The 54766-nt window shown below is 73.2% G+C and carries 57 protein-coding genes, 2 tRNA genes and 1 pseudogene (1 of these 60 cut by a window edge); 33 read left to right on the top strand and 27 right to left on the bottom strand.

Annotated features, from left to right (window positions below; translation table 11 throughout):
• Positions 1-249: 249 nt before the first annotated feature.
• Positions 250-417: a DUF5679 domain-containing protein gene (locus ACFYPS_RS19440; RefSeq protein WP_007464795.1), complete on the bottom strand. Its 168-nt coding sequence runs from the start codon at positions 415-417 to the stop codon at positions 250-252.
• Between the two features lie 514 nt (positions 418-931).
• Between ACFYPS_RS19440 and ACFYPS_RS19445 the strand changes: the two genes are divergently transcribed.
• Complete coding sequence (locus tag ACFYPS_RS19445; RefSeq protein ID WP_354963729.1) at positions 932-1462, top strand: M48 family metallopeptidase; 531 nt, start codon at positions 932-934, stop codon at positions 1460-1462.
• A gap of 183 nt (positions 1463-1645) precedes the next feature.
• A complete protein-coding gene (locus tag ACFYPS_RS19450) occupies positions 1646-2254 on the top strand; it encodes a hypothetical protein (protein WP_354963730.1) in 609 nt (202 codons plus the stop codon).
• Positions 2255-2349: 95 nt separating this feature from the next.
• Here the strand turns inward: ACFYPS_RS19450 and ACFYPS_RS19455 are convergent, their stop codons facing one another.
• Positions 2350-3639, bottom strand: coding sequence for a zinc-dependent metalloprotease (locus ACFYPS_RS19455; RefSeq protein WP_354963731.1), 1290 nt, complete (start codon positions 3637-3639; stop codon positions 2350-2352).
• A 115-nt stretch (positions 3640-3754) separates the two neighbouring features.
• Here ACFYPS_RS19455 and ACFYPS_RS19460 point away from each other — a divergent pair, with 115 nt between their 5' ends.
• The 7 genes from ACFYPS_RS19460 to ACFYPS_RS19490 all read left to right on the top strand — a co-directional run bounded on the left by ACFYPS_RS19460 (position 3755) and on the right by ACFYPS_RS19490 (position 10273).
• Entirely contained in the window at positions 3755-4768 is a 1014-nt protein-coding gene (locus ACFYPS_RS19460) for a PDZ domain-containing protein (protein WP_354963732.1), read from the top strand.
• Positions 4769-4865: 97 nt separating this feature from the next.
• Positions 4866-7868, top strand: a complete 3003-nt coding sequence (locus tag ACFYPS_RS19465; protein WP_354963733.1) for a UPF0182 family protein — start codon at positions 4866-4868, stop codon at positions 7866-7868.
• Positions 7869-8050: 182 nt separating this feature from the next.
• A complete protein-coding gene (locus ACFYPS_RS19470) occupies positions 8051-8560 on the top strand; it encodes a SigE family RNA polymerase sigma factor (protein WP_354963734.1) in 510 nt (169 codons plus the stop codon).
• Positions 8550-9470: a hypothetical protein gene (locus tag ACFYPS_RS19475; protein ID WP_354963735.1), complete on the top strand. Its 921-nt coding sequence runs from the start codon at positions 8550-8552 to the stop codon at positions 9468-9470. Before ACFYPS_RS19470 ends, ACFYPS_RS19475 begins: the two co-directional genes overlap by 11 nt.
• 84 nt (positions 9471-9554) lie before the next feature.
• Positions 9555-9628, top strand: a tRNA-Met gene (locus ACFYPS_RS19480).
• A 157-nt stretch (positions 9629-9785) separates the two neighbouring features.
• Positions 9786-9862 (top strand) — tRNA-Met (locus ACFYPS_RS19485).
• A 159-nt stretch (positions 9863-10021) separates the two neighbouring features.
• Complete coding sequence (locus ACFYPS_RS19490) at positions 10022-10273, top strand: hypothetical protein (RefSeq protein ID WP_089019121.1); 252 nt, start codon at positions 10022-10024, stop codon at positions 10271-10273.
• 76 nt (positions 10274-10349) lie between these two features.
• On the opposite strand, the gene ACFYPS_RS19495 is transcribed toward ACFYPS_RS19490, so the two are convergent.
• Positions 10350-11681 (bottom strand): extracellular solute-binding protein, encoded by a 1332-nt coding sequence (locus ACFYPS_RS19495; protein ID WP_354963736.1) that lies wholly within the window; start codon positions 11679-11681, stop codon positions 10350-10352.
• Positions 11682-11833: 152 nt separating this feature from the next.
• Here ACFYPS_RS19495 and ACFYPS_RS19500 point away from each other — a divergent pair, with 152 nt between their 5' ends.
• The gene (locus ACFYPS_RS19500) at positions 11834-12667 is read left to right on the top strand and encodes a phosphoribosylaminoimidazolesuccinocarboxamide synthase (RefSeq protein ID WP_354963737.1); all 834 of its coding nucleotides are present in this window, start codon (positions 11834-11836) and stop codon (positions 12665-12667) included.
• A 92-nt stretch (positions 12668-12759) separates the two neighbouring features.
• On the opposite strand, the gene glpK is transcribed toward ACFYPS_RS19500, so the two are convergent.
• A complete protein-coding gene (gene glpK / locus ACFYPS_RS19505) occupies positions 12760-14244 on the bottom strand; it encodes a glycerol kinase GlpK (RefSeq protein WP_354963738.1) in 1485 nt (494 codons plus the stop codon).
• A gap of 102 nt (positions 14245-14346) precedes the next feature.
• On the opposite strand from glpK, the gene ACFYPS_RS19510 reads away from it, so the two are divergent.
• On the top strand, positions 14347-15285 hold the full coding sequence (locus ACFYPS_RS19510; RefSeq protein WP_354963739.1) for a ribose-phosphate pyrophosphokinase: 939 nt from the start codon (positions 14347-14349) through the stop codon (positions 15283-15285).
• A gap of 25 nt (positions 15286-15310) precedes the next feature.
• Here ACFYPS_RS19510 and ACFYPS_RS19515 read toward each other — a convergent pair whose 3' ends face one another.
• Positions 15311-15766, bottom strand: a complete 456-nt coding sequence (locus ACFYPS_RS19515) for an ATP-binding protein (RefSeq protein WP_354963740.1) — start codon at positions 15764-15766, stop codon at positions 15311-15313.
• Between the two features lie 121 nt (positions 15767-15887).
• On the opposite strand from ACFYPS_RS19515, the gene macS reads away from it, so the two are divergent.
• Together macS and ACFYPS_RS19525 are read left to right on the top strand one after the other, a co-directional pair.
• The gene (gene macS, locus ACFYPS_RS19520; protein ID WP_354963741.1) at positions 15888-17021 is read left to right on the top strand and encodes a MacS family sensor histidine kinase; all 1134 of its coding nucleotides are present in this window, start codon (positions 15888-15890) and stop codon (positions 17019-17021) included.
• 14 nt (positions 17022-17035) lie between these two features.
• Positions 17036-17689: a response regulator transcription factor gene (locus tag ACFYPS_RS19525; protein ID WP_354964003.1), complete on the top strand. Its 654-nt coding sequence runs from the start codon at positions 17036-17038 to the stop codon at positions 17687-17689.
• A gap of 6 nt (positions 17690-17695) precedes the next feature.
• Here ACFYPS_RS19525 and ACFYPS_RS19530 read toward each other — a convergent pair whose 3' ends face one another.
• The 4 genes from ACFYPS_RS19530 to ACFYPS_RS19545 all read right to left on the bottom strand — a co-directional run bounded on the left by ACFYPS_RS19530 (position 17696) and on the right by ACFYPS_RS19545 (position 20155).
• The gene (locus ACFYPS_RS19530; RefSeq protein ID WP_354963742.1) at positions 17696-18268 is read right to left on the bottom strand and encodes a DUF5709 domain-containing protein; all 573 of its coding nucleotides are present in this window, start codon (positions 18266-18268) and stop codon (positions 17696-17698) included.
• Between the two features lie 88 nt (positions 18269-18356).
• The gene (locus ACFYPS_RS19535; RefSeq protein ID WP_387326204.1) at positions 18357-18860 is read right to left on the bottom strand and encodes an ATP-binding protein; all 504 of its coding nucleotides are present in this window, start codon (positions 18858-18860) and stop codon (positions 18357-18359) included.
• A 12-nt stretch (positions 18861-18872) separates the two neighbouring features.
• Positions 18873-19097: an STAS domain-containing protein gene (locus tag ACFYPS_RS19540; protein ID WP_387325923.1), complete on the bottom strand. Its 225-nt coding sequence runs from the start codon at positions 19095-19097 to the stop codon at positions 18873-18875.
• Positions 19098-19156: 59 nt separating this feature from the next.
• On the bottom strand, positions 19157-20155 hold the full coding sequence (locus ACFYPS_RS19545) for an SDR family oxidoreductase (protein WP_354963744.1): 999 nt from the start codon (positions 20153-20155) through the stop codon (positions 19157-19159).
• A 235-nt stretch (positions 20156-20390) separates the two neighbouring features.
• Between ACFYPS_RS19545 and ACFYPS_RS19550 the strand changes: the two genes are divergently transcribed.
• Entirely contained in the window at positions 20391-21590 is a 1200-nt protein-coding gene (locus ACFYPS_RS19550; protein WP_354963745.1) for a glycosyltransferase, read from the top strand.
• A gap of 30 nt (positions 21591-21620) precedes the next feature.
• Here ACFYPS_RS19550 and ACFYPS_RS19555 read toward each other — a convergent pair whose 3' ends face one another.
• From ACFYPS_RS19555 to aroA, 4 genes are all read right to left on the bottom strand, one after another.
• On the bottom strand, positions 21621-22508 hold the full coding sequence (locus ACFYPS_RS19555) for a hypothetical protein (RefSeq protein ID WP_354963746.1): 888 nt from the start codon (positions 22506-22508) through the stop codon (positions 21621-21623).
• 26 nt (positions 22509-22534) lie between these two features.
• Positions 22535-23356 (bottom strand): histidinol-phosphatase, encoded by an 822-nt coding sequence (gene hisN / locus ACFYPS_RS19560; protein WP_387325927.1) that lies wholly within the window; start codon positions 23354-23356, stop codon positions 22535-22537.
• 28 nt (positions 23357-23384) lie between these two features.
• Positions 23385-24395, bottom strand: a complete 1011-nt coding sequence (gene rsgA, locus ACFYPS_RS19565) for a ribosome small subunit-dependent GTPase A (RefSeq protein ID WP_354963748.1) — start codon at positions 24393-24395, stop codon at positions 23385-23387.
• A 121-nt stretch (positions 24396-24516) separates the two neighbouring features.
• Positions 24517-25818: a 3-phosphoshikimate 1-carboxyvinyltransferase gene (gene aroA / locus ACFYPS_RS19570; protein ID WP_354963749.1), complete on the bottom strand. Its 1302-nt coding sequence runs from the start codon at positions 25816-25818 to the stop codon at positions 24517-24519.
• Positions 25819-25919: 101 nt separating this feature from the next.
• Between aroA and ACFYPS_RS19575 the strand changes: the two genes are divergently transcribed.
• From ACFYPS_RS19575 to rsrA, 5 genes are all read left to right on the top strand, one after another.
• A complete protein-coding gene (locus tag ACFYPS_RS19575) occupies positions 25920-26630 on the top strand; it encodes an SOS response-associated peptidase (protein ID WP_354963750.1) in 711 nt (236 codons plus the stop codon).
• A gap of 196 nt (positions 26631-26826) precedes the next feature.
• Entirely contained in the window at positions 26827-27219 is a 393-nt protein-coding gene (locus ACFYPS_RS19580; RefSeq protein ID WP_354963751.1) for a WhiB family transcriptional regulator, read from the top strand.
• A gap of 48 nt (positions 27220-27267) precedes the next feature.
• The gene (locus ACFYPS_RS19585) at positions 27268-27885 is read left to right on the top strand and encodes an alpha/beta family hydrolase (protein ID WP_354963752.1); all 618 of its coding nucleotides are present in this window, start codon (positions 27268-27270) and stop codon (positions 27883-27885) included.
• A 226-nt stretch (positions 27886-28111) separates the two neighbouring features.
• Positions 28112-28939, top strand: a complete 828-nt coding sequence (locus tag ACFYPS_RS19590; RefSeq protein ID WP_354963753.1) for a sigma-70 family RNA polymerase sigma factor — start codon at positions 28112-28114, stop codon at positions 28937-28939.
• A gap of 1 nt (position 28940) precedes the next feature.
• The gene (rsrA, locus tag ACFYPS_RS19595) at positions 28941-29228 is read left to right on the top strand and encodes a mycothiol system anti-sigma-R factor (RefSeq protein ID WP_089019138.1); all 288 of its coding nucleotides are present in this window, start codon (positions 28941-28943) and stop codon (positions 29226-29228) included.
• A 117-nt stretch (positions 29229-29345) separates the two neighbouring features.
• Here rsrA and ACFYPS_RS19600 read toward each other — a convergent pair whose 3' ends face one another.
• Complete coding sequence (locus tag ACFYPS_RS19600) at positions 29346-29648, bottom strand: 50S ribosomal protein bL37 (protein ID WP_387325933.1); 303 nt, start codon at positions 29646-29648, stop codon at positions 29346-29348.
• Here ACFYPS_RS19600 and ACFYPS_RS19605 point away from each other — a divergent pair.
• Entirely contained in the window at positions 29641-29862 is a 222-nt protein-coding gene (locus ACFYPS_RS19605) for a biotin/lipoyl-binding carrier protein (RefSeq protein ID WP_172899197.1), read from the top strand. The two genes, ACFYPS_RS19600 and ACFYPS_RS19605, sit on opposite strands and share 8 nt — an antisense overlap.
• A complete protein-coding gene (locus ACFYPS_RS19610) occupies positions 29859-30368 on the top strand; it encodes a GNAT family N-acetyltransferase (protein ID WP_387326208.1) in 510 nt (169 codons plus the stop codon). Before ACFYPS_RS19605 ends, ACFYPS_RS19610 begins: the two co-directional genes overlap by 4 nt.
• Here the strand turns inward: ACFYPS_RS19610 and ACFYPS_RS19615 are convergent.
• Positions 30344-30992: pseudogene (locus tag ACFYPS_RS19615) on the bottom strand (TetR/AcrR family transcriptional regulator); the annotation flags it as partial. The gene ACFYPS_RS19610 and the pseudogene ACFYPS_RS19615 overlap by 25 nt on opposite strands.
• Before the next feature lie 111 nt (positions 30993-31103).
• On the opposite strand from ACFYPS_RS19615, the gene ACFYPS_RS19620 reads away from it, so the two are divergent.
• Complete coding sequence (locus ACFYPS_RS19620; RefSeq protein WP_354963756.1) at positions 31104-32681, top strand: MDR family MFS transporter; 1578 nt, start codon at positions 31104-31106, stop codon at positions 32679-32681.
• A 63-nt stretch (positions 32682-32744) separates the two neighbouring features.
• Here the strand turns inward: ACFYPS_RS19620 and ACFYPS_RS19625 are convergent, their stop codons facing one another.
• Complete coding sequence (locus tag ACFYPS_RS19625) at positions 32745-34586, bottom strand: tetratricopeptide repeat protein (RefSeq protein WP_387326211.1); 1842 nt, start codon at positions 34584-34586, stop codon at positions 32745-32747.
• A 188-nt stretch (positions 34587-34774) separates the two neighbouring features.
• Here ACFYPS_RS19625 and ACFYPS_RS19630 point away from each other — a divergent pair, with 188 nt between their 5' ends.
• Both ACFYPS_RS19630 and ACFYPS_RS19635 read left to right on the top strand, forming a co-directional pair.
• Positions 34775-35806, top strand: a complete 1032-nt coding sequence (locus ACFYPS_RS19630; RefSeq protein WP_354964005.1) for an SIS domain-containing protein — start codon at positions 34775-34777, stop codon at positions 35804-35806.
• A 25-nt stretch (positions 35807-35831) separates the two neighbouring features.
• Positions 35832-37427: a histidine kinase N-terminal domain-containing protein gene (locus tag ACFYPS_RS19635; RefSeq protein ID WP_387325936.1), complete on the top strand. Its 1596-nt coding sequence runs from the start codon at positions 35832-35834 to the stop codon at positions 37425-37427.
• A gap of 75 nt (positions 37428-37502) precedes the next feature.
• Here ACFYPS_RS19635 and ACFYPS_RS19640 read toward each other — a convergent pair whose 3' ends face one another.
• Positions 37503-39017, bottom strand: a complete 1515-nt coding sequence (locus tag ACFYPS_RS19640) for a glycosyltransferase family 39 protein (RefSeq protein ID WP_387325939.1) — start codon at positions 39015-39017, stop codon at positions 37503-37505.
• A 314-nt stretch (positions 39018-39331) separates the two neighbouring features.
• Here ACFYPS_RS19640 and ACFYPS_RS19645 point away from each other — a divergent pair, with 314 nt between their 5' ends.
• Genes ACFYPS_RS19645 through ACFYPS_RS19660 form a run of 4 tightly spaced genes read left to right on the top strand, consistent with a single transcriptional unit; the run spans position 39332 to position 42754 of the window.
• Entirely contained in the window at positions 39332-41047 is a 1716-nt protein-coding gene (locus ACFYPS_RS19645; protein WP_387325942.1) for a nitrite/sulfite reductase, read from the top strand.
• Entirely contained in the window at positions 41044-41205 is a 162-nt protein-coding gene (locus ACFYPS_RS19650; RefSeq protein ID WP_172899052.1) for a hypothetical protein, read from the top strand. Before ACFYPS_RS19645 ends, ACFYPS_RS19650 begins: the two co-directional genes overlap by 4 nt.
• Positions 41202-41963, top strand: coding sequence for a phosphoadenylyl-sulfate reductase (locus ACFYPS_RS19655; RefSeq protein ID WP_387325946.1), 762 nt, complete (start codon positions 41202-41204; stop codon positions 41961-41963). Before ACFYPS_RS19650 ends, ACFYPS_RS19655 begins: the two co-directional genes overlap by 4 nt.
• A complete protein-coding gene (locus ACFYPS_RS19660; RefSeq protein ID WP_387325949.1) occupies positions 41945-42754 on the top strand; it encodes a sirohydrochlorin chelatase in 810 nt (269 codons plus the stop codon). Before ACFYPS_RS19655 ends, ACFYPS_RS19660 begins: the two co-directional genes overlap by 19 nt.
• A 92-nt stretch (positions 42755-42846) precedes the next feature.
• Here ACFYPS_RS19660 and ACFYPS_RS19665 read toward each other — a convergent pair whose 3' ends face one another.
• Both ACFYPS_RS19665 and ACFYPS_RS19670 read right to left on the bottom strand, forming a co-directional pair.
• Complete coding sequence (locus ACFYPS_RS19665; RefSeq protein WP_007072794.1) at positions 42847-43104, bottom strand: WhiB family transcriptional regulator; 258 nt, start codon at positions 43102-43104, stop codon at positions 42847-42849.
• Positions 43105-43555: 451 nt separating this feature from the next.
• Positions 43556-44506, bottom strand: coding sequence for a diacylglycerol/lipid kinase family protein (locus tag ACFYPS_RS19670; RefSeq protein ID WP_387325952.1), 951 nt, complete (start codon positions 44504-44506; stop codon positions 43556-43558).
• Between the two features lie 43 nt (positions 44507-44549).
• On the opposite strand from ACFYPS_RS19670, the gene ACFYPS_RS19675 reads away from it, so the two are divergent.
• Positions 44550-44939, top strand: coding sequence for a hypothetical protein (locus ACFYPS_RS19675; protein WP_387325955.1), 390 nt, complete (start codon positions 44550-44552; stop codon positions 44937-44939).
• A gap of 34 nt (positions 44940-44973) precedes the next feature.
• Here ACFYPS_RS19675 and ACFYPS_RS19680 read toward each other — a convergent pair whose 3' ends face one another.
• The 3 genes from ACFYPS_RS19680 to sodN are packed head-to-tail and all read right to left on the bottom strand — an operon-like array spanning position 44974 to position 46390.
• Positions 44974-45381 (bottom strand): ATP-binding protein, encoded by a 408-nt coding sequence (locus ACFYPS_RS19680; RefSeq protein ID WP_354963763.1) that lies wholly within the window; start codon positions 45379-45381, stop codon positions 44974-44976.
• A 32-nt stretch (positions 45382-45413) separates the two neighbouring features.
• Positions 45414-45989: a GNAT family N-acetyltransferase gene (locus ACFYPS_RS19685; RefSeq protein WP_387325958.1), complete on the bottom strand. Its 576-nt coding sequence runs from the start codon at positions 45987-45989 to the stop codon at positions 45414-45416.
• Positions 45986-46390, bottom strand: a complete 405-nt coding sequence (sodN, locus tag ACFYPS_RS19690) for a superoxide dismutase, Ni (protein WP_387325961.1) — start codon at positions 46388-46390, stop codon at positions 45986-45988. Before sodN ends, ACFYPS_RS19685 begins: the two co-directional genes overlap by 4 nt.
• An 84-nt stretch (positions 46391-46474) precedes the next feature.
• Here sodN and ACFYPS_RS19695 point away from each other — a divergent pair, with 84 nt between their 5' ends.
• From ACFYPS_RS19695 to ACFYPS_RS19705, 3 genes are all read left to right on the top strand, one after another.
• The gene (locus tag ACFYPS_RS19695) at positions 46475-46825 is read left to right on the top strand and encodes a S24/S26 family peptidase (RefSeq protein ID WP_387325964.1); all 351 of its coding nucleotides are present in this window, start codon (positions 46475-46477) and stop codon (positions 46823-46825) included.
• Between the two features lie 143 nt (positions 46826-46968).
• A complete protein-coding gene (locus ACFYPS_RS19700) occupies positions 46969-48147 on the top strand; it encodes an NADP-dependent malic enzyme (RefSeq protein ID WP_387325967.1) in 1179 nt (392 codons plus the stop codon).
• A gap of 99 nt (positions 48148-48246) precedes the next feature.
• Positions 48247-49209, top strand: coding sequence for a zinc-binding dehydrogenase (locus ACFYPS_RS19705; RefSeq protein WP_387325970.1), 963 nt, complete (start codon positions 48247-48249; stop codon positions 49207-49209).
• A gap of 50 nt (positions 49210-49259) precedes the next feature.
• On the opposite strand, the gene ACFYPS_RS19710 is transcribed toward ACFYPS_RS19705, so the two are convergent.
• From ACFYPS_RS19710 to ACFYPS_RS19720, 3 genes are all read right to left on the bottom strand, one after another.
• The gene (locus ACFYPS_RS19710; RefSeq protein ID WP_387325973.1) at positions 49260-50225 is read right to left on the bottom strand and encodes an alpha/beta hydrolase family protein; all 966 of its coding nucleotides are present in this window, start codon (positions 50223-50225) and stop codon (positions 49260-49262) included.
• 75 nt (positions 50226-50300) lie between these two features.
• Entirely contained in the window at positions 50301-50480 is a 180-nt protein-coding gene (locus ACFYPS_RS19715; protein WP_387325976.1) for a hypothetical protein, read from the bottom strand.
• Positions 50481-50509: 29 nt separating this feature from the next.
• Positions 50510-51415 carry an alpha/beta hydrolase gene (locus tag ACFYPS_RS19720; RefSeq protein ID WP_354963771.1) on the bottom strand — a complete coding sequence of 302 codons (906 nt, stop codon included), beginning with the start codon at positions 51413-51415 and terminating at the stop codon, positions 50510-50512.
• Between the two features lie 158 nt (positions 51416-51573).
• On the opposite strand from ACFYPS_RS19720, the gene ACFYPS_RS19725 reads away from it, so the two are divergent.
• Positions 51574-51747 (top strand): hypothetical protein, encoded by a 174-nt coding sequence (locus tag ACFYPS_RS19725; RefSeq protein ID WP_387325979.1) that lies wholly within the window; start codon positions 51574-51576, stop codon positions 51745-51747.
• A gap of 66 nt (positions 51748-51813) precedes the next feature.
• Here the strand turns inward: ACFYPS_RS19725 and ACFYPS_RS19730 are convergent, their stop codons facing one another.
• Positions 51814-52929 carry an acetate/propionate family kinase gene (locus ACFYPS_RS19730; RefSeq protein WP_387325982.1) on the bottom strand — a complete coding sequence of 372 codons (1116 nt, stop codon included), beginning with the start codon at positions 52927-52929 and terminating at the stop codon, positions 51814-51816.
• Positions 52926-54766: the 3' portion of a phosphate acetyltransferase gene (pta, locus tag ACFYPS_RS19735; protein ID WP_354963774.1), read on the bottom strand. 229 nt of this gene lie beyond the right edge of the window; 1841 of the gene's 2070 nt are visible here — the last part of the coding sequence; its start codon lies off the right edge, out of view; the stop codon is at positions 52926-52928. The genes ACFYPS_RS19730 and pta overlap by 4 nt, the downstream gene beginning before the upstream one ends.

Raw genomic sequence — 54766 nt, forward strand, 5'->3', positions numbered from 1 at the left:
GCCTGACCCGCTGGCCAATATGGCCGGCGGGGCGTGCGTGACCCGCTGGCCGACCGGCCGGGGGGGCGCCGGCGCGGCGGGGGGGGGCCCCCCCCCCCGGGGGGGGGGGGGGGGGCGCCCGCGGGGGGGGGGGCGGGCGACCCGGCGGGGTCCGGGGGGGGCGGCCCCGCGGGCGGGGGGGGCCCCCGGGGCGGGGGGGGGGGGGGGGGGGGCCCCCCCCCCCCCCCCGCCCCCGATTACCCGTACGCGTCAGACCTTGGCCTTGCCGAGGATGCGGTTCACTGTTGTCCCGCAAACCGGACACTTGCCCTTGGCCATGTTCATTCCGGTCTTCGAGACCTCAACGTGCCCCTCGAAGTCCCGCTTCTCCTTGCACTTCACGCAGTAACCGTTGTAGGTCTGGGCCTGGTCGGCCACGGTGCCCTCCTCGTCTCGTCCGCCGGTCAATGCCGTCCCGGCGGGGTGCCCGGCGGCGGGCCACACGGGGCGCCGGCGCTGGGTCTCACTCCGCGGCCACCTTCGTGACCGCTGGTTCGCGGACCCTACCCAGGTCTGGGCAGTTCCATGTCAGCTGTGCATCGACACTGTGAGCAAGTCGACGTCGAGAGTGTGCATGGCGAATTAGGTCGGATAAGTCAGTTTGGCGGGGACACGCCGACCAAACCCTCTCAGCCACCCGTGCGGGTGCCCCCGCAGCGGCACCGAGCACGGTGATCACCTACGGTGGAGGGGTCCCCGGAGAGGGCCGCCATCGGTGTTCACGAAGGGTGACGAGATGGCGCAGCGGCGACCCGGCCAAGAAATTTTCGGGACGCCCAACGACCAATCACCATTTTCTGGGCGCGTGTCGCGCGGTTGACCCTTGCGGACCCCTGGTCAGTACGCATTAGCTTTCCTTCGTGACACGTAGCCGAGGCTGCGCGGGCCAGTGATGGCGGGGACGCGCAAGCCGGTCGTCGAGGTGCGGCGCAGCCAGCGCCGACGACGCACGGTGTCTGCGTACCGCGATGGTGAGCGGGTCGTCGTCCTCATCCCGGACCAGTTCTCCCGGGCCGAGGAGAGCGAGTGGGTCGACCGGATGCTCGCCCGGCTCGCCGCCCGGGAGGGCCGGCTCGCCCGCTCGGACGCGGAGCTGCTGGCCCGGGCCACCCGGCTGATCGACCTCTACCTCACCGGGTACGGCGCCAAGGCGGTGCCCGCCAGCGTCCGGTGGGTCACCAACCAGAACGGCCGGTGGGGCTCCTGCACGCCCGCCGATCGCAGCATCCGGATCTCGCACCGCGTGCAGGACATGCCGGAGTGGGTCATCGACTACGTGCTGCTGCACGAGCTGGCCCACCTCATCGTGCCCAGCCACAACGCCCGGTTCTGGGGCCTGGTCGGCCGCTATCCCAAGGCGGAACGAGCCCGCGGCTACCTCGAAGGCGTGGCCGCCGCCTCCTGCGCCCCCGTCGCCACCTGACGCGGGGTCGGGCCTCCGTGATCGACTCGGTTTCCTTGATGTCGCGGTGTCCCGGGCCCTCGGACAGCGCGACATCCTTGAAACCGGGTGGATCATCAGCCCAGCCCAGCCCAGCCCAGCCCGGGCGGCCGGGGCGGCGTAGGCCGGGCCAGGTGGTCGGGCCGGGGGCGCTAGGGTCGGGATGTGGCACGACGGGTGGTGGTGGCGTTGCTCGGGCCGGTGCACTGGTCGCCGCCCGGCATCGACCTGGCGGACTGGCGGGCAGCGCTCGCCGAGGACGTCGTCGACCTGCTCGCCACGCTCAACGAGGTGGAGGTCGCCGTCGCGGTGACCCCGGCCGACCGGTCGTTGGCGGACGCCGTGGTCTGGCCCGGCACCACCGTGTACGAGGTGGCCGAGCCGACGCCGACCGCGGTGTTCGCCGCGCTGGACGGCTACGAGCAGGCGGCGGTGCTCGCCGGTGACGTGCCCGACCTGCCCGCGCTGACCGTCGGCAAACTGCTGCGCCCGCTCACCACCCGGCCGGTCGCGGTCGCCCCGGTGGAGGGCGGCGGCCCGGGCCTGCTCGGGGTGGCCGTGCGACTGCCCGTGGCGGGTTGGCTACCGAAGCTGGACCTGGACGTGGCGACACCGGCCGACGCGCGGGCCGGTGCCCCCCGACCCGGCGACGTTGCCGTCACGGCCGGGTGGCGTCGGCTACGCGGGCCTGCCGACCTGGCCACCCTGGACCCGGCCTTCGAGGGTTGGGAGGCCACCCGCGCCCTGCTCTCCGGCTCCGGCCGACCGGCCTGACCCGCTGGCCAATATGGCCGGCGGGGCGTGCGTGACCCGCTGGCCGACCGGCCGGGTGCCCGCCGTCGATCGGTGCGGGCACCCCGGCTCTGTCGTCAGGGCTTGGCGTCGCCGTCGGTGTCGCTGTCGTCCTGCTGGCCGGGAGCCTTCTCCTCGGCCCCACCCGGCGCGGTGAAGTCGAAGTTGTCCAGCTCGCTCAGGTCCCACTCGTTCATGGCGAAGGCGACCGGGTCGGCGAAGTCGTCGTCCGACGGGAGAAGGTCCGGGTGGCCCCAGACCGCGTCCCGGCCGGCGATGCCGCGATGCTCGGTGAGCGCGGCCCACAGCGCCGCCGCCTCGCGCAGCCGGCGCGGGCGCAGTTCCAGACCGACCAGCGCGGCGAAGGTCTGCTCGGCCGGACCGCCGGCGGCCCGGCGGCGGCGGAACGCCTCGCCCAGCCGGACGACGTTGGGCAGCCGGTCGCTGGCGGCGCTGTCCACCACGTGGCACACCCAGCCCTCGACCAGGGCCAGCGCGGTCTCCAGTCGGGCCAGGGAGGCCTTCTGCGCCGGGCTGTCCTCCGGCGTGAAGATGCCCTCCAGGGCGATCGCCTGCATCGACTCCGGGTCGGTCGGGTCGACCCGCCCCATCGCCTCCTCGATCGCCTCCCGGTTGACCCGGATGCCCGAGGCGTACATCTCCACCGCGCTGAGCACGTGCCCGCGCAGCCACGGGACGTGCTGGAACAGCCGCTGGTGGGCGGCCTCGCGCAGCGCCACGTAGAGGCGCACCTCGTCCTCGGGCAGCTCCAGGCCCTCGCCGTACGCCCGGATGTTGGCCGGGATCAGCGCGGCCGTGCCGGCCGGACCGAGCGGCAGCCCGATGTCGCCGGCGGAGAGCACCTCCGCGGCGAGGGAGCCGAGGGCCTGCCCCAACTGCCCGCCGAAGAGCGCGCCGCCGAGGGTGGCCACCATCGACTGCATCGGGCCGAGCTGGGCGCGCGCCTCCGGCGGCACCAGGTCGCCCATCGCGCCGACCATCCGGCTCGCCACCGGGTCGCAGAGCTTGCGCCACACGTCCAGCGTCTTGAAGATCCACTCATTGCGGTTCCAGGCCACCGGGGACTGGATGCCGGACGGCCAGGCCGAGGCGGGCTCCAGCCACAGGTCGGCCAGGCGCAACGCCTCTTCCACCGCGTTGCGCTCGTAGGGCGACACCGCCGGGTCGCCGGCGGCCGCCAGCTGGCTGGCCGCCACCTGCCGGGCCAGGTCCCAGTTGACCGGCCCGCTGCCCGGCGCGGAGAGCAGGTGCTGCAACTGCGACATGAACTGCTGCATCTGCGCGGGATCGTTGGGGTCTGGTGGTTGCCCACCCGGTAGCGCGAAACCGAACGGAATATCAGGCACGACGTCTACGGTACGCGCGCCGCGCCCCAGCTCGCCGCCGCTGGCGTTGCGCTGAGGGCGAAGTCGCGCGGCGCATCCGGCAACCGGGCCCCGAGCGGTCGGTACGCTCTGCCGCATGAGACGTCGTGGCCTGACGGTCCTGCTCGGTGCCCTGTTCACCGCCCTGCTGAGCATCGGGGTGCTCCGGGTGCCGATCCCGTACGTGGTGCTCGGCCCGGGCCCGACGGTCAACACCCTCGGCACCGCCGACGGCAAGGAGGTCATCCAGGTCTCCGGGCGGGAGACGTCCACCTCCGCCGGCCAGCTCCGGTTGACCACGGTGGGGGTGCAGCCCACGGTGCGGCTCCGCGGGGCGATCGCCGGCTGGTTCTCCGACGACGAGGCGGTGGTGCCGCGCGAGCTGGTGTACCCGCCGGGGGAGTCGACGGAGCAGGTCGAGCAGCGCAACGCCGAGGACTTCAAGGTGTCGCAGACCAGCGCCGAGACCGCCGCGCTCCGCGAACTGGGCTTCCCGGTGCAGGTGGTGATCAAGACGGTGGCCGCGGACGGCCCGTCCGCCGCAGTGCTCAAGGTCGGTGACGTGGTCACCTCGGTCGACGGTAAGCCGGTGCCGGTGGCCTCGAAGGTCACCGAGCTGGTCCGGGCCAAGCCGGCCGGCACGGCCCTGACCATCGGCTACACCCGCGACGGCGCGTCGGCCACCGCGACGGTGACCAGTCAGGAGCAGGACGGCCGGCCGCGGATCGGCGTCGAGATCGACCAGCAGCAGCCGCACCCGTTCACGCTCGGCATCGACCTGGAGGACATCGGCGGGCCGAGTGCCGGCCTGATGTTCGCCCTGGGCATCGTGGACAAGCTGACCCCAGCCGACCTCACCGGTGGGCAGGTCATCGCCGGCACCGGCACCATCGACGACGAGGGCAACGTCGGCCCGATCGGCGGGATCGCCCAGAAACTGGTCGGTGCGAAGCGCGCCGGGGCCAAGGTCTTCCTCGTGCCGGCGGACAACTGCGCCGAGGCGGTCCGCAATCCGCAACCCGATCTGCCGCTGCTGCGGGTGGGCTCGTTGAGCCAAGGGCTGACCGCGCTGGAGACGCTGCGGGCGGGGGGACAGCCGACCCGCTGCTGACGCGTGTGACCGTGCCCCGCCGCGTTCAGGAACACCCCGTACTCTGGGTGCCTGGTCGGAGCCGATCACACTCGAGCGTGCGGAGCCAACAGTGGTCATGCGTAGCAGCAGCCCCCTTCCGAGGATGAGCCGGCGCGGACGCGTCACCATCGCTGTCCTGGTCGGGGTGTTCGTGCTCTTCACCCTGCTCGGCTGGGGTGTGCAGGCGTGGACGGACTGGCTCTGGTTCGACGAGGTCCGCTACACCGAGGTCTTCACCGGCGTGCTGGTCACCCGGCTGCTGCTCTTCCTCGCCGTCGGCCTCGGCATGGCGGTCATCGTCGGCGGCAACCTGTGGCTGGCCCACCGGCTGCGCCCGCGGCTGCGTCCGCACTCGGTCGAGCAGGCGACCCTGGAGCGCTACCGGATGGCGCTCAGCCCGCGCCTCGGCACCTGGATCGCGCTGACCGCCGCCGTGGTCGGGCTCTTCGCCGGTCTCTCCGCGCAGAGCCGGTGGAACCAGTGGCTGCTCTTCCGCAACGGCGGCGACTTTGGAATCAAGGACCCGGAGTTCGGGGTCGACATCGGCTTCTACGTCTTCCAGCTGCCGTTCTGGCGCTACCTGCTCGGGGTCGCGTTCACCGCGGTGGTGCTGGCCGTGATCGGCGCGCTGGCGGTGCACTACCTCTTCGGCGGGGTCCGCCTCCAGGGCGTCGGGGACCGGATGAGCAACGCCGCCCGCGCCCACCTGAGCAGCCTCGTCGCGGTCTTCGTGCTGCTCAAGTCCGTCGCGTACGTGCTGGACCGGCGGGCGATGCTGCTGGAGTACAACGAGGGCGCCAAGCTGTACGGCGCCGGCTACGCGGACGTCAACGCGCTGCTGCCGGCGAAGGAGATCCTGGCCTACATCTCGATCGTGGTGGCGATCGCGATCATCGTGTTCTCCAACGCCTGGATGCGGAACCTGGTCTGGCCGGGCATCTCGCTCGCCCTGCTCGGCGTGTCCGCGGTGGCCATCGGCGGCATCTACCCCTGGGCGGTGCAGACCTTCGAGGTCAAGCCGAGCGCCAAGGACAAGGAGGCGCCGTACATCCAACGCAGCATCGACGCGACCCGGGCGGCGTTCGGGTTGGCGGTCACCGAGACGACCCCGTTCGCGGCGAGCAACCTCACCCCGCCGGCCAACCTGGCCACCGACACCTCGGTGGTGTCGAACGTGCGGCTGCTCGACCCGCAGTTGGTCAGCGAGACCTACACCCAGCTCCAGCAGGTGCGCGGCTTCTACGACTTCGGCCCGAAGCTGGACATCGACCGGTACGGGGTGAACGGCAAGACCTCCGACTACGTGGTCGGCGTCCGGGAGATCAACTACGGCGAGCTGACCGACCAGCAGAACACCTGGATCAACCGACACACCGTCTACACCCACGGGTACGGGCTGGTGGCCGCCCCGGCGAACCAGGTGGTCTGCGGCGGGCAGCCGTTCTTCGTCTCCGGCTTCCTCGGCGAGCGGACCCAGGAGGCGTGCTCCTCGCAGACCGAGCAGATCCCGGCGAAGCAGCCGCGCATCTACTACGGCGAGCGGATGGCCGCCGACGACTACGCGATCGTCGGGCAGTCCGACCCGAACAAGAAGGCCGAGTTCGACCGGCCGGTGGGTGAGGGTGGCGGCGAGTCCTACACCTACACCGGCGAGGGCGGCGTGGAGATCGGCTCCTTCACGCGGCGGCTGCTGTACGCCATCAAGGAGCAGGAGTCGAACTTCCTGCTCTCCGAGGCGGTCAACAAGGACTCCAGGCTGCTCTACGTGCGCAACCCGCGGGACCGGGTGGAGAAGGTCGCGCCGTTCCTCACCCTGGACGGCGACCCGTACCCGGCGGTGGTGGACGGCCGGGTGCAGTGGATCGTCGACGGCTACACGACGGCGGCGACCTACCCGTACGCCGAGCGGGTCAACCTCCAGACCGAGACCACCGACGAGCTGACCAACCGGGGCACCTTCCAGTTGGCCCGGGAGAACGTCAACTACATGCGCAACTCGGTGAAGGCCACCGTCGACGCGTACGACGGCACCGTGAAGCTCTACGAGTACGACGACACCGACCCGGTGCTCAAGGCGTGGAACAAGGCGTTCGGCGGTGACCTGGTGCTGCCGAAGACGGAGATTCCGGTCGAGCTGACCGAGCACCTGCGCTACCCGGCGGACATGTTCAAGGTGCAGCGGAACCTGCTCACCAAGTTCCACGTGACCAACCCGGGTGACTTCTACTCGGCGCAGGACTTCTGGCAGGTGCCCAACGTGCCGGACGCGCCGGACAGCGGCCAGAAGCAGCCCCCGTACTACCTGTTCACCCAGTTCCCCGGGCAGGAGTCCCCGCGCTTCCAGCTCACCTCCGCGGTCACCCCGAACGGCCGGCAGAACCTCGCCGCGCTGATCTCGGGGTCGTACGTCGAGGGGCAGCCCCGGCTGGAGGTGCTGGAGCTGCCGGACCAGACCCGGGTCTCCGGCCCGGTGCAGGTGCACCAGCAGATGACCAACAACGCCAACATCCGCCAGCAGCTCAACCTGCTCTCCAGCAACCAGGCGCAGGTGCAGTACGGCAACCTGCTCTCGCTGCCGTTCGCCGACGGCATGCTCTACGTCGAGCCGGTCTACGTGAAGAGCAACCAGCAGGACGCGTACCCGCTGCTGCAGAAGGTGCTGCTCTCGTACGGTGACGGCGGCTCCTTCGTGGCGCTCGCCGACAACATCAACGACGGCATCAAACAGCTGGTCGAGCAGGGCAAGCGGGCCGGGCAGGGCGCACCGCCGCCGCCGCCCCCGACCACCGGGGGTAACCCGACCACGCCGCCGCCGAGCCCCGGCCCCGGCACCGGCACGCCGCCGATGACCGGCGAACTGGCCGACGCGGCGAACCGGGTGCAGACCGCCATCACCGAGGTCCGGGCCGCGCAGACGTCCGGGGACTTCGAGCGGTACGGTCGGGCGCTCAAGGCGCTGGACGAGGCGCTCACCGCCTTCCAGCAGGCGCAGCAGGCGGCCAACCCGCCCGCTTCGCCCAGTGGCAGCCCGTCGCCGAGTGGCAGCGCTCCGCCGCCGACCCCCAGCCCGGGCGGCTGACCTCGCCCCTCGGGAAGAACCTTTCGGAGCCCTCGTCGTCGGACCGCACCTGGTCGTGACGGCGAGGGCTTCGCCGTGTCCGCGTGTCGCCTCCCGGACACACCGCGGCCGGCCGGCCCGCAACCTGCGGTACCGGTCCGTCGTCCTCTCTGCAACGGGGTGCGGACGAGGGGGACCAGCCGATGAGGGACGCGCAGAGTTTCGACGAGTTGTACCGCGGCACGGCGCGGCGGCTGTTGCGGTACGGCTATGCCGTCACGGGCGACCACACCGAGGCGCAGGATCTGGTGCAGGAGGCGTTCGCCCGTGCCTGGCGGCAGTGGGGACGGCTGTCGACGCATCCGGCCCCGGAGGCGTGGCTGCGGCTGGTGGTGGCCCGGCTCGCGACGGACCGTTGGCGGCGCCTGCACCGCTGGCGGTCGGCGCTGAGTCGCACCGGACCACCGCCGGACGCTCCGGCGCCCAGTGAGGACGGCGTTCTGCTGGTTCGTGCCCTCCGCGAGTTGCCGACCGGCCAGCGGCAGGCGCTGGCCCTGCACTATCTCTTCGACATGTCGGTGGAGGACATCGCCCGGGAGGCCGACGTGCCGGTCGGCACCGTGAAGTCCTGGCTGTCCCGCGGCCGGTTCCGGCTGGCCGCGCTGCTGCCCGACCTCTCCACCGTGAAGCTGGAGGCGAACGATGTCAGCTGAACTCTCCGACCTCTACCGGTCGCTCGGCGCCGCTGTCGACGACCAGGAGTTCGCGCACCCCGGGCTGGTTCGGCGGCGCGCCGACCGGCGGGCCCGCGTCCGGGTCGCCAGCACCGCGCTCGCGGTGGCGGTGCTGCTCGGCGGGGTGGCGGTCGGCGGCCGGCTGGTGTTGTCGGCGGACGACGCAACACCGTTGCCGCCGCCCGCCGACACTCCGGGCCCGGTGCCGACCGGATCGACGCCACCCCCGTCCCTGTCCCCGTCGCCACCGTCGTCGCCGCCGGGCGGCACGCCGAGTGGTACGCCGTCGGCGCCCACAACAGGTGCGGGCACTCCCCGGCCACCAACCTCGATTCCGGACCGTGCCTTCTTCGTCCTGGCGGCCGCGAACCAGACCGGCCTGAAATCGCGGATCGACGGCGCGGCGCTGCCGGTGCTCTGCACGGCCGGTTATCCCAGCGAGTCCGCCGTGGCGCAGCGCCGCGGCCGGTACCTGGCCTACAAGCGGCCGGAAACCCCGCAGGGGTACTTGCCGGACGGCAGCTACCGGCACACCATCACCATCTACCGCCCGGGCCGTGCCGACGACGCAATACGGGAGCTGCGGCGGGCCGTTCGCGACTGCCCCGAGCAGGAGCTGCCCGACGACGGCGCGCGGACCTGGCGGCAGCGGCTGCTCGACCCGGGCAGGTATGGGGACGAGTCGGTGCTGTTCGAGATGCGGGCACCGTTCCTGGACGCCAACGGCGAAGCGGACGGCGAGGAGGTCCGGTTGGTCCGGGCGGTCCGCATCGACGACGTGGTGACGGTGCTTTGGGAACAGGGCTGGGAGGGCACCTCCGCCGAACGTGCCCCGTTCGATGCCGACAGCCGGCGGGCGGTCGCGGCGATCGAGGACTGGCTCGGCTGACGGCGGCCCCGGTGAGCGGGTGGGTGGCGGGATGTGGGTCGCTTTGCGGTGCCCCGGGTCGGTGCGCTACGGTTATCGAGCCGACGCGGGGTGGAGCAGCTCGGTAGCTCGCTGGGCTCATAACCCAGAGGTCGCAGGTTCAAATCCTGTCCCCGCTACGAGAGACACAGATCGACAGCCCGTTTCCGGTTCGCCGGAGGCGGGCTGTCGACGTTGTCGGGTACGTGTGGGCGGCGGACCGGTGGTCGTGCCAGGCCTCGAGTGGCGACCCCGCCGATCATCACCGGAACGGATGGGTTAGGGTTAACCAGTCGACGCGGGGTGGAGCAGCTCGGTAGCTCGCTGGGCTCATAACCCAGAGGTCGCAGGTTCAAATCCTGTCCCCGCTACCACTGAAGGTGCACGTCAAAGCCCGGCCCCCAGATCGTGGGGGTCGGGTTTTTTTTGGGATCCCGCACAGGCGCGGTCTGGTGTGGGCGGCGGCGACGTAGGCCGCATGACTGGGTGTGGACAATCGTGCCGAGGTTGCGTCCTTCGGCGAGGATGGGGACATGTCTTCATTCGGCAAGTGGTGGGGCCGGCTCAGCGCGGTCCTCGGTGCGGTCGTGCTGGCGGTGTTCGTGCCCGTCGCGGCCTGGGCGTCCACGGGCACCGGCGAGCTGGTGGTGGAGGCCGCCCGGCGGCGGTCCCGCGGCGGTGGCTTCGGATTCCTCGGCCTGCTCTGCTGCCTGGTGGTGGTGGCGATCATCGTGTTCCTGGTGCTGCGGCTGACGCGCAACCGCCGGGGCGGTCCGCCGCGCTGACCCGGGCGTTGCCGCCGTGCCCGGCCGGTCGGCGGCTCGTCATCACCGCCGGCGGCCGACCGGCCGCCGCCGGTGGTCACGCCGCCAGGGCGGCGTTGGCCTGGGCGATGAAACGAGAGGTGGCCGCGCGGGTGCCGGCGCGTCCGGAGCGGATGCTCTCCGCGGCGGTGACGAGCAGGGTACGCACCTTGGCGTGCCCCTTTGGTGGTGGCGCCGGTGCCGGCCCGAGCTGTTCGGCGATGCTGGCGTTGAACGCGGCGGCCCGCTGCTGCGCCGGGTCGGTGATGCTGCCCTCGGTGTAGCGGCGGACGGCGATGCTGGCGTTGAGGCCGCGTTCGTGGCCGAGGACGGTGCCGGCCTCGCCGTTCGTGGTCAGAAAGTTGATCACGTCGATGACAGTGTCCGGGTGGCGGGTGCCGCGGAACGCCGCCCAGTACATCGACGCCCGCGCCCACTGCGCACCCGGCGGGCCGGGGAAGCCGACCACGCCCAGCTCGGCCTCCGTGAGCCGTTGCAGCTCCGGCAGCTCGTGGGACCAGGCGAAGGACGCGGCGGTCAACCCGCTGACCACCAGTTGCCGTGCCGGCTCCCCGCTGTCGGCCTGCTCGACCAGTGCCGCGCCCGGCGTGGCCCGCCCGGCCCGGGCGCGCTGCCACAGCTCGAACCAGCCGATCAGCTCGTCCGCGCCGAAGCCGAGCTGGCGTCCCCGGTAGAACTCGCCGCCCTGGGCGCGCAGCCAGAGCCAGAGCGCGCGGTAGTCGCCGGACGCGTCCATGGTGCCGGCCACCTGGCCGTCGCTGGCCTCGGTGACCTGTTCCGCCCAGGCGATGTAGTCCGCCCAGGGCATCCCGCCGCGTGGCTCCGGCACCCTCAGCTCCCGCAGCAGGTCCCGGTTGAACACCACCGCCGCGAGGGTCTGCCCACCGGCCACCGCCATCGTCCGCCCGTCCACCGTGCCGTAGCGGATCAGGCTCTCCGGCAGGCCGCGCAGGTCCAACCGGTGGTCGGCGACCCGCTCGGTGAGGTCGAGGACGATCTGGCGCTGGGTGTACTCGGTCAGCACGGCGTCGTCGAGCTGGATCAGGTCCGGCACGTTGCCGCCGGCCGCCTGGGTGGCCAGCCGGTCGTAGTAGCCGTCGGCGCCCTGCCAGGTGACGCGGAAGGTGACCCGGGGGTTGCGCTCCGAGTAGAGCCGCAGCACCTTCTCGGTCAGCTCGGCCCGCTTCGTCCCACCCCACCAGAAGACCGACAGCTCGACCGGCCCCGCGTCGGTGGATGTGGCGGGGCCGTCGCTGCATCCGGTCAGCCCGCCGGCGGCCAGCAGGGGAGCACCGAGCAGCGCGCCCAGCACTCGGCGCCGGCCCGGGTCGGCGTCGAGGCGGTCGATCGGGGGTCGAACAGCGGGCACGGGATCTCCTGGCACCTGCGGGTGGCGGCGGTCGGACCATTCACGCAGGCGGCGCGGGAAGGTGTCAACGTGCGTCCGGGCACCGCTGCCCGCAACGGCGAGCGCGGGTGGTCGAAGCGGGCGTCCCGGTGCCGCGTGGTGTACTAGGGCGCGTGGAACTTCTGCACTCGGGCAAGGTCCGGGACGTCTACGCCGACGGCGACGACCTGATCCTGGTCGCCTCGGACCGCATCTCGATCTACGACGTGGCGCTGCCGACGCCGATTCCGGACAAGGGTCGCCTGCTCACCGCCCTCTCGCTGTGGTGGTTCGAGCAGCTCGCCGACCTGGTGCCGAACCACGTCATCTCGGCCGCCGACGTGCCGGCGGAGTTCGCCGGGCGGGCGATCCGCTGCCAGCGGCTGGACATGGTCCCGGTCGAGTGCGTGGCCCGGGGTTACCTCACCGGCGGTGGCCTGCGGGAGTACGAGCGCACCGGCGCGGTCTCCGGCGTGCCGCTGCCCCGGGGGCTCGGCGAGGCGTCGATCCTGCCCGAGCCGATCTTCACGCCGTCGAGCAAGGCCCCGGTGGGCGAGCACGACGAGCCGATCACGTTCGCCGACGTGGTGGACAAGGTGGGCCAGGCCACCGCCGAGCGGCTGCGGCAGATCACCATCGACATCTACCGGCACGGGGCGGAACTGGCCGCCGACCGGGGCATCCTGGTCGCCGACACCAAGATCGAGCTGGGCTGGGCGCCGGACGGCACCCTGGTCCTCGCCGACGAGCTGCTCACCTCCGACTCGTCCCGGTTCTGGCCGGCCGAGTCGTACCAGCCCGGGCGGGTGCAGTTCTCGTACGACAAGCAGTACGTGCGGGACTGGGCCACCGGCAGCGGCTGGGACAAGCAGGGTCCGGCGCCGGACATGCCGGCCGAGGTGGTCGAGGCGACCCGGGCCCGCTACGTCGAGGTCTACGAGAAGCTCACCGGTAACCGCTGGAGCTGAGCCGGGCGGGGCGTGGTACGACGCTGTCTTCGACGCCCCGGGTCACTGTCGCGCACCGGGAACCCCGCGCACCGAGGGCCCGCGAACGAGGCTCACTCCACCCAGTCGAGGGTGCGCCGCACGGCCTTGCGCCAGTTGTGCAGCTCCCGGTCTCGCAACTCGGGGGCCATGGCCGGCTCCCACTGCGCGTCCGAGCGCCACTGCTCGCGCAGGGTGGCCAGGTCCGGCCAGAAGCCGACCGCGAGGCCGGCCGCGTACGCAGCGCCAAGGCAGGTGGTCTCGGTGATCCGGGAGCGGACCACCGGCACGTCGAGCACGTCCGCGAGGAACTGCATGAGCAGCTGGTTCGCGGTCATCCCGCCATCCACCCGGAGCCGGCGCAGCGCCACGTCGGAGTCGGCGTTCATCGCGTCCACCACCTCGCGGGTCTGCCACGCCGACGCCTCCAGCACCGCCCGCGCCAGGTGCCCCTTGGTGATGTAGCCGGTCAGCCCGGCGATCACGCCACGCGCGTCGCTGCGCCAGTGCGGGGCGAAGAGCCCGGAGAACGCCGGCACCACGTAGCAGCCGCCGTTGTCGTCCACGGTGCGAGCGAGTTCCTCCACCTCCCCGGCGGTCGAGATCAGACCGAGGCTGTCCCGGAGCCACTGCACCAGCGAACCGGTGACCGCGATCGCGCCCTCCAGCGCGTACGCCGCCGGCTGGCCGTCGATCCGGTAGGCGACCGTGGTGAGCAGGCCGTGCGTCGACGGGACCGGGCTGGCCCCGGTGTTGAGCAGCAGGAAGCTGCCGGTGCCGTAGGTGCACTTCGCCTCGCCAGGCTGGAAACAGGTCTGGCCGAACAGGGCGGCCTGCTGGTCGCCGAGCGCGCTTGCCACCGGCACTCCGGCCAGCACCCCGGTGGCGGTGCCGTACACCTCGGCGGAGCTGCGGATCTCCGGCAGCATGGCCGCCGGCACGCCCATCGCGTCCAGCAGTTCCGGGGCCCAGGCCAGGGTGGCGAGGTCCATCAGCATGGTCCGGCTGGCGTTGGTCACGTCGGTGACGTGCTCGCCGGTCAGCTTCCAGATCAGCCAGCTGTCCATGGTGCCGAAGAGCACCTCGCCGCGCTCGGCGCGCTCGCGTAGGCCGTCCACCTCGTCCAGCAGCCAGCGCAGCTTCGGCCCGGCGAAGTAGGTGGCCAGCGGGAGGCCGGTGCGGGTCCGGAACAGCTCCTCGCCGTACGCCGCCTCCAGCTCGCGCAGCAGCGGCCCGGTCCGGGTGTCCTGCCAGACCACCGCGTTGGCCACCGGCCGTCCGGTGGCCCGGTCCCAGACCACGGTCGTCTCCCGCTGGTTGGTGATGCCGACCGCGGCCAGCCCGGCCGTGTCGGTGCCGGCCGACCGCAACGCCTCCTGGACGACCTGCTGGACGTTGTCCCAGATCTCCTCGGCGTCGTGTTCCACCCAGCCGGGTCGGGGAAAGATCTGCCGGTGCTCGCGCTGGGCCACGGCGACGATCTCCCCGGCCCGGTCGAAGACGATGCACCGCGAGGAGGTGGTGCCCTGATCGATGGCGGCGACGTACTGGGGGGTCACCGCAGCACCGTACCCGGACCCACCGCGCGGTGCGACCGGCGTCACGGTCGGTTGCGGCCCGCCGCCGTCCTGCGCCGACCGCTTCGCCTACGATGTGCGAACGTGCGCGACATCGCCGTTTTCAGTGGAACCGCCCATCCCGACCTCGCCGCCGAGATCTGCGCCCACCTGGGGGTGCCGCTGCATCCCGTGCGGGTCTCCCGGTTCGCCAACGACTGCCTGGAAGTGCAACTGCAGGCCAACTGCCGGGAGCGGGACGTCTTCCTGATCCAGCCGCTGGTGCCGCCCGTGCAGGAGCACCTGGTCGAGCTGCTGCTGATGATCGACGCCGCCCGAGGGGCGTCCGCCGGCCGGATCACGGTGGTGCTGCCGCACTACGCGTACGCCCGCTCCGACAAGAAGGACGCGCCGCGGATCTCGATCGGCGCCCGGCTCGTCGCCGACCTGCTCACCTCGGCCGGCGCCGACCGGGTGCTCGCGATGACCCTGCACTCGCCCCAGGTGCACGGCTTCTTCAGCGTCCCCGTGGATCACCTGCACGCGCTGCGCGAGCTCGCCGCCCACTTCCGGCGCTACGACCTCAGCAACACCGTCGTCGTCTCGCCCGACCTGGGTAACGCCAAGGAGGCCGCGGCCTTCGCCCGGCTGCTCGGCACGCCGGTCGCGGCGGGGGCGAAGCAACGGTTCAGCGACGACCTGGTCAAGATCAGCGCGGTGATCGGTGAGGTGACCGACAAGGACGTCATCGTGCTGGACGACGAGATCGCCAAGGGCAGCACGGTCGTCGAGCTGATGGAGCACCTGCGTGGCCTGAAGGTCCGCTCGATCCGGCTGGCCTGCACGCACGGCCTCTTCTCCGGCGACGCGCTGCGGCGACTCAGCGATCAGCCCGGCGTACTGGAGATCGTCTGCACCAACACGGTGCCCATCCCGACCGACAAGCGGGTCCCCAAACTCCAGGTCCTCTCGGTGGCCCCCGCCCTGGCCGAGGCGATGCGCCGGATCCACAACGGCGAATCCGTCTCCGCGCTCTTCGCCTGAGCCCCGCGACGGTGGTGGGCGGGGGTCAGAGCGCGGTGCGGTTACGGATGGTGAGGGCTGAGGTGATGCGGACGGTGGTGCCGGCGGCGCCGGTGGCCACCTCCATGGCGTCGGTCAGCTCGCGGGCCAGCCAGAGGCCCCAGCCGCCCGCGGTGTCCGGGGCCGGCCGCCGGCGGTCGCCCAGGCGCTGTGCGCTGATCCCGTGCCCGTGGTCGGCAACCTCGCAGACCAGCGTCCCCGGCTCCTGCCAGAGCCGCAACCACCCTCGCCCGCCGCCGTGCCGCACGGCGTTGGTGATCAGCTCGTTGACCGCCAGCACGAAGTCGTCGAGCCGCTGGCCGATCAGCCCGCAGGCGTGCGCGCAGGAGGTGACCGAGTGGCGGATCTCGGTCACCTGGGCCTGGTCGAAGGCATCGGCGATCAGGAGGGCAGGTTCGATGGGCACAACCGTACGCGGTGCGTGCGGATCTGCGTTCGTCATGGCCCCGTCCCGACCGGCGGATCTCGGAGAATTTCGCGGCTTTTCCACCGTACGTCAGGGTTTCCCGAACCGCACTCGCTGCCGGCCGCCCGGCTGGTCGGACTGTGGCATCCTGACCGCCATGCCGTCGCCATCGGGTGGATTCGAGGTGCCGCTCTGGCGGGCGCTCGCGGTGTTCCGGTTCGCGTCCCTGGCGTACGTCGGCGTGCTCGCGGTACGCGACGCCGACCGGTACGCCCACCCGTTCGTCGTCGCGGCCCTGGTCCTGGTGATGATCGCCTGGACGGTGGCGACCGCGATTGGCTACGCCCGCCCGGCCTGGCGGCGCTGGCCGCTGCTGCTGGCCGACCTCGGGGTGGTGATGGCCATCGTGCTGGCGACCCCGTGGGTCGTCGGCCGGGCGGCGCTCGCCACCGGCGTGCCCACCCTGGGGGTGGCCTGGATGGCGGGCCCGGTCCTGGCCTGGGCCGTCTCCGGTGGCCGCCGGCGGGGCACCGTGGCCGCGCTGCTGGTCGCCGGCGCGGACCTGGCCACCCGGGAACGGATCGGCCAGTCCTCGTTCACCGGGGTGATCCTGATGCTGCTCGCCGGAGTGGTGGTCGGGCATGTGGCCCGGCTCGCGGCGACCGCCGAGGAGCGGCTGCAACGCGCGGTGGAGCTGGAGGCGGCCACCCGGGAGCGGGAGCGGCTGGCCCGGGGCATCCATGACTCGGTTCTCCAGGTGCTGGCCCTGGTGCAGCGGCGCGGCGCCGACCTGCCCGGCGAGGCCGGCGAGCTGGCCCGCCTGGCCGGTGAGCAGGAAGCCGCCCTGCGCGCGCTGATCGCCGGCGCCGCCCCGGCCGACGCCACCGCCCCGGACGCGGCCGGCACGGTGGATCTTCGGACGCTGCTCGGCCGGTACGCCTCACCGGCGGTGTCGCTCTCCGCGCCGGCCACCCCGGTGTCGCTGCCCCGGCAGGTGGCCGGGGAGTTGGCCGCCGCGACCGGCGCGGCGCTGGACAACGTGGGGCGGCACGCCGACGGGCGGGCCTGGGTGCTGATCGAGGACGAGGGGGCGACCGTGACCGTGTCGATCCGTGACGAGGGGCCGGGCATCCCGGATGGCCGGCTGGCAGAGGCGGCCGCCCAGGGGCGGCTCGGCGTGACCCAGTCGATCCGGGGCCGGATGGCGGACCTGGGCGGAACGGTCCGGATCGTGTCGGCCCCCGAGGCCGGCACCGAGATCGAGCTGACCGTGCCGAGGGCGGAGCCGTGACCCCGGTACGGGTGATGGTGGTCGACGACCACCCGATGTGGCGCGAGGGAGTGGCCCGTGACCTGACCGAGGCCGGTTTCCTGGTGGTGGCCACCAGCGGCGAGGGGCGGCAGGCGATCCGGGTGGCCCCCGCCGCCCGACCGGACGTGGTCGTCCTCGACCTGCAACTGCCGGATGTCTCCGGCGTCGAGGTGGTCCGCGGGCTGCGCGTGGTGCTGCCGGAGGTCCGGGTGCTGATGCTCAGCGCCAGCGGCGAGCAGCAGAGCGTGCTGGACGCGGTCAAGGCGGGGGCCACCGGCTACCTGGTGAAGTCGACGGCGCCGGCCGAGTTCCTCGACGCGGTGCGCCGCACGGCTGCCGGCGATCCGGTGTTCACGCCCGGCCTGGCCGGGCTGGTCCTCGGCGAGTACCGCCGGTTGGCCGCCGGGCCGGGGTCGGACGCCGGGGCGGCCGGCGGCGCGGAGCCCGGGGCACCGCGCCTCACCGACCGGGAGACGGAGGTGCTGCGCCTGGTGGCCAAGGGGGTGTCGTACAAGCAGATCGCGCAGCGGCTCGGGCTGTCGCACCGCACCGTGCAGAACCACGTGCAGAACACGCTGGGCAAGCTGCAACTGCACAACCGGGTCGAGCTGACCCGGTACGCCATCGAGCGGGGCCTGGACGACTGAACCCGCTCAGACCGAGCGCGGCGGCTCCGTCTCGTGGATGGCCAGCTCCTCGGCGCTCGCCCCGCCGCCCGCCGAACCAGCGTCGTACGCCACGGAGTCGGTTTCCTGGTCGGTGTGCGCCCCCTCGTCCGGTTCCACCAGCCGGCCCACCGTGGCGTCGGCCACCGTGCCGAGCTGGCCGTGGTCGTAGAGGGAGACCGGCGAGTTCGGGTCCGAGGTCGGACCGGGGTCCATCACGTCGGCATCCAACTGGGCCTCGGCCGCGGCTTCCAGGTTGTCGGCCTCGAAGGCGATCTTCGGGTCGATCGTGCCGGCCAACGGGTCGTCCACCGGGCGCTCGTAGACCTCTCGGTCGAGCTTGTAGTCCAACGACTCACCGTCGAGCTGTTCCTCGGCGGTGGTCCCGAACCGGTCCACCGCCACCGGCGTCCGGTCGCCGGGCAGCTGGGCCGGGTCCGGGCCGTCCGCCTCGCGCCCGGTGAGCACATCGTCGTTGGCCGTCGAGTCGTCGTCGGCGGTGCCGGGCAGGCCGTCCGCCTCGGTGTCGGACACGGGGGTCGGGTACTCGTTGTCGCGCATGTCTGATCACTACCCGCTGCCCTGCCGCCGTAACCGGGGGCTGCCGGCCGTGTGGTGGCGACCCGGACACCAGGGCGGGAACAACCCGTCAGCCGGCGGGGCCGGGTTCGTCATCGGGGTGCAGCACGCACCAGACGACCTTCCCGTCCGGTACCGGGCTGCTGCCCCACCGACGGGCCACCGTGTCGATCATCACCAGGCCCCGCCCGCCGGCCCGGGTCGGTGGGGCCGGCCCGGCGAACGCGGGTCGGAGGGGGGAGTGGTCGCGAACCGCCACACGCAGGGTGCCCGCCTGGGGAGCGAGCCGGACGGTCATCGGGGTCCGGGCGTGCGCCACCACGTTGTTGACCATCTCGGTGATCGCGAGGCTCGCCGGTTCGGCCAGGGTCCGCACGTCCCAGTGCTGGCAGCCGGTGGCGACCAGCTCGCGGGCCTGCCGGGCGGCGCCGACGGTCGGGGCGAGCTCAGCGGTGAGGACCGCCGCCAGTGGCGCCGCCGCCAGCGCGCCGTCCAGGGTGGGCCAGGCCGGGACGCCGGTCAGTGCGGCGTCGGCACCGCCGGACCCGGAGATCGCCGGGTCGCAGAGCAGCAGGTCCGCGGCGGGCTAGTCGGCGACCTCCCGGCGGATCTCGGCGAAGACGCCCCGCCCGACCTGGTCGGCGACCCGCAACCCGGTCACGTCGGCCACCACTGTGCCAGGTCGGTCGCAGAGGCGGGCCAGCAGCGCGGCCCGGACGGTGTCGGCGCCGGCCGCGTCGAGCACTCCGGTCAGCCGGACCACCCCGGACGACTCGTCGATCTCCACCAGACAACGCACGTCGGTCGGCATGATCGCCCCATTGTGCGCCCGTACGACGGAGGTCGCATCCGGCCGCCCGATACCCGTCATCAGCGGGTCAACCGGGACCGGCGGGTGATCGCCGCCATCGTGCCGACCGCGGTGCCGGCGGCGGCGAGCCCGAACGCGGCGGTCATTCGTACCAGCTGGCGCCGCCGGCCGTGCCAGCCACCGTTCCGGCGGCCCTGGGCATCGGCGTGGAACACGTTGCCGCTGCTGTCCATCCGCGCGCCGGGGCCGAACTGGGTCCGGTGGGCGTACCAGCCGAGGGCGCGCTCCATGAGCGCCGGTGCGAGCCGCCACTGCAGGCCGAGCAGCCGGGCGGCGCCGCCGGCGTACGCCTCGCGGCGGGGGCGGCGCAGCAGCCGGACGATGGTCTCGGCGACCACCTCCGGCGGGTACACCGGCGGTGGCGGCAGCAGCTCGCGGCCGCTGTGGTTGGCCGCGTGCCGGAAGAACGGGGTGTCGATGGTCGCCGGGAGCACGGTGCAGACGGAGATCTGCCCCCGGCCGGTGACCCGCAGTTCCTGCCGGACGGTGTCGGCCAGCCCGCGGATGCCGTGCTTGGTGGCGTTGTACGCCGACTGGTACGGCATCGCCACCTCGGCCAGCACCGAGGCGTTGTTGACCAGCACGCCTCCGCCGGCCGCGCCGAGGTGCGGCAGCGCGGCCTTGATGCCGTGCACCGCGCCGAGCAGGTTCACCTCCACCACCCGTCGGAACTCGGCGACCGGGATCTCGTCGAACAGCCCCACGACCCCGACCGCGGCGTTGTTCACCCACGCGTCGATCCGCCCGAACTCGGCCGCCGCCCGATCAGCCAGCCGCTGCACCGACTCCAGGTCGGTCACGTCGGTCGGTACGGCCAGCGCCCGGCCGCCCAGTTGCCGGCAGTGTTGGGCGACCTGCCGCAGCGCCGGCTCACTGCGGGCGGCCAGCACGACGGCGGCGCCCCGGCGGGCCAGCGCGTACGCGGTGGCCGTGCCGATCCCGCTGGAGGCGCCGGTGATCACCACGGTCGAATCGTCGAGGCTGCGGGTCAGCGGCATTCCTGAGCCGTACCCCCGGTAGGGCCGGGTCATACCACCGGCCGTTGGTCGATCAACGCGGGAGAGCCTCCCGGCGGAGCCGCGCCGGGGGCTGTCGTGATTGTCGTGGCGCAAGTGTCGGTGGCACCTGTGGGGACTGTTCCGATCTGCCAGGTTTCGGCTCCCGGTCACCCGGTTAATGGGACGCTCTGACCGGGAGGACCACTGCCGAGGAAAGATCGCAGGGAGGTGACCCATGCGCGTCGGCCTCGTCTGCGCGCACACCAGCTCGTACCGGCACGCCGACGGCCCGCCGGTCGGCACCCAACAGCACATCGCGCGGGTCGCCGCCGAGCTGGCCGGCCGAGGTCACGACGTCCGGCTCTACGAGCGTCGGGACGACCCGAAGCTGCCGGTGACGACGGACGTCGACGGCTACCAGGTGCATCGGGTTTCAGCCGGCCCACCCGCCCCGCTGCCCACCGCCGAGCTGATCCCCCACGTGACGGAGTTCGGCCGTTGGCTGACCGACGAGTGGGCCGGCGCCTGGCGGCCCGAGGTGGTGCACGGGCACTACTGGATCGGCGGCCTGGCCGCCGCGCACGCGGTCCGGGAGACCGACCTCCCGGTGGTGCAGACCTTCCACTCGCTCGGCGTCGAGCAGCTGCGCCACCTGGGCGGCCGATACGACGGGCCGGGAGAGCGGATCCCGCTGGAACGCGCGCTGACCCGAGCGGTGGACATCGCGGTCGCCCAGTGCAACGACGAGGTGGACGAGCTGACCCGGATGGGCCTGCAACGCAGCTCGGTGGCGATGGTGCCGGCCGGGGTGGACACCGAGCAGTTCCACCCCGACGGTGAGGCGGCGCCCCGCGAGCAGCGGTCGCGGATCCTCTCCGTCGGCGGGCTCTCCCCGGGCCACGGCCAGGAGGACCTGATCCGGGCGATGCGACTGGTCGGCGACGCCGAGCTGGTGATCGCCGGCGGGCCGATGGCCGACCAGTTGGCCAACCACACCGAGGCACGCCGGCTGCGCGAGCTGGCCGAACAGGTCGGGGTGGCCGACCAGGTACGGCTCGTCGGCGCGGTGCCGCACGACCAGATGGCGACCTGGTACCGGTCGGCGGACGTGGTGGCCTGCACGCCGCACTACTCGTCGGCCGGGCGGGTCTCGCTCGAGGCGATGGCCTGCGGCGTGCCGGTGGTCGGCTACGCGATGGGCGGGCTGGCGGACGCGGTCGTCGACGAGGTCACCGGCCGGCTGGTGCCGCCCGGCGACGTACGGACCCTCGGGGTCTCCCTGCGCCGGCTGCTCGCCGACAACGCCGGGCGGTTCGCGTACGGCCACGCCGCGGTGGACCGGGTCCGGAGCAGCTACACGTGGGAACGGACCGCCGGTGCGCTGGAACGCCTCTACGAGCGGGTGGTGAGCCGCCGCAAACCGGTCGAAGCCTGAGCGCGGCGCCGGACGTGGGGTGTGTGCTGGTCAGCCGGGCTGGCCGACGCCCACCATGGCGCGGTCGCGGCGGCGCGCCTTCGCGTGGTGGTGCTGCGGCTCCGCGTACCGCGTCAGCCCGATCACCGAGGCGAGGGTGACCAGGAAGCCGACCGCGGCCAGCCACTCCCGACCCGGCCAGATCTTGTCGTTGAGCAGCAGGAGGCCGACGATCGCCGCCGGCACCGCCCCCGCGGCGTCCATCGCGGCGACCGCGGCGGTGGTGGAGCCGCGCTGCATGGCCAGGCCGAGCAGCAGCTGACCGACGATCGAGTGGACGATGAGCAGGTAGAGCAGCGGGTCGGCGAGGAACGCCTCGGCGGACGGCGCGGAGGCCAGTGGTCGGGCGGCCACCGCGGCCGAGGAGAACGCCAGCCCGGCCAGCGAGCCGAGGGCCACCGAACCGGGCGCCCCGTGCAGCCGGACGGCGAAGAAGCCGAGCACCGCGATCACGCCGAGCGCCACCAGCAGGGCGACCGAGCCGGCGGTGCCGAGCTGCCGGGACGGCGCCGGCCGGGCGGCCAGCACCAGCGCGGTGATCCCGGCGAAGAGCAGGGCCAGCAGCGCCACCTCGGCCACCGGTAACCGCCACTTCAACACCACCACGCCGAGGATGGCGGTCACCCCGAGCCCGGCGGCCACGCTCGCCTGGACCAGGAACAGCGGCAGGTCACGCCGGGCCAGGAACGCGAGCACGAACCCGCCGATCTGGCAGCTCAGCCCGACCAGATACGTCCGGTGCCCGGCCAGCCGCAGCAGCAGGCCCGGATCGAAGGTGTGGTGCACCGTGGTGCGGGCCGCGGCCACCGACTGAAGCAGGTTGGCGACGCCGTACGCGACGATCATTGCCGCGAGGAAGCACCAGCCGGAGGAGACCACCTGGCGAGGATAGAGGCTGCCGGGGGTCAGCGCGCGGCTGGTCGATCGAGCCGGGCGAGGATGTCGGCGTGCAGCACACCGTTGGTGGCCACCAGGCTGCTCTCGGTGCCCGGCTCGCCAGTCGGAGCCGGTCGACCGGCCAGATCCGTGACCGTGCCACCCGCCTCGGTGACGATGGGGACCAGCGCCGCCATGTCCCACAGCGACAGTTCCGGCTCGACCATCACGTCCAGTGCGCCCTCGGCCAACAGCATGTAGCCGTAGAAGTCGCCGTACGCCCGGCTGCGCCAACTGGACCGCATCAGGTCGAGCATCGCGTCGAGCCGGCCGGCGCGCTCCCAGCCGGTGAGCGACGAGTAGCAGAAGCTGGCGTCGGCGAGCCTCCGAACGGCGGAGACTCCGATCCGCTCGCCGGCGGCGGCGGGGCCCGGCCCGGCGTACGCGCCCGCGCCGAGGCTCGCCCACCAGCGTCGTCCCAGCGCCGGAGCGGACACCACGCCGACCACCGGCCGGTCCGCGTCGAAGAGCGCGATCAGGGTGGCCCAGACCGGCACGCCGCGGACGAAGTTCTTGGTGCCGTCGATCGGGTCGATGATCCACCGCCGGCCGTCCGGAGCGGTGGCCGGCTGGTCGCCGTACTCCTCGCCGAGCAGCCCGTCGGCCGGCCGGTGCTCGGCCAGCAGCGCCCGGATCTCCCGCTCCACGGCGGTGTCCGCGTCGGAGACCGGGGTCAGATCGGGCTTCGCCTCGACCCGCAGGTCGAGCGCGCGGAACCGGGCCGTGGAGATGGCGTCGGCCCGGTCGGCGAGCAGGTGGGCGAGGGCGAGGTCGTCGGCGTACCCGGTCATGCCGGCAACCTAGCCGACACCCGACGGGTCACTCGTCCGGGCCGCGCCGATCACCCTCGCCGGGGCCGCGCTGGTCGGTCTCGCCGCGCTGGTCGCCCTCGCCGGCCCGGGAGGCGAGCAACCGGCGGTACGAGGCCAGCCGGCGCGGATCGGCCTTGCCGGCGGCCACCCAGGCGTCCAGTCCGCAGTCGGCCTCGTCAGCCGTGTGCGGACAGTTGGGCGGGCAGTCGACGGTGCCCTCGACCAGGTCGGGAAAGCCGTGCAGCAGGCTGTCGGCGGAGACGTGGGCGAGCCCGAAGCTGCGGATCCCCGGGGTGTCGATGATCCACCCCGCGTCGGTGTCGACGCCGGGCACCGGCGGCAGTCGCAGCGCCACCGCGCTGGTGGAGGTGTGCCGGCCACGACCGATCGCGCTGACCACGCCGACCGCCCGGGCTGCCTCCGGGACGAGGCGGTTGACCAGCGTCGACTTGCCCACCCCGGAGTGCCCGACCAGCACCGACACCCGGCCGGCGAGCAGCGCGCGCAGGGCGTCCAGGTCGGAGTCGGGGCGGTTGAGCACGTACGGCAGCTCCAGCTCGGTGTAGTAGCCCAGCACCTCCTCCGGGCCGGCCAGGTCGGCCTTGGTGAGGCAGAGAAGGGGCTCGACGTCCGCGTCGTACGCGGCCACCAGGCAGCGGTCGATGAACCCGGTGCGCGGCGGCGGGTCGGCCAGCGCGCTGACGATCACCAACTGGTCGGCGTTGGCCACCACCACCCGCTCCAGCCGGCCCTCGGCGGTGGTCTCGTCGTCGTCGGCGGTGCGGCGCAGCACCGAGCGGCGTTCGGCGATCCGGACGATGCGGGCGAGAGCGCCCTCCGCGCCGGAGGTGTCCCCGACGAGTCCGACCCGGTCGCCCACCACCACCGACTTGCGGCCCAGCTCACGGGCCCGCATCGCGGTGACCGTGGGCAGTTCGGCACCGACCACGCCGCGCTCGGCCCCGGACAGCACGCAGGTGTAGCGCCCCCGGTCGACGGCGATGACGAAGCCGTCCACCGCGTCGGCGTGCCGGGGTCGGGTGCGCGTACGCGGGCGCGACGACTTCCCGGGCCGGACCCGTACGTCGTCCTCGTCGTACTCCCGCCGTCTGGTCGCCAGGACCTGTCCTCTTCTCGCGTCAGCTCTTGCCGGTCACCATCGCTGACCATAGTGCCGGGAACTCGGGCATGGTCTTGGAGGTACACCCGACGTCGTCCACCTCGATGCCCGGCACGGCGAGCCCGGCCACCGCGGCGGCGTGTGCCATCCGGTGGTCGTGGTAGGTGTGGAACACGCCGCCGCGCAGCGGCCGGGGCCGGATCTCCAGCCCGTCGGGCGCCTCGGTGACGTCGGCGCCGAGTGCGGCGAACTCCCGGGCCAGCGCGGTCAGCCGGTCGGTCTCGTGGCCGCGGATGTGCCCGATGCCGGTGAAGGACGACGGCGAGTCGGCCAGCATGGCCAGCGCGGTCAGCGCCGGGGTCAGCTCGCTCACGTCGGAGAGGTCGGCGGTGAGGCCGTGCACCACGCCGGAGCCCCGGACGGTCAGCCCGGTGGTGGAGAGGGTCACCTCGCCGCCCATCCGGTGCAGCAGCGAGCGTAGCTGCTCGACCGGCTGCGCGCTGCTACGCGGCCAGCCCTGGAGGGTGACCTCGCCGCCGGTGACCAGCGCGGCGGCGAAGAACGGCACCGCGCCGGAGAGGTCCGGCTCGATCTCCCAGCCGCGACCGGCGAGCGGGCCGGGCTCAACGGTCCACACGTCGGGGGTGGTGTCGTCGACGGCCGCGCCGGCGGCGCGCAGCATCTGCACCGTCATCCGCAGGTGCGGGGCGGACGGCACCGGCGGGCCGACGTGCCGCACCACGACACCCCGGTCGAAGCGCGGGGCGGCCAGCAGCAGCCCGGAGACCAGTTGGCTGGAGGCGGAGGCGTCGATCACCACCTCGCCGCCGGTGATCCGGCCGGCGCCGAGCACGGTCAGCGGCAGGCTGCCCGCACCGGTGATGTCGATCCGGACACCCAGCGAGCGCAGCGCGCCGATCAGCGGGCCGAGTGGCCGGATGCGGGCCTGCGGGTCACCGTCGAAGGTGATCCGGCCGTCGGCCAGCCCCGCCACCGGCGGCACGAACCGCATCACCGTGCCGGCCAGCCCCACGTCCACGTGGGCCGGGCCGACCAGCGGGTGCGGCCGGACCAGCCAGCGCTCGTCGTCGCTGATCGACACGTGCGCGCCCATCGCCCGTAGGCCGGCCGCCATCAGCTCGGTGTCCCGGGCGCGAAGCGGCCCGGCCAGTGTCGACGGGCCGGCGGCCAGCGCGCTGAGCACCAGGGCGCGCGCGGTCATCGACTTGGACCCGGGCAGGCGCAGCGTGGCCGCCACCGGATCGGAGGCGGTCGGTGCGGTCCACGGCTGCGGCGGCCGGGTTGCTGTCAGGTTCCCCACGGTTACATTCTGCCGTGTCGGCCGGTGGGCGGCGGTGACCGGCGGTCCTGCTCCCGGTTGGCGGGACAGCCGGCGGGCCGTCGACGGGTTAGCGTGTGCCCATGTGCGGCAGGTACGCGACGACCCGGAGCTCCGGCGAGCTGAGCGCGCTGTTCGAGTCGTCCGACGACACCGACGGCCGGATCCGGCCGGACCACAACGTCGCGCCGACCGACCCGGTGCCGCTGGTCCGGGTCACCCCCGAGGGGCACCGCAGTCTCTGCGTCGGCCGCTGGGGCCTCCTGCCGCACTGGTCGCGATCGGCCGCCGGCGCGGCCCGCATGATCAACGCGCGGGCGGAGACGGTCGCCACCAGCCGGGCGTACGCCGGGGCGTTCGCCCGTCGCCGCTGCCTGGTCCCGGCCGACGGCTGGTACGAGTGGGTCCGCCAACCCGACGGGGGGCGGCAGGCGTATTACATGACCCCCACCGACGGCTCGGTGCTCGCCCTGGCCGGGATCTGGTCGATCTGGGAGTCCGGGGCCGAATCCCGGCTCACCTTCAGCGTGCTGACCACCGCGGCGCTCGGTGAGCTGGCCGAGGTGCACGACCGGATGCCGGTGCTGCTGCCGCCCGAGCGGTGGTCGTCGTGGCTGGCGCCGACCGGGGAGCCGGACGGGTTGCTCGCCCCGCCGGCGACCGACCAGCTGGCCCGGTTGGAGATCCGTCCGGTCGGGCCGGCAGTGGGTGACGTCCGCAACGACGGGCCGCAGTTGATCGCCCGGGTGCCGCTGGCACCGACGACGGCTGCGCAGGAGCTGACCCTGTTCTGAGGCTCGTGCGCATCGTCGGGCGCCGATTTGCTGGGGTTGCGCGTGATTCGTCGCCTGGCCGTTCAGTCATCTTCCCGGCAGGCCCTTGTCTCGGCGTCCGTAAGTGCGATAGAACACAGCGCCGGTAGTGGGTGTCGATTCGCACGGGGCGGACGACATCCACCGATCTTGCCGGTCCCACGGGGGAGGTGGGTGAATGACACGGGCGCGTATGCCCCGTCCGCACGAGGTGGCCGCGGCGCGGCGAGATCCGCGACTGCTGCGGGCCTTGCGGGAACGCCGACAGGATGACGCCTGGCGCACCAGAGGGACATGCCAGAGCGTCGATCCGGAAACGTTCTTTCCGGCGCCGAACGAGCCGGCGGACGCCGCCGTCGCGCTGTGCCGCAGTTGCGACGTCCAGGGGTCCTGTCTGGCCTGGGCGCTGGAGGTGGGTGACTGTCACGGCGTGTGGGGCGCCACGACGCCCCGCGAGCGGCGGGCGATGCTGGTGGCCTGGCGTGGCCAGGTCGAACCGGATCCGGACGCCGTGGACGAGGCGGGCCCGCCGGTGCGGGACCGTCTGCTCACCCTGGTCCCGCTGAGCTGACCACCGGTCCCGTCCCGGGCGCCGGACGGGGCGGCGCAGAATGGGTCCGTGCTGCCCAGCGACGAGATCGGGACCACGCGCGGTCCGGCGCGGATCGACACCGACCTGCCGATCGGGCCGGCCGCCGCCCTGCTGGTGCTCGGGCACGGTGCGGGCGGCAGCGTGGACGCCCCCGACCTGCTCGCGGTGCGTGACGCGGCCGTCGAGCTCGGTCTGGCGGTGGTGCGGGTGACCCAGCCCTACCGGGTCGCCGGCCGCCGCGCGCCGGCTCCCGCCGGGCACCTCGACGACGCCTGGACGGCGGTGCTCGCCGCGTTGCGCGACCGGCAGCCCAACGTCCCGACGCTGCTCGTCGGCGGTCGCTCCAGCGGCGCTCGGGTGGCCTGTCGGACGGCCCGCGCGGTGGGTGCGGCCGGCGTCGTCGCGCTGGCCTTTCCGCTGCACCCGCCCGGGCGACCGGAGCGCTCCCGGGCCGCCGAGCTGGCCACCGGGCTGCCGACGCTGGTGGTCAACGGCGACCGGGATCCGTTCGGGGTGCCGGAGCCGGGGCCGGCCGTGCAGGTGGTGACCCGGCCGGGGGAGACGCACGACCTGCGCAAGGATCCGGCCGGTACGGCGGCCGCGGTGCGGGACTGGCTCCGCGCCCAGGGCTGGGCGGCCGGCTGACCCGGTCGGCCGGGCGAACCGTGTCCGGTGCCGGGCGCGGGTCGTTGCATCCGGTGGCGCCGCCTACCGGATTCGGGCGGGCGGGGCCAAATCCTCCCAGGCCCTTCCTGGTCCCAGCGCCGGCCGTCGCCGGGGCCGGGGCCAGGAACGGGAGGGCCGGCCGGAATGCCCCACCCGTCTTCTCGCGTTACTACCCGCGGACGACTTTTCTGCGAGGGGGTGGCCGGTGCCGACCGAAACACGGAGCCGGGAACGGGACGAGCGGGACGCCCGGCAGCTGAAGCAGCTGCTGGATGGCCCGGACTGGCCCGCGACGGCGGGACCGGGCGGGGCGGGTGCGGTGAGCACGGGCACACCGGCCGGAAGTGAATCTGTGGGCAGGTCCGTGCGCGTATCCTCGGCGGGAAAGCATCCGACGCGAGGGGATGTGCGGTTGACCACCGAGAAGACGGACGAGCGCAGGGCCCGTTTCGAGCGGGACGCGATGCCATTCGTCGATCAGCTCTACGCTGCTGGGCTACGGATGACGCGTAACCCGGCGGATGCCGAGGATCTGGTCCAGGAGACCTACCTGAAGGCGTACGCCGCCTTCCACCAGTTCGAGCAGGGCACCAACCTGAAGGCCTGGCTCTACCGGATCCTGACCAACACCTACATCAACTCCTACCGCAAGCGGCAGCGCCAGCCGATCCAGGCGCCCACCGAGGAGATCACCGACTGGCAGCTGGCCGAGGCCGAGTCGCACACCTCCAGTGGGCTGCGCTCGGCGGAGACCGAGGCCCTGGACCGGCTGCCGGACAGCGACGTCAAGGAGGCCCTCCAGCAGTTGCCGGAGGAGTTCCGGCTCGCCGTCTACCTCACCGACGTCGAGGGCTTCTCCTACAAGGAGGTCGCCGACATCATGGGTACGCCGATCGGCACGGTGATGTCGCGCCTGCACCGGGGCCGTCGTAATCTGCGCAAGCTGCTCGAGCAGTACGCCGGGGAGCGAGGCTTCAGCGCGGCCCGTTCCTCGAAGGGTTCGACCGCTGCCGCTGCCGGCCGGGAGGTGTGACGTGAGCTGTGGGGAGCCGCACGAGACGGACTGCCGTGAGGTGCTCGCGGAGGTCTACCTCTACCTGGATCTGGAGTGCGCCGACGAGCGGCGCACGCTGATCCGGCACCACCTGGACGAGTGCGGGCCGTGCCTGCGCGAGTACGGGCTCGAGCAGGAGGTGCGGGCGCTGGTGGCGCGTTGCTGCGGCAACGAGACCGCGCCGGACGAGCTGCGCGAGCGGCTCCGGGTCAAGCTCACCGAGCTGGTGGTCTTCGAGACCAGCGACTCCCGCGAACTCGCCGACTGAGCGTCGGCCCGACGAACGAAACCGGTGGCCCGGGTCGATCTCGACCCGGGCCACCGGCGTACCCGGCGTCCGCCGGGTTGGTCTGACCGGTGACGGGCCGTCGGCCCGTCGGCGCGTTCAGGAGTTGGGACGCTTGCCGTGGTTTGCGGCGTTCTTCTTCCGTGCCTTCTTCTTCCGGGACTTCTTCGCCATGCTGACCTCCTCGTGATGGGTCGGATCCGCCCTGCGCGCGGCCTCGGCGCCGGTGTACCCACCGGCCGCCCGGCGTCGGGTCCGACCCGCTGATGGTAGTGCGGCCGGCACCCGACGCCTTCCGGCGGGGCGGTCGCGGCACCCGGGCCGCCGCTCCGGGCCCACCGTCGGTCGCCGCATGATTGGATACGTCGGCAGGCACATCGGGAAAAGGGAGGGCCTGGACATGGCCGAGGAGATCCGCGCCGAGATGGTGGCGAACGTCTGGAAGGTCGTCGCGTCGACCGGCGACACCGTGTCCGAGGGCGACACCCTGGTGATCCTGGAGTCGATGAAGATGGAGATCCCGGTCATCGCCGAGTCCGACGGTGTGGTCAAGCAGCTCGCCGTCAACGAGGGCGATGTCGTGCAGGACGGCGACCTCATCGCGGTGATCGATTGAGCGGCCTGCTGGTCCGGCGCGCCGACCCGGGCGACTTTCCGGCGGTGGCTCAGCTGACCGTGGCCGCGTACGAGGCGGACGGCCAGCTCAAGGGCGAGCACGGGTACGGCGCGGTGCTGGCCGACGTGTCGACCCGGGCCACCAGCGGTGAGGTGCTGGTGGCGGTGGACGAGGCGACCGGGGCGGTGCTCGGCTCGGTCACCTTCGTGCTGTCGGGCACCCCGTTCGCCGAGCTGTCCGGCCCGGGTGAGGCGGAGTTCCGGATGCTCGCGGTCGACCCGGCCGCGCAGGGCCGGGGCGTTGGCGCGGCGCTGGCCCAGGCGTGCGTCGACCGCGCGGCCGAGCTGGGCTGCGCGGCCGTGGTGATCTGCGTCCGTGCGGGGATGGCCGTCTCGGCGCACCGGCTGTACGAGCGGCTCGGCTTCGTTCGCTGCCCGGAGAAGGACTGGGCGCCGGCGCCGGGCGTGGACCTGCTCGGCCTGCGGCTGGAGCTGCCCCGGGGCTGAGCCGCCGGCCGGTCAGTCCTGCGAGCTGCCCGAGGCGGCCGGGGTCCCACTCTCGTCGGGCTGCGCGCCGATGGCGGCCAGCAGCTCGTCGGCCACCTCCAGGGCGATCCGGCGGCGCTCGTCGTCGGTGATGTGCGGCGCCCGGACGGCGAACCAGCTGCTGTGCACGGCGAACAGCGACAGCACGGCGCGCAGCTGGGCGACGGGGGAGTCGTCGCCCCGGCAGAGCGCGTTGGCCAACTGCATCATCCGGCCGCGCATCTGCTGGCCGGAGGCGAGGCTCTTGAGCACGGTCTGGTTCTGCTCGAAGAAGCGCATCACCGAGGGCTGGTCGCCGGCGAACATTGTGTCGGCGTACCGGGAGATCAGCGCGCGCCGGGTGGCCAGGGTCGCCGGCTGCGACTCGGCCCAGGCGGTCAGCTCGTCCATCCGCTCCAGCCGGTCCTCGACGAAGCTGGCGACGATGTCGTCCTTGCTCTTGAAGTGGTAGTAGAGCGCCGCCTTGGTGACGTTGAGGCGCTCGGCGATCTCGCGTAGCGAGGTCTTCTCGTACCCCTGCTCGGTGAAGAGCTCCAGCGCGACGGCCTTGATCCGCTCGCGGGTGCCGCCTGTGCTCTCCCTCACCCACGCCCTCCAATTGGCTTGACCGTCACTTGCCGCCCAACTTACCGTGCGGCTAGTAAGGTGACTAGCCGGGCGGCAAGTAAGTACGCAATCCTCGGGGGGAGCTTACCCATGACTCAGGCAACCCAGGCCGGCGCGCGACCCAACGTACGGGTCGTGCTGTTCGGGCTGATGATCGCGATGATGCTCGCAATGCTCGACAACATGATCGTCAGCACCGCGCTGCCGCGCATCGTGGGCGAGTTCGGCGGCCTCAACCACTTCACGTGGGTGGTCACCGCGTACGTCCTCGGCACCACCGTCTCCACCCCCATCTGGGGCAAGCTCGGTGACCTCTACGGGCGCAAGTCCGTCTTCCTGACCTCGGTCGGCATCTTCCTGCTCGGCTCCGCGCTCTGCGGCATGGCCGGCTCCGGAATGCTGGGCGGTCCCCAGGACGGCATGGTGCAGCTCATCGCCTTCCGGGCCGTGCAGGGTCTGGGCGCCGGCGGCCTCATGGTCGGCGTGATGGCGATCATCGGTGACCTGGTCCCGCCCCGCGAGCGCGGGCGCTACCAGGGCATGATCGCCGGGATCATGGCCATCGCCATGGTGGCCGGCCCGCTGGTCGGCGGCTTCATCACCGACCACCTCTCGTGGCGCTGGGCGTTCTACGTGAACCTGCCGCTGGGCGGCGTCGCGCTGCTGCTGCTGATCACCACCATGCACCTGCCGAAGTACCGCACCGAGCACCGGATCGACTGGCTCGGCGCCGGGCTGCTCTCCGTCGGCATCACCGCGATCGTGCTGATCACCACCTGGGGCGGCAACGAGTACGACTGGTCGTCCCCGCAGATCCTCGGCCTGGCCGTACTGTCCGTGCTCGCGCTGGTGGCGTTCGGCTTGGTCGAGCGCCGTGTCGCCGAGCCGATCCTCCCGCTGTCCCTCTTTGCCAACCGCAACTTCGCACTGATCTCGCTGATCGGCTTCCTGCTCGGTTTCGCGATGTTCGGCGCGATGAACTTCCTGCCGCTCTACCAGCAGACCGTGCAGGGCGCCTCGGCCACCAACAGCGGCCTGCTGCTGCTGCCGCTGATGTTCGGCATGCTGGTCGTCTCGCTGGTCATCGGGCGGGCGATCACGAAGACCGGCAGGTACCGGGTGTACCCGATCGTCGGTGGCGTGGTGATGGCCACGGGTATGGCGCTGCTGACCATGCTCGACACCGACACGAGCAAGCTGCAGTCCTCGCTGTACATGGTCGTGCTGGGCGCTGGCATGGGCTTCCTCATGCAGACGTCCATGCTGATCGCGCAGAACAGCGTGGAGCAGAAGGACCTCGGCGCGGCCAGCGGCGCGGCCACCTTCTTCCGGTCGATCGGCGGCTCGTTCGGCATCTCCCTGTTCGGCGCGATCTTCGCCAGCCGGCTGGCCGGCTCCAGCGCGGGCGGCGCCTTCGGTGGCGAGGGCGGCGGGATGGACCTGGCGAAGCTCAAGGAACTGCCCGCCCAGGCGCGCGAACTGGTGCTCGGCGGTCTCGCCGACGCGATCTCGCACGTCTTCCTCTGGGCGGTGCTGTTCACCGTCGTGATCCCGGTGCTCGCCTGGTTCATCAAGGAGATCCCGCTGCGCACCGCGAACGAGGCGCCGGCGCAGGCCACCCCGGAGGAGGAGGCCGAGATCGCTCTCGGCAAGGCCCCGGTCGCCTGACCCGGAACTCCCGCGCCGCGCTGGCCCCACCGGGGACGGCGCGGCGCGGCCGTTTCTCCAGGGTCAGCGACGACGTCGGGGTGTGGTGAGGCGTCGCCAGAGGCGGCGAAGTGGATTGCGGGGGCGCGGAAGTCGGGGCGGCGGCGGGTCGCCGAGCAACTCGATGGCGAGCGCGGCGGTGGCCGGGTCCAGTGCCGGAGCGGCCAGCGCCAGGTGGGCCAGTGAGACGGCGATCGGGACCGGCCGGGCCCGGGCCACCGCTGCCGCGTCGGCCAGCCGCTCGGCCACCACCTGGGCCACGTCCGATCGCACCCCCGGGTCCACCCAGGCAGCGGTGACCAGGGCGAACAGTGCCGCCTCGGTGATCCAGTCCTCCACGCCCCAGACCAGGTCCAGCAGTACCCGGCGCCGGGTCGAGTCGTCCCACGGCTCGTCGGTGCGGTGGTGCAGCAGCCCCAGGCAGGCCCACACCTGCACGCCGCGCACCCAGACCGACGGGTCCTGGGCGGCCAGGAGCCGGCCCAGCGCGTTGGCCGGCGCCGCCGGCGGATGCACCAGCAGCCCGAGCAGGTCGGCCAGGTCCAGGCCGGCCAGGCCCACCGCCGCGTCGTAGGCCGCCGGCGGGTGCGGCCACGCCGGATGGGCGACCTGCCCGATCCGCTCGACCGCCGCCGCCGAGGGCGCCGGCAGCGCGGGCGTCGGGAGGGTGTCCGCGTAGTGCCACAGGCGTCGGGTGGTGGCCCGTCGCGGTTCTCGTGGGTCCGGCTCCACCGCGCCGGCGACCTCGATCCGCAGCCCGGGTGCCGCCGCCGTGGCCGTCCGCACGGCGCTCGGCGGGGCCGCCGCCGGCAGGCGTACGGCAGTCCCGAGACCATTGTCGTCGTCGGCCACCGCCTGGCGCAGAGCGTCGACCAGCGGGCCGCCGGCCGGCGTCAACTGGCCGAGCCACGGCCGACCCCGGCAGCACTGGGCCAGATCGCCGTGCTCGTGGCTGTCGTCCGGGTGGTCACGGACGAAGTCGGCGAGCGCGACCAGGTGGGCGAGGTCGCCGTCGCGCAGGTGCCGCAGGCGGTGGGCGGTGTGCACTGCGCAGTCGAACGACGGGTCCCGAGCGAGCGCCCGCTCGGTCCACTCCAGCGCCTCGTCCAGCCGGCCGGTCTCGGCCAGGGTGCCGGCGATGTCGGCGTAGATGGCCAGGTCGTCGGGGTCCAGCGCGACGGCCCGGCCGAGCGCCGCGAGGGCCTCACGGGTGCGGCCGCCGCTGCGGTACGCGTACCCGAGCCAGACCTCGCCCATCTTCGAGGGCTGGGACCGTACGCCGCGGGTGGCCCAGCGGATCGCCAGCGTGACCTCGCCGAGCCGCCTGGCCAGCGCGGACCCCGCGCCCAGCAGCAGCCCGTGCTCGGGGCGGACGGTGACCGCGTTGCGGGCCAGCGCGAGGTACGGCGCGAGCGCGCCCCGGCCGACGCGCGGCACCGGGTCGGGCAACGCGGCACAGACCTGCATGAGGATCCGGGCGATGTGCTCCGGGTCCAGTCGCTCGGCCAGTTCGGGTGCGATCACCCATGGCACGCCGGCCCACTCCGTGCCGGGCGCGTACCCGGTGGCCGCAGCCAGCAGGTCCAGCCCCTCGGCCGGTCGGCCGGCGGCGGCCAGCAGGTGGGCGCGGGCGACGACCGCGCCGACGAAGGTGTGGTGGTTGATCGGGAAGAGGTCGAGCCCGCCCCCGCTGACCGCGGCCAGCCGGGCCAACGTCTCGTGCACCTCCGGCAGGGTCGGCGCCCGGGCCAGCGCGCCGGCGAGGTGGCCGGCGGCGTGGTGGAGGTCGCCCTCGTCCAGTGCCAGCCGGGCCAGGGCCAGCTCCTCCGTCGCGGAGAGCGCGGGGTCGTCCCTTCCCTCGGGCACATCGTCCTCTCGTCGCAGCGACACCGGTTGGAGCGGGACAAGCCTAGTTGATATTGAGATCATTCGGTGATCAACTGCGCAGTGCTGCTCGTTCGATTGCTCGGATAGTTTGAAAGGTGCAAGACTGAGCAGGAAACGCGCGGGAACCGCGCAAGAGGGGAGCGTCCGTGACGCGTGCAGGGGCCGGGATGGCCGCCGACATCGAGGAGCAGCCGGCCGGCTACGCGCGCCTGCTCTCCACCGCCAACGCCGGGGAGATCGCCCGGGTGGCGGCTGCCGTCGCCGAGCGTCGGCCACGGCACGTGGTCTTCACCGCCCGGGGCACCTCCGACCACGCGGCCCTCTACGGGGCGTACCTGGCCGAGATCCGGCTCGGGCTGCCCGCCGGGCTCGCCTCGCCCAGCGCGGTCACCCTGTTCGGCGCCCGCCCCGACCTGTCCGACGCGCTGGTCGTCGGGGTCAGCCAGAGCGGCGGCTCGCCCGACCTGGCCGAGGTGCTGCGCGCCGCGCGGGCCTCCGGCGCGCTGACCCTCGCGGTGACCAACGCCCCGGACTCCCCGCTGGTGGAGGTGGCCGAGCTGAGCGTCGACATCGCGGCCGGGCACGAGCGGGCGGTGGCCGCCACCAAGACGTACACCGCCGAGCTGCTCGCCCTGTTGATGCTCATCGAGGGGATCCGTGCCGGCGACGGCGTGCTCCCGGCGGCCGAGCGGGAGGCGCTCGACGCGCTGCCCGAGCTGGCCGCCCGCACCCTCGCCGACGACACCCCGGCGCAGCTCGCTCCGCGCTACCGCTTCGCCCGCCAGCTGGTCACCACCGGGCGCGGGTACGCCTACCCGACCGCGCGGGAGGCCGCCCTCAAGCTGATGGAGACCTCGTACCTGCCGGCTCTCGCCTTCTCCGGCGCCGACCTGCTGCACGGTCCGCTCGCGATGACCGACCCGGAGGTTCCGGTGCTCGCCGTGGTCGGCTCGGGCCCGGGCGGACGGTCGATGGGCGAGGTGCTGCCCCGCCTCGGCGAGCGCCGCGCCGACGTGGTGGTGGTCGGCTCCGCCGACGTGCCGGGCGCCACGCGGCTCGCCGTCCCCGATGTCGACGAGCGGTACGCCCCGCTGCTGGACATCCTGCCGTTGCAGCGCCTGGCGATGGCGTTGGCGCTGACCCGGGGCGAGGATCCGGACGCGCCGCGCGGGCTGAAGAAGGTCACCGCGACGATGTGAGTCGCGGCGTGGCACGCTGGTCATCGTGTCCACGCTGCGCGACCTCGCCGAGGAGCACACCCGTCTCCGTCCGGCCGACATCGACCACCTGCACCGGATCGCCGGCGACTGGCAACTGCTCTCCGACCTGTCCTTCGCCGATCTGCTGCTCTGGGTGCCGGTCGACACGGACGGCACCTTCCTCTGCGTCGCCCAGGTCCGCCCGACGACCGCGCCCACCGCGTACCAGGATGACCAGGTGGGGCGGATCGTCGGCGGGCCGGAGGTGGCCCACCTGGGCGTGGCCTACTCCCAGGGCCGGATCTGGAGGGAGGGCGACCCGGTCTGGTACGGCGACGTACCGGCCCGGCACGAGGCGATCCCGGTCCGGCTGCGCACCGCCGAGGGGGAGGCCGGCGAGGTGATCGCGGTGGTGGGCCGGGACACCAACCTCTCCACCGCGCGTACCCCCAGCCAGCTGGAGCTCAACTACCTGACCACGGCCGACGACCTGGCCCAGATGATCGCGGACGGCACCTTCCCGCCGCCCCGGCACCCGGGCGAGACCACTTCCGCCCCGCGGGTCGGGGACGGCCTGGTGCGGCTCGACGCCGGCGGCAAGGTCACCTACGCCAGCCCGAACGCGCAGTCCGCGTACCGCCGGTTGGGCTACGCCTCCCACCTGGTGGGGGAGGATCTGGCCGCGCTGCACCGCCGGCTGGCCGGCGATCCGCTGGACGGCACCGAGGCGGCGAACGGGATCCTGGCCGCGCTGCGCGGCGAGGCGCCGCCCCGCCGGGAGATCGACGCGCGGGGCGCCACGATGCTCACCCGGGCGCTGCCACTGATGCCCGCCGGGGTGCCGATCGGCGCGCTGGTCCTGGTCCGGGACATCACCGAGGTCCGCCGCCGGGACCGGGCACTGATCACCAAGGACGCCACCATCCGGGAGATCCACCACCGGGTGAAGAACAACCTCCAGACGGTGGCCGCGCTGCTGCGGTTGCAGGCCCGCCGGGTCGCCATGCCGGAGGCCCGGGTCGCCCTGGAGGAGTCGGTTCGCCGGGTCGCCTCGATCGCCCTGGTGCACGAGACGCTCTCCATGTCCAGCGACGAGGCGGTCGAGTTCGACGGCATCGTCGACCGGGTGGCGAGCGCGGCGACCGAGGTCGCGGCGACCGAGGTGAGCGTCGGCATGCGCCGGCGGGGCAGCTTCGGCGTGCTGCCCGCGGAGATCGCCACCTCGCTGGTGATGGTCCTCAACGAGTTGCTGCTCAACGCCGTCGAGCACGGCTTCCCGCCCGCTGACGAAGCGGACGACGCTCTCGTCCCGTCCGCGCCGGCCGACGTGGTGCCCGCCGTCGTACCCGGGACCGACCCGGCCGGGCGGCCCGAGGTTGTCGTCTCGGCGCACCGGTTCCGCAAGATGCTGCACGTCTCCGTGGCGGACAACGGACGCGGGCTGCCACCCGACTTCGATGCCGAGAGCGGCAGCCGGCTGGGCCTCCAGATCGTCCGGGCCCTGGTCACCGGGGAGCTGCGCGGCACCATCGCGCTGCGCGCCGGCGCCAACGGCGGCACCGAGGCGGTGCTCGTCGTACCGCTGGCCCGCAGCGCGCCCGACGGCCGCTCGCAACCCTGACCCACCTGCCGACCCGACCCCCGCCGGCCTTGGGTTTTCCGCACCCGGGCGGGTCCGCCCCGTCTGCCGGACAGGTCAGCGGCCGGGGCGGCTGGTCAGCAGGGCGACGGTCAGGCCGGGGCGCTGCCAGACACGCGCGATGGTGAAGTCCGCGCGCAACGCGTCACCCTTGGCGCCCGGCACGGTGGCCAACGGTTCGGCATGCCGCCCGGCGACGACCAGCCAGACCCGTGGCGTGCCGGCCAGGCACCGCGCCGGTCGCGGGCACTCCGCGGCCCACAGATCGCCCCGACGAACCTCGTCCTCGGCGACCAGCACGTCCCGCGGCGGGTTCCCCAGGTGGTACTCGACGCCCAGATCCAGGAAGAGCCAACTGTCCCGGGGCGAATAGACCACCGCGTCCCCGGGCCGCTGCCCGTCGGCGATCACCCGGGCGGCACCCGCGTAGTCCACCGGCGCGCTGCGCGGCCACTCGTGGGTCCGCCGCAGCGCCGCCTGGTCGGGCAGGCCGAGCAGCCCGGCGAGGACCACCACGGCCAGCGCGGCCGGCGCGCTCACCCCGGCCAGCGCCGCGCCGGCCAGCAGGCAGGCGAACGGCACCACGAAGACCAGATACCGGGGTACCCACAGCGGCACGACCGTCCCGGCGGCGAAGAGCAGCAGGACGGGCAGCAGCACCGCGCTCACCGGCAGCAGGGCCCGTCGGCCGAGGCGGGCCGCACCAAGCGCGGCGATCCCCACCAGCAGCCCGCCCACCACGGAGCTCTGGGCCACGCCACCGGGCAGCGCGCTCAGGTCGTCCAGGCGGGCCGACGCAACCCAGTCCAACTGTCGGGAACGCTGTGTGCCGGCCTTCAGCAGCAGCGGGCTCACCAGCAGCGCGGCCGGCACCACCGCGACCACCCACCGCCACACCCGCCGATCCGGCCGCCCCACCTCGCCGGTCCCGTCCGACTCGGCCACCCCGGCTACGGCGGAGCCCCGCCACCAGGTGACCAGCACGACCAGCGCGTGTGCGGCGAGCAGGGTGAGGGCGATCAGATGGGTGAGCCCGAGCGCGGCCACCGCGGCGGCGTAACCGCCCCAGCGGGCCCAGCCGGGCCGACGCAACGCACTCACCAGCAGCAGGGTGGCAAGGACCGCGAGCGCGGTGGCCAGGGCGTACGGGCGGGCCTCCTGCCCGTAGCGGGAGGTGCCGGGGAGCAGCGCGAAGAGCAGCCCGGCGAACAGACCGGTACGCCGGTCGGCAAGCTGCGCGCCGAGCACGGCGAGCAGCCCGGCGGCGACGGTCATCGCCAGCGCGGCCGGCGCGCGCAGGGCCACCGTGGAGTCGCCGACGATCGCGAGCCAGCCGTGCAGCAACAGGTAGTACGGGCCGGTGGCGGCGTCGATGGTGCCGGCCAGCCGGACCAGGTCGCCGGGCGACCGGGTGGCGGCGCTCCAGGTGGCCAGCTCGTCGCGCCAGAGCTGGGCCGAGCCCAGCCCAGCGCCGGTGACCGCCAGGGTCAGCACCGCCGGAGGAAGCCAGACCGGGACGCGGTGCAGCCGACCTCGCACCGCCTCGGGCGACTTTTCGGACAATATGCCCACCGTCCGAGCCTGTCACGGCTGGCCCGGCCCGTGATGTGGGATCCGGCACGCGCTCATTGGCCGGCCCCCATGCGGTGTGGCAGCATGAGCCCATGACCGCCGCTGTCGTCCGCCGCTTCGTGGCTCGTCGCCACGTTGATTACGGCCGCGTGCGCAGCGCGATCTGTCCGGCCAACTGACGACGCCCGACCCATCTGTCTCGGGCGCGCTCCGCGCCGGCTGTCTCAGACACCGTTGTCCCGCCCGCTCTCGACGGGCCGGCCGCCGCGCCCCGCGCCCGCCCCGAGGCACAGCAGACAACGGAGGACGCCGCGATGGCGGTCAGCAGCATCCCGGCCCGTTCCGAGGACCCGACGGCCCGCCCTGCCCGGACGGTGACGCGCCGGCCGCGGGGTGAGGGTCAGTGGGCGCTCGGCCACCGCGAGCCGCTCAACCCCAACGAGCGGATCAAGAAGGACGACGACCCGCTCAACGTCCGGGCCCGGATCGAGACCATCTACGCGCACGGCGGCTTCGCCTCCATCGACCCGCAGGACCTGCGCGGCCGGTTCCGCTGGTGGGGCCTCTACACCCAGCGCAGGGCCGGCATCGACGGTGGGCGCACCGCGGTGCTGGAGCCGCACGAGCTGGAGGACGAGTTCTTCATGCTCCGGGTCCGCATCGACGGCGGCCAGCTCAGCCTGGCCCAGCTGCGGGTCATCGCGGACATCTCCCGGGAGTTCGCCCGGGACACCGCCGACATCACCGACCGGCAGAACATCCAGTACCACTGGATCCGGGTCGAGGACATGCCGGAGATCTGGCGCCGACTGGAGTCGGTCGGCCTGCAGACCACCGAGGCGTGCGGCGACTGCCCCCGGATCGTGCTGGGCAGCCCGGTCGCCGGGGTGGCCCGCGACGAGCTGCTCGACCCCACGCCGGCGCTCGACGAGATCGTCGCCCGGTACGTCGGGGACAAGCAGTTCTCCAACCTGCCCCGCAAGTTCAAGACGTCGATCTCCTGGCTGGTGGACACCCCGTACGAGTCGAACGACATCGCCTTCCTCGGCGTCGACCACCCCGAACACGGCCCCGGCTTCGACGTCTGGGTCGGTGGCGGCCTCTCCACTAACCCGATGCTGGCCCAGCGACTCGGCGTCTGGGTGCCGATGGCCGAGATCCCCGACGTGTGGGCCGGCGTGGTCGGGATCTTCCGCGACTACGGCTACCGGCGGCTGCGTAACCGCGCCCGGTTGAAGTTCCTGGTGGCCGACTGGGGCATCGAGCGTTTCCGCGAGGTCCTGGAGCAGGACTACCTCGGCCGGACGCTGCTCGACGGCCCGGCGCCGGACCTGCCGGCGAAGCCGATCGACCACGTTGGGGTGCACGAGCAGGCCGACGGGCGGCACTACGTCGGCGCCGCCCCGGTCGTCGGGCGGGTCTCCGGCGCGCAGCTCGCCCAGCTGGCCGACGTGGTCGAGGCGCACGGCAGTGACCGGGTGCGGCTCACCCCGTACCAGAAGCTGCTGGTGCTCGACGTGCCGTCGGAGCGGACCGAGTCGTTGGTCGACGCGCTGCGCGCGATCGGCCTGGAGGCCCGGCCGTCGGCCTGGCGGCGCGGCACCATGGCGTGCACCGGCATCGAGTACTGCAAGCTCGCCATCGTCGAGACGAAGGCCCGCGGCGAGGAGCTGGTGGCCCGGCTGGAGCAGCGGCTGCGCGACTTCGATGCCGACATCTCGATCCACATCAACGGCTGCCCGAACGCTTGCGCGCGCACCCAGGTGGCCGACATCGGACTCAAGGGCCAGCTGGTGGTCGGCCCGGACGGTCGGCACGTCGAGGGCTTCCAGGTGCACCTGGGTGGCGGCCTGGGCATGGCGCAGGGGCAGACCGCCGGTTTCGGGCGCAAGCTGCGCGGCCTGAAGACCACCGCCGAGGAGCTTCCGGAGTACGTGGAACGACTGGCCCTGCGCTACCTGGCCGGCCGGAGCGAGGGCGAGACGTTCGCCAACTGGGTGATCAGAGTCGACGAGGAGGAACTGCGATGAGCAGCGAGAACCGAGCGGCACCCCTGTACTGCCCGTACTGCGGCGAGGAGGATCTACGGCCGCACGAGGCGGGGCACGGCGCCTGGGAGTGCCACGCCTGCGCCCGGGTCTTCTCGGTGAAGTTCACCGGGCTGCTCTCCCGGGCGGTGAACCGGTGAGCCTCGTCTCCGCCGCCGGCCTCGGCCTGGTCGGTCCGGGCGGTCCGACCCCGGCCGATCCGACCCGGCGCAGCCCTGACGAGCTGCGGGCGCTGGCCGAGCAGGCGGGTCGGGAGCTGGAGGGCGCCCCGGCGCTGGAGATCGCCCGTTGGGCGGCGCAGACCTTCGGCGACCGGTTCTGCGTCACCAGCTCGATGGCCGACGCCGTGCTGGCCCACCTGGTGTCCCGGGTCGCCCCGGGGGTGGACGTGGTCTTCCTCGACACCGGCCTCCATTTCCCGGAGACCCTCCGGGTGCGGGACGAGGTGGCGCGGACGCTGCCGGTGAACGTCCGGTCGATCCGCCCTCGGCTCACCGTCGGTCAGCAGGACGGCCAGTACGGTCCCCGGCTGTTCAACAAGTCACCGGACGACTGCTGCCAGCTGCGCAAGGTGGAGCCGCTGGAGCGGGCGCTGACCGGGTACGACGCCTGGGCCGCGGGCCTGCGCCGGGACGAGTCGCCGACCCGGGCCAACACGCCGGTGGTGACCTTCGACGGGCGGCGGGGCAAGGTCAAGGTCAACCCGATCGCGGCCTGGTCGCAGGGCGACGTGGACGCCTACATCGCCCGCTGGAACGTGCCGGTCAACGAGCTGTTCAAGCAGGGCTACGGCTCGATCGGCTGCTGGCCGTGCACCCGTCGGACCAAGGCCGGCGAGGACGCGCGGGCCGGCCGGTGGGCCATGTTCGAGAAGTCCGAGTGCGGACTGCACGTCTGACCTCCCCGTCGACGACCCCGACCGGCCTGCGTGTGGCCGGCGGGGCGGATCCGGTGGTGCTGGTCGCGCACGGCAGCCGTGATCCCCGAGCGGCCGAGGCCACCCGGGCGCTGGGCCGGGCGGTGTCGGCCGCCCGTCCGGACACCCCGGTGTGGACGAGCTGGCTGGACCACACCGAGCCGGGGCCGACCGAGGTGCTGCGCGGGTTGGCGGCGGCCGGCCACCGCCGGGCGGTGCTGGTGCCGCTGCTGCTGACCGCCGCGTACCACCGTCGGGTCGACATCCCGGCGGCCGTCGCCGCCGCGGCGCGGGCCGGGCCTCCCCTGGAGGTACGGGTGACCGACGTGCTCGGTCCGGCGGACGGCACGGTGGACCGGGCTCTGCTGGCCGGGCTGCGACGCCGGCTCGGCGAGTCGTGGACGGGCCGCTTCGACGCGCTGGTGCTGGCAGCGGCGGGCACCCGGGACACGCGGGCGCGTGGCTCGGTGGGCCTGGTGGCGGACGCGCTCGGCGCGGAGTTCGGGGTGCCCTGCCGGGTGTCGTACGCCTCGGCGGCTCCGCCGGAGACCGGTGTCGCGGTGGCCCGGCTACGGGCGGCCGGCGCTCGCCGGGTGGCGGTCGCCGGGTACTTCCTGGCGCCGGGCCTCTTTCACGACGCGGTGGCCGAGGCGGCCCGGGCGGCCGGCGCGGTGGCGGTGGCCGACCCGTTGACCGACGCCCCGGAGCTGGTCGAGCTGGTGCTGCGGCGGGTCGACGAGTGGTCCGGTCGAGTCCTGGCGCCGGCGGTGTGACCGAGGTCGCCGGCTTGCGAATGATCAGCGGGGTAGGAAAGCGGAACGCCCCGGCGGGCGGACCCGCCGGGGCGTACAGCTGTGTCGTGGGATCAGGCGGAGTGAGCGCGCAGGACCCGGAGGCCGCCGCGACGTTTGACAGCGCGCCGCTCCTCCTCGCTCATTCCGCCCCAGACGCCGGCGTCCTGACCCGACTCGAGCGCCCACTGCAGGCACTGGTCGGTCACGGAGCAGCGCCTGCAGACGGCCTTGGCCTGCTCGACCTGCAGGAGAGCCGGTCCGGACGTCCCGATAGGGAAGAACAGCTCCGGGTCCTCGTCGCGGCAGACAGCATGGTGACGCCAGTCCATGGCGGCAACACTCCTCATTCTGGATGGGGTGGCAATTATTGCTTGTAGTGCTTTTCCTATATGCATCCGCAAAGCCGATGGTGACAGTTCGCGTCGGTCCATTCGGCAGTGCGTGAGCAGGCGGTTAGCCCCGGGGGACCTGCTGGAACAGCTCAACCTGACGAGCATATCCAGGCAATGTCCCGGTAACTCAAGTTCGCTTGTGAATACTTTCACGAACATTCGCGATGTCAAGGGTGACGCTCGGAAAAACTCCGGGCGGTGAGCAAGCCCACAACCCATTTGTCCGGGTTCCAGTGCCTTCCTGGTTACCCGCCGTGCCACAGCCGAGGATCAATATAGTACAGTCCACGTGACATTGCTGACATTTCCGGCACCTGCCCCTCGGTGTGGCGGCGACCGTGTCGATGCAGTTGTGGCGGCCGCGTCGACCTAGGGCAGTACCCGAGACCTAGCAGATTACTCTCAGTGCGGCGGGAACGGATGTGAATCTGACTTTCTCCCGCTCGCCGAGGTAGTCGCCGTCCAGCTGGAACGCCTGTGGGCGGTTGGAGACCAGCGTGAACTCCGCCGTGTCATGGAGTCGTAACACCTGCCGGCCGCGTGGATCCGGCCGCCGGGACAGGAACTGCGTCACCGTCCGTGTTGTGCTGGCCACCCGGAGCTGACGCAACGCCAGCACGTCCAGCCCGAGGTCGAACGACGCCTCCGGGTTCGGGTTGATCTCCCGATCGCCCAGGTACGTCCACGGCGCGGTGTTCTGGATGATGACGGTCGCCAGCTCGCCTTCCGCGGGCTCACCGGGACGCTCCAACCTGATCGCCGGGTGCCGTCGGTCCGAGGCGAGGAAGTACTGGTTCATGATCGAGCGCAGGTAGAGACCCGGAGTGGAGACGCGCCCCCGACGACGTGCCTGCTCCACCCGGTGGATCACGGCGGCGTCCAGGCCGAACCCGGCGCAGAAGGTGAAGTAGCGATCGTCCGCGCGCCCCAGCCCGATCGTCCGGTGTCGACCGAGACGCAGCCCTTCGAGGATCATGCTGGTCCCCTCCGGCCACTCCCGGGGAAGGCCCAGCGCGCGGGCGAACACGTTGGTCGAGCCACCCGGAACGGTCGCCAGCGCGGGCAGCCGCTCGGCCAGCGTGGCGCCATCGGCGCCGGCGGGCGGCTCGGCCGTCATCAGGCCGTTCACCACCTCGTTGACGGTGCCGTCGCCACCCAGGGTGACGACCAGGTCGACCCCCTCCGCGGCGGCCTCCCGGGCCAGCGCCATGGCGTGCCCACGCCGGCGGGTGTAGCGCACGCTGAGGTCGACTTCGCTGCGCAGCGCCCGGACAAGCACGTCCCGGCTGCGTTCGCTGGTGGTGGTGGCCTTCGGATTGACCACCAGGACGGCCCGCATGGGCGGCACTGTACCTTCCGGTAGCCCGGGTATCGTGGCGCGCGTGACCATCGACTCGGCCCCGATTCCCGTCACGCTCCGCTGGGCGGTGCGGCTGCTGTGGGCGGAGGCGGTCGCCGTCGGGCTGATCGCCGCCTGGCTGGTCTGGGCCGATCTCACCGCCGCCACCCGCGATCTGCTGTCAGCCCTGCTGGTGACCGCGTTCGCCGTCGGGGCGGCGGTCGTGCTCTGGGCACTGGGCCGCGCGCTGCTGCGCCGTCAGGCCGGCGCGCGCGCCCCCGCGATCGTGCTTCAGCTGATGCTGCTGCCGATCGGGTGGTTCATGATCCAGGCCGGGCTGGGCTGGCTCGGCGTGCCGCTGATGGCACTGGGCCTGGGCGTCAGCTGGCTGTTGGTGAGCCCCCCGACGACCCGGGCGCTCGGTTTCGAGTGACCGGGCTCCGCGCCCGACGGGGTGAACGGGTGGGTCAATAGCCGCCGGAGCGGCGGGTCAACAGCGAGATCGTCGCCCGGCCGTCGGCGGCCGTGGTGGACGCCGACGTGGTCAGCGCGGTGAGCACCTTCCAGGCGAAGGACGACTCGGCGGGCAGGGTGGCGCCGCGCACGGTCGGCACGGTGACCTCGACGGTCAGCGCGTCCTCGGTGACCGAGAACCGGCACTCCAGCTCGGCGTCGCGGGTGGCGATGGCGAGCAGCATGGCGCACGCCTCGTCGACCGCGATCCGCAGATCCTCGATCTCGTCGAGCGCGAACTGCAACCGGGCCGCGAGACCGGCGGTGGCGGTACGGAGCACGCCGAGGTAGCCGCCGTCGGCGGGCACCGTGAGGTGCACCACGTCGTCGTCGGTCGCTGGCTGGCCGGTCAGTTGAGTCACGCCTCATCCCCCCGGTCGGGGACTCTACCCGGTCAGTCGCCCGGGCGCGTGCCAGCGGCGGTGGCCTGGCTGGCGAGGTCACGCAGTGCGTCGCCGCTGAGCCGGTAGGGGACCCACTCGCTCATCTGCTCCGCGCCGATGGAGGCGTAGAACCCGGCGGCCGGGTTCCAGTTGATCATCCACCACTCCAGCCGCCGGTAGCCGCGTCGTACGCAGATGTCGGCCAGGGTGGCGAGCAGCAGCCGGCCCGCACCGGTGCCCCGGGCGGCCGGTCGGACGTAGAGGTCCTCCAGGTAGACGCCGTGCACGCCGGCCCAGGTGGAGAAGTTGAGGAACCACAGCGCGAAGCCGATCGGCTGGTCGTGCTCGTCGACCGCGACGTGGCCGAAGAGCGCCGGTGCGGTCGCACCACCACTCCAGCTCGGCGCGTCTGACGCCACGCCGCGACCTGGAGTAGTCGTGAACAGGGCCGAGGTCAACTGTTCGGTGGTGAGGTGGCACTGGTCCGGGGCGCGTTCGTACTCCGCCAGCTCGTGAACCATGGCGACGACGGCCGGCACATCCTCGGGACGTGCCGGCCGGATCGTCGGGGTGACGGGTGCGGTCACGCCTTCTTGGTCTCCCAGAAGATCTTCGAGATCTCATCGATCTTCGCGAGCAGCTTGTCGGCGGTGGCCGGGTCGAGGCTGCCCTTGACGCCACCGGCGCCGGCGAGCTTGGTGGCCTCGTTGAACAGGGTGTGCAGGTTCGGGTACTTCTCGAAGTGCGGGGCCTTGAAGTAGTCGGTCCAGAGCACCCACAGGTGGTGCTTGACCAGCTCGGCGCGCTGCTCCTTGATGATGACCGCCCGGGTGCGGAACTCCGGGTCGGTGTTCGCCTGGTACTTCTCGCAGATCATTTTGACCGACTCGGCCTCGATCCGGGCCTGGGCCGGGTCGTAGACGCCGCACGGCAGGTCGCAGTGAGCGCTCGCGGAGACGCGGGGCGCAAGGATGCGTGGAAGTCGCATCGGGATCCTCCATGGGAAGTTTGCGATGATCAAAGGCGACATTACTCCTGGGAATGCTCCCCGAAGCGGGTGGAGGTGAAACCAGTGCGGGCCGATCACCCGGCGGGGGCTCCCCGGCTGCGCGGGCCGCTGACCGCCATCCTGGTGACCGGCCCGTCCATGGCGCCGACGCTGCGGCACGGCGACGCGGTGCTGGTCCGCCCGCACGGTCGTCCGATCCGCCCCGGTGACGTGGTGGTCGCGGTCTTCCGTACCCGTCCCGAGCTGCTGGTGGTGAAACGGGCGGTCCGGGCACAGGACGGCGGCTGGTGGCTGCGCGGGGACAACGACCTGGTCACCGACGACTCCCGCGCGTACGGGGTGGCCGACGTGCGGGGGCGGGTGGTGGCCCGCTACTGGCCGCGCCCCGGACGGGTCCCGCGTCGACCGTTATGACCCTGCTCACATCCGAGTGGCAGTGTCGACACTATGCTCGGAAAGTGCCCGGGTGACCCCCCGCACCGCGTGCCACCGCTCGCCGCCCACCTCGCGGCCGGGCCGGCCGCCCCGTCTGCTCGACAGATCCTGGAGTCACCGCCATGCCTTCGTCCACCGTGGACCCCGCTGATCCCGTCTTCCAGCTGCACCGGGGCGGCAAGATGGCCGTCACCTCGACGGTGCCGCTCACCAGCCGGGAGGACCTCTCCCTCGCGTACACCCCGGGGGTGGCCCGGGTGTGTGAGGCGATCGCCGCCGACCCCGACCTGGTCGACGACTACACCTGGGTGTCGCACGCCGTCGCGGTGGTCACCGACGGCTCGGCGGTGCTCGGGCTCGGCAACATCGGCCCGCGTGCCGCGCTGCCGGTGATGGAGGGCAAGGCGGTGCTGTTCAAGCAGTTCGCCGGGGTCGACGCGGTGCCAATCTGTCTGGACACCCAGGACGTGGACGAGATCGTCGCCGTGGTGCGGGCGCTGGCCCCCTCGTTCGGCGGGATCAACCTGGAGGACATCAGCGCGCCGCGCTGCTTCGAGGTGGAGCGCCGGCTCGACGAGGCGCTGGACATCCCGGTCTTCCACGACGACCAGCACGGCACCGCGATCGTGGTGCTCGCCGCGCTGCGCAACGCCGCCACCCTGCTCAACCGCAAGCTCGGTGACCTGCGGGTCGCGGTGAGCGGCGCCGGCGCGGCCGGTGTGGCCGTGACGAAGATGCTGGTCGCCGGGGGCGTCAACCCCGACCAGGTGGTGGTCTGCGACTCCAAGGGCATCATCGGCCGGCACCGTACCGAGCTGACCGGCACCAAGGCCGAGCTGGCCGCGACCACCAACGCCGACGGTCGGCAGGGTGACATCACCGAGGCGCTGCGCGGCGCGGACGTGCTGATCGGCGTCTCCGGCGGGCAGATCCCGGAGGCCGCGGTCGCCGGCATGGCACCCGGCGGGATCGTGTTCGCGCTGGCCAACCCGACCCCGGAGGTGCACCCCGAGGTGGCCGCCCGGCACGTCGCGGTGGTCGCCACCGGGCGCAGCGACTACCCCAACCAGATCAACAACGTGCTCGCCTTCCCCGGGGTGTTCCGGGGCGCGCTGGACGCGCGGGCCACCCGGATCACCGAGGGCATGAAGGTCGCCGCCGCGGACGCCATCGCCGGAGTGGTGGCCGAGTCGCTGACCGCCGAGGCGATCGTCCCGTCGCCGCTGGACCCCCGGGTCGCCCCGGCGGTGGCCGAGGCGGTCGCCGAGGCGGCCCGCCGCGACGGCGTCGCCCGCCGGTAAGGAAGGGCACCTTCTTAACGCCTGGTGCATAGGAAGGGTCCCTTCCTAACGCCGGGTGTGTGGAAGGGCCCCTTCTTAACCGGCGTTCGGCTTGTTACCGTGCCGATCATGCGTGCTGCCTTCGCCTCCCGCTTCGACGACGCCGACCCGCTCGCCGCGCTCACTGTCGGTGAGCGGCCCGAGCCGACCCACCCGGCGGACGACTGGGTGACCGTGCAGCTGCGCGCCACCTCGCTCAACCACCACGACCTCTGGTCGCTGCGGGGGGTGGGGCTCACCGAGGCCCAGCTGCCGATGATCCTCGGCTGCGACGCGGTCGGCGTGGACCCGGAGGGCAACCAGGTGGTCGTCTACCCGGTGGTGGTCACCCGGGGTGACCCGCGCGGGGTCTCCATCCTCTCCGAGTACTTCCCCGGCACCCTCGCCGAGCGGGTCGCCGTACCCCGGTCGAACCTGGTCCCGCTGCCCGACGGGATGGCGGCGACCGACGCGGCCTGCCTGCCCACGGCCTGGCTGACCGCGTGGCGGATGTTGACCACCAAGGGCCGTGTCGAGGACGCCGACAGCGTGCTGGTGCAGGGCGCGGGCGGCGGCGTGGCCACCGCGGCCGTCGCGCTCGCCGTCGCGATGGGTAAGCGGGTGTACGCGACCAGCCGCGACGCCACCAAGCGGGAGCGGATCACCGCGCTCGGCGCCACCGCCGTGGAACCGGGTGCCCGGCTGCCGGAACGGGTCGACGTGGTGATCGAGACGGTCGGCGCGGCCACCTTCGACCACTCGATGAAGTCGGCAGCGCCGATGGCCCGGATCGTGGTCTCCGGCGCCACCGCCGGTCACGAGCCGGCGGTCAACCTCCGCCGGGTCTTCGCCATGCAGCTGGAGATCCTGGGCACCTCGATGGGCACGCCCGGCGAGCTGTACGAGCTGCTGGCGTTCTGCGCGGACAGCGACGTGCGCCCGGTGGTGGACAGCGTCGTCCCGTTCAGCCGGGTCGAGGACGCCTTCGCCCGGCTGCACTCCGGTGACGCCTTCGGCAAGGTCGTCGTCGACCACACCGCCTGACGCGTCCGCGGCGTTGCTTTCATGATCCGCGCCTTCGCCCGGCCGGCTACCTACAGGTGGTCGTCGAAGGTGGCGATGTCGCCGCGCTTCGCGTCGGTGGAGATGCGCTTCTTGGCCGCCGGGTCGCCGTACAGCGTCCAGCGGAGGAACTCGACGGAGGTGTCCGAGACCACCCGCAGCGCCGCGCCGTCGCTGAGCAGCGCCCGCCCGTGGTCGCCCTTCGGCAGGCTCAGCATCGCCTTCGGCCAGGGCACCTTGTCGTACGCGGCCCGGCCCGCCGCGTAGTCGACCACCTCGTCCAGCTCGCCGTGCACGAACAGCTGGGGCGCGGCCGCGCCGGCGAACGCCGTACCCACGCCGAGCGCCGTGCCGGCGAACACCACGCCGGCGTCCAGCCGTTCGTCCCGGCTGGCGGTGAACAGGCCGATGGTGGTCACCCCGCCGGCCGAGTGCCCGGCCGCGGCCACCCGCTCGGCGTCCAGCCGGCCGCGAAGCGGGTCGCCCGCCTTGCCGTCGAGCGCCAGCACCTCGGTCAGCGTGTAGGACACGTCGGCCGGCTGGTTGAGCACGTCGAGGACGTTGCCGTCGCCGCCCCGGGAGGTGTGCGGGAAGGCCGGCGCGGCCACCACGAAGCCCGCCGCCGCCCACCGGGTCAGCAGCGTGGCGTAGTCGTCCGGCCGCCCGCCCAGGCCGTGACTGAACATCACCACGGGAAACCGGCCGGCCGCTGCCGCCGCCGACCGCTTGACCGCCCCGCCGGCCTCCCCGGCCGCCGGGTACCAGAGCGTCACCGGCAGCGCCCGGCCGTCCCGGTTCAGCTTGAGCTGGCGTACGCCGACGGCGAAGGCTCGCTGTGGCGCGGTCCCGGCGGGTACCCGCGGCGTCGCCGAGGCGACGGAGGAGGGCTCGACCGGTGCCGGCCCGCTCTCGGCCTGCCGGGCGTCCGCGGTGCAGCCGACCAGGCCGGCCGTGAGCAGGGCGCTGGCCAGCAGCGCGGGGGTGACGCGACGGGACATGAACTCAATTGTGCCCTGCCCGGCTGACCCGCTCGGTCGCGTTCGGTGTGGCGTGGCCACCCGCTCACCCAGCGCTCAGTCTTCTCCGGCCGGCGGGACGGCGGCGCGCAGCCGGGCCAGGTCGTCGGCGTCCTTTGGTCGGCGCGGGCGCTCCGGCATCCAGATCGGGTACATCTGCTTGAACTCGATCTGGGCTGACACCGAGATCGTCGGCACGGTGAGCGTGCCGATCCGGCCCGCTGGCGCGTCCAGCATCCCGGCCGGTAGCGGGGCGGCCGGGGTCGTCAGCGGGCCGGGCGGGACTCGTAGCGGGTCAGGGTGGGGGTGCGGGCGTCGGCGGGGAGGCGGGCGCCGGCCGCGCTGTCGTCGTAGAGGGTCCAGCGGAGAAAGTCGGTGGTGGTGGCGAGGACGGGGGCGAACCCCGGACTGTCCGGGGTGAGGTACGCGCCGTGGTCCTGGCCGAGCAGGCTGAGAAAGGCGGCCGGGCCGGGGGTACGCCCGTACGCGGCCCGGCCGACCGCGACCGGCACCACCGGGTCGGCCGTGCCGTGCACGAAGAGCAGGGGCGCGGCCGGCCCGGCGAAACTGCCGGGCAGTCCGCCCCCGGCGATCACGATCCCGGCGCGCAGCCGGGCCTGGTGCCCCTCGGCGAACATGCCGGCCGTGGTGAAGCCGCCGGCCGAGTGGCCGGCGGCGGCGATCGATGCCAGGGCCAGGTGACCGGCGAGCGGATCATCCGGGTCGGTGTCGAGACGGCTCAGGTGCCGGATGAGCCGCCAGCAGTCGGCCGGCTGGTTGCGGACGTCGGCTCGGGTGAACCGGGCGGCACCGCGCCGGGTGTGCGGGAACGCGGGAGCGGCCACCACGAAGCCGGCCGCCGCCCAGCGCGTGGTCAGCCCTGCGTGCAGCCCGGGCCGGCTGTCCAGGCCGTGGCTGTAGATGACCACCGGGAACCGCCCGGCGGCCACCCCGTCGGGTGACGCCGGGTACCAGATGGTCACCGGCAGGGGGCGCGCCGAGCGGGGATCGAGGGTGAGCGTACGCACGCCGACGACGTACGACCCCTCGGGCGCCCGGCGCGCCGACGGCACGACCGGGGCGGCGGTGGACCCGTCCGCCACGGCGGTGGCCGGCGCGCAACCGGCCAGCAGCGCTGTCACCAGTACGGCGATCAGCCGCCCCGCCCCCATCGTTCCACGGTAGGTGCCCGGGTGTGGGTAGCGACCCCGCCGTCCGGTCCGGCCGCACCCGCCGGCCGGGTCGGGTCAGCTCCGCCGGCCGGGTCGACACCACCGGGTGCCGTGGGCGGGGGCGGTGCGCCGCGACCGGCTTCGCTAGGGTCACCGGCATGCCTGAGAACTACACCGACCCCAGCGGCAACACCGAGGCGTTCCGCGCGTTCACCCAGACGCCGGAGGCCATCGCGCCGGCGGAGTCCCCGTCCCGCCTGCCGCTGATCATCGGTGCGGCGGTGGTCGTCGTGCTGGTGGTTGCCCTCGTCGCCTGGTTGGCGCTGCGCTGAGCCTGCCGGCCCGGCCGGGTTTGACCGGCGGTGAGATGCCCGCGTGCTGAGCCCCACGGAATGGCGTCAGCCGGCCTCGACCACGGCCCGGGCCTGCCGGGCGATCTCCCGTTCCTCGTCGGTGCGAATGACGCAGACGGTCACCTCGGTGCCCTCGGGCGAGATCACCCGGTCACCGTTCCCGGCGTTGCGGGTCGGGTCCACGACGATGCCGAGCCGGTCCAGCCCGGCCAGCGCGGCGGCCCGCACCGGCGCCGCGTGCTCGCCCACCCCGGCGGTGAAGGTGATCGCGTCGACCCGACCGAGCAGCGCGTAGTACGCGCCCACATAGCCGGTGATCCGCCGGCAGTACACGTCGAAGGCCAGCTCCGCCGCCTGGTCTCCGGCCGCCCTGCGCTGGAGCACCTCGCGCATGTCGTTGACGCCGGTCAGCCCGAGCAGGCCGCTGCGGTGGTTGAGCAGGTCGTCGATCTCGTCCACCGACAGCCCAGCCTCCCGCCGCAGGTGGAAGATCACGGCCGGGTCCAGGTCGCCGCTGCGGGTGCCCATCACCAGCCCCTGAAGCGGGGACATGCCCATCGAGGTGGCGACGCTGCGGCCATCCGCCACCGCGCAGGCGCTGGCACCGTTGCCGAGGTGCAGGGTGATCGTGTTGAGCTGCCCGTACGGGCGCCCCAGCAGTTCCGCGGTGCGCCGGGAGACGTACGCGTGTGAGGTGCCGTGGAAGCCGTACCGGCGGATGGCGTACCGCTCGGCGGTGTCCCGGTCGATCGCGTAGGTGGCCGCGGCCTCCGGCAGGGTGTGGTGGAACGCGGTGTCGAAGACGGCGACCTGCGGAACGTCCGGCAGCGTCTCACGGGCCATCTCGATGCCGGCCAGGTTGGCCGGGTTGTGCAGCGGGGCGAGCGGTACCAGGTCCCGGATCGCGGCCAGCACCGCGTCGTCGACCAGGACCGGCGCGGTGAACATCCGGCCGCCGTGCACCACCCGGTGCCCGACCGCCGCCAGCCCACTCAGGTCCTGCCCGGCCAGGATCTCCCGGACGGCGCTGGTGTGGTCCGCCGGGCCGCCACCGGGTTCACCGACCCGCTCGACGGTGCCCTGGTCGAGCACCCGGTCACCGTCGTAGCGGCGCCACTTGACCGATGACGACCCGCAGTTGAGCACCAGCACCCGACTCACGACGCCTCCTCGGTGGCCGCCTGGATGGCGGTGATCGCCACCGTGTTGACGATGTCCGGCACGGTCGCGCCCCGGGACAGGTCGTTCACCGGCCGGCGCAGGCCCTGCATCACCGGGCCGACGGCGACCGCCCCGGCGGAGCGCTGCACCGCCTTGTACGTGTTGTTGCCCGTGTTCAGGTCGGGGAAGATGAAGACCGTGGCCCGGCCGGCGACCGCGCTGCCCGGCAGCTTGGTCGCCGCCACCGCCGGGTCGATCGCCGCGTCGTACTGGATCGGCCCCTCGACCAGCAGGTCGGGCCGGCGCTTCCGGACCAGCGCCGTGGCCGTGGCGACCTTCTCCACGTCCGCGCCGGCCCCCGAGCTGCCGGTGGAGTACGACAGCATCGCCACCCGGGGCTCGATGCCGAACCGGGCGGCGGTGTCCGCGGACGAGATCGCGATGTCGGCGAGCTGGGCGGCATCCGGGTCGCGGTTGACCGCGCAGTCGCCGTAGACCAGCACCCGGTCGGCGAGCAGCATGAAGAAGACGCTGGAGGCCACCGAGACCTCCGGCACGGTTCGGATGATCTCGAACGCCGGCCGGATGGTGGCGGCGGTGGTGTGCGTCGCGCCGGAGACCATGCCGTCGGCCCGTCCGGTGGCCACCATCAGGGTGCCGAAGTAGTTCGGCTGGGCGACGATGTCGTGCGCCAACTCGGCGGTGACCCCCCGGTGGGCGCGGAGCTGGGCGTACTCGACCGCGAAATCGTCCCGCCACCCGCTGGTCACCGGGTCGACCACGTGCGCGTCGCCGAGGTCGACGCCCAGCTCACGCGTACGCCGGGAGATGTCGTCCGGCCGGCCGAGCAGGGTCAGCTCGACCACCCCGCGGCGGAGCAGGATCTCCGCCGCGCGCAGGATCCGCTCGTCGGCGGCCTCCGGCAGCACGAGGTGCCGGCGCTGTGACCGGGCCCGGTCGATCAGCTCGTTCTCGAACATCAGGGGGGTGACCCGGGTCGACCGGCTGACGCGCAGCCGGCGGGCCAGGTCGTCGGTGTCCACGCAGCGCTCGAACGCGCCGAGCGCGGCCTCCACCTTGCGCGGGTTCGCCGCGCTGGGTCGGCCCTCGATCCGGCTGGACGCGGCCACCGTGTGGTAGCTGTCGCTGCGCACGGAGAGTACCGCCAAGCCGGTGTTCAGCCCCTCCACCAACCGCATCGCCCGCGGGTCGGGCTGCTCGCCGAGGGTCAGCACCAGCCCGGCCACCGACACCTGCCCGGCCACGTGCGCGGCGCTGGCGGCGACGAGCAGGTCGGCGCGGTCCCCGGGGGTGATCACCAGGGCGCCCTCGGTGAGGTGGTCCAGCAGCGTGGGCACGTGTGCGGCACCGACCACGAAGTCCAGCACGTCCCGCCCGAGCGCGGCGTCGTCCCCGGCGAGCAGGGTGGCGTCGAGCGCCGCGGCCACCTCGGCCACCGTCGGCGCCGACACGCTCGGCACCTCCGGGATGGCGTACGCCGGCACCGGCAGCTCGGGCAGGGTCATCGGCCCGGGCACCCGGTTGGCGATCACCGCGAGCACGGTCGCGCCCAGGTCGGCCAGATCGTGGTACGCCCCCCGCACGGCTGCCGCGATGGCCGCCGGCTCCTGCCCGAAGCCGTCCACCACCGGCACCACCACACTGCCGAACTCGGTGGCCAGCCGGGCGTTGAAGGCCAGTTCCCGGGGACGGGCCGGGTCGCCCGGGTCGTCGAAGTCGCTGCCCACCACAACCACCGCCGGGCACTGCCGCTCCACGGCCCGGTAGCGCTCGACGACGGCGGAGATCAGCTCCTCCCGCCGGCCGTCGGCGACCA

The organism is Micromonospora sp. NPDC005087, from assembly GCF_042872965.1.
Lineage (GTDB): Bacteria > Actinomycetota > Actinomycetes > Mycobacteriales > Micromonosporaceae > Micromonospora.

Bases quoted from the DNA above. Each gene is read 5' to 3' on its own strand.
- ACFYPS_RS19550 (WP_354963745.1), top strand. From the start codon at position 20,391: ATGCGCGTCGGCCTCGTCTGCGCGCACACCAGCTCGTACCGGCACGCC.
- ACFYPS_RS19600 (WP_387325933.1), bottom strand. From the start codon at position 29,648: ATGTCCAGGCCCTCCCTTTTCCCGATGTGCCTGCCGACGTATCCAATC.
- ACFYPS_RS19620 (WP_354963756.1), top strand. From the start codon at position 31,104: ATGACTCAGGCAACCCAGGCCGGCGCGCGACCCAACGTACGGGTCGTG.
- ACFYPS_RS19630 (WP_354964005.1), top strand. From the start codon at position 34,775: ATGGCCGCCGACATCGAGGAGCAGCCGGCCGGCTACGCGCGCCTGCTC.
- ACFYPS_RS19475 (WP_354963735.1), top strand. From the start codon at position 8,550: ATGTCAGCTGAACTCTCCGACCTCTACCGGTCGCTCGGCGCCGCTGTC.
- ACFYPS_RS19710 (WP_387325973.1), bottom strand. From the start codon at position 50,225: ATGTCCCGTCGCGTCACCCCCGCGCTGCTGGCCAGCGCCCTGCTCACG.
- ACFYPS_RS19445 (WP_354963729.1), top strand. From the start codon at position 932: ATGGCGGGGACGCGCAAGCCGGTCGTCGAGGTGCGGCGCAGCCAGCGC.
- ACFYPS_RS19670 (WP_387325952.1), bottom strand. From the start codon at position 44,506: ATGCGGGCCGTCCTGGTGGTCAATCCGAAGGCCACCACCACCAGCGAA.
- ACFYPS_RS19470 (WP_354963734.1), top strand. From the start codon at position 8,051: ATGAGGGACGCGCAGAGTTTCGACGAGTTGTACCGCGGCACGGCGCGG.
- ACFYPS_RS19645 (WP_387325942.1), top strand. From the start codon at position 39,332: ATGGCGGTCAGCAGCATCCCGGCCCGTTCCGAGGACCCGACGGCCCGC.
- ACFYPS_RS19465 (WP_354963733.1), top strand. From the start codon at position 4,866: ATGCGTAGCAGCAGCCCCCTTCCGAGGATGAGCCGGCGCGGACGCGTC.
- ACFYPS_RS19715 (WP_387325976.1), bottom strand. From the start codon at position 50,480: ATGCTGGACGCGCCAGCGGGCCGGATCGGCACGCTCACCGTGCCGACG.
- ACFYPS_RS19720 (WP_354963771.1), bottom strand. From the start codon at position 51,415: ATGGGGGCGGGGCGGCTGATCGCCGTACTGGTGACAGCGCTGCTGGCC.
- ACFYPS_RS19460 (WP_354963732.1), top strand. From the start codon at position 3,755: ATGAGACGTCGTGGCCTGACGGTCCTGCTCGGTGCCCTGTTCACCGCC.
- ACFYPS_RS19530 (WP_354963742.1), bottom strand. From the start codon at position 18,268: ATGCGCGACAACGAGTACCCGACCCCCGTGTCCGACACCGAGGCGGAC.
- ACFYPS_RS19650 (WP_172899052.1), top strand. From the start codon at position 41,044: ATGAGCAGCGAGAACCGAGCGGCACCCCTGTACTGCCCGTACTGCGGC.
- macS (WP_354963741.1), top strand. From the start codon at position 15,888: ATGCCGTCGCCATCGGGTGGATTCGAGGTGCCGCTCTGGCGGGCGCTC.
- ACFYPS_RS19515 (WP_354963740.1), bottom strand. From the start codon at position 15,766: ATGACGAACGCAGATCCGCACGCACCGCGTACGGTTGTGCCCATCGAA.
- hisN (WP_387325927.1), bottom strand. From the start codon at position 23,356: ATGACCGGGTACGCCGACGACCTCGCCCTCGCCCACCTGCTCGCCGAC.
- ACFYPS_RS19725 (WP_387325979.1), top strand. From the start codon at position 51,574: ATGCCTGAGAACTACACCGACCCCAGCGGCAACACCGAGGCGTTCCGC.
- ACFYPS_RS19525 (WP_354964003.1), top strand. From the start codon at position 17,036: ATGGTGGTCGACGACCACCCGATGTGGCGCGAGGGAGTGGCCCGTGAC.
- ACFYPS_RS19700 (WP_387325967.1), top strand. From the start codon at position 46,969: ATGCCTTCGTCCACCGTGGACCCCGCTGATCCCGTCTTCCAGCTGCAC.
- ACFYPS_RS19575 (WP_354963750.1), top strand. From the start codon at position 25,920: ATGTGCGGCAGGTACGCGACGACCCGGAGCTCCGGCGAGCTGAGCGCG.
- ACFYPS_RS19490 (WP_089019121.1), top strand. From the start codon at position 10,022: ATGTCTTCATTCGGCAAGTGGTGGGGCCGGCTCAGCGCGGTCCTCGGT.
- ACFYPS_RS19545 (WP_354963744.1), bottom strand. From the start codon at position 20,155: ATGCCGCTGACCCGCAGCCTCGACGATTCGACCGTGGTGATCACCGGC.
- ACFYPS_RS19580 (WP_354963751.1), top strand. From the start codon at position 26,827: ATGACACGGGCGCGTATGCCCCGTCCGCACGAGGTGGCCGCGGCGCGG.
- sodN (WP_387325961.1), bottom strand. From the start codon at position 46,390: ATGCGACTTCCACGCATCCTTGCGCCCCGCGTCTCCGCGAGCGCTCAC.
- ACFYPS_RS19665 (WP_007072794.1), bottom strand. From the start codon at position 43,104: ATGGACTGGCGTCACCATGCTGTCTGCCGCGACGAGGACCCGGAGCTG.
- ACFYPS_RS19540 (WP_387325923.1), bottom strand. From the start codon at position 19,097: ATGCCGACCGACGTGCGTTGTCTGGTGGAGATCGACGAGTCGTCCGGG.